The sequence below is a fragment of the Actinoplanes sp. NPDC049802 genome (assembly GCF_040656595.1).
GTDB lineage: Bacteria > Actinomycetota > Actinomycetes > Mycobacteriales > Micromonosporaceae > Actinoplanes.
Genome location: NZ_JBFAMR010000035.1, coordinates 1 through 57,671 on the forward strand (window position 1 = coordinate 1; position 57,671 = coordinate 57,671).

At 71.3% G+C, this 57,671-nt stretch carries 46 protein-coding genes (1 of these 46 running past the window's edge); 26 read left to right on the forward strand and 20 right to left on the reverse strand.

Annotated features, from left to right (window positions below):
- Positions 1 to 404: sigma-70 family RNA polymerase sigma factor (locus AB0I88_RS23735; protein WP_361028358.1), on the reverse strand; the 404-nt coding region annotated here is incomplete at its 3' end.
- A gap of 244 nt (positions 405 to 648) precedes the next feature.
- On the opposite strand from AB0I88_RS23735, the gene ppgK reads away from it, so the two are divergent.
- Positions 649 to 1,443, forward strand: a complete 795-nt coding sequence (gene ppgK, locus AB0I88_RS23740) for a polyphosphate--glucose phosphotransferase (protein ID WP_361028361.1) — start codon at positions 649 to 651, stop codon at positions 1,441 to 1,443.
- Between the two features lie 23 nt (positions 1,444 to 1,466).
- Positions 1,467 to 1,928 (forward strand): PPOX class F420-dependent oxidoreductase, encoded by a 462-nt coding sequence (locus tag AB0I88_RS23745; protein WP_361028364.1) that lies wholly within the window; start codon positions 1,467 to 1,469, stop codon positions 1,926 to 1,928.
- Between the two features lie 263 nt (positions 1,929 to 2,191).
- Here the strand turns inward: AB0I88_RS23745 and AB0I88_RS23750 are convergent, their stop codons facing one another.
- Entirely contained in the window at positions 2,192 to 2,794 is a 603-nt protein-coding gene (locus AB0I88_RS23750) for a hypothetical protein (RefSeq protein WP_361028367.1), read from the reverse strand.
- Between the two features lie 445 nt (positions 2,795 to 3,239).
- On the opposite strand from AB0I88_RS23750, the gene AB0I88_RS23755 reads away from it, so the two are divergent.
- From AB0I88_RS23755 to glgB, 4 genes are all read left to right on the forward strand, one after another.
- Complete coding sequence (locus AB0I88_RS23755; protein ID WP_361028370.1) at positions 3,240 to 5,204, forward strand: alpha-1,4-glucan--maltose-1-phosphate maltosyltransferase; 1,965 nt, start codon at positions 3,240 to 3,242, stop codon at positions 5,202 to 5,204.
- Between the two features lie 12 nt (positions 5,205 to 5,216).
- A complete protein-coding gene (gene treS, locus AB0I88_RS23760; RefSeq protein WP_361028373.1) occupies positions 5,217 to 6,974 on the forward strand; it encodes a maltose alpha-D-glucosyltransferase in 1,758 nt (585 codons plus the stop codon).
- Positions 6,971 to 8,272: a maltokinase gene (locus AB0I88_RS23765; protein ID WP_361028376.1), complete on the forward strand. Its 1,302-nt coding sequence runs from the start codon at positions 6,971 to 6,973 to the stop codon at positions 8,270 to 8,272. The genes treS and AB0I88_RS23765 overlap by 4 nt, the downstream gene beginning before the upstream one ends.
- A 68-nt stretch (positions 8,273 to 8,340) precedes the next feature.
- Positions 8,341 to 10,446 carry a 1,4-alpha-glucan branching protein GlgB gene (gene glgB / locus AB0I88_RS23770; RefSeq protein ID WP_361028562.1) on the forward strand — a complete coding sequence of 702 codons (2,106 nt, stop codon included), beginning with the start codon at positions 8,341 to 8,343 and terminating at the stop codon, positions 10,444 to 10,446.
- Here the strand turns inward: glgB and AB0I88_RS23775 are convergent.
- Complete coding sequence (locus AB0I88_RS23775; RefSeq protein WP_361028379.1) at positions 10,430 to 11,005, reverse strand: GNAT family protein; 576 nt, start codon at positions 11,003 to 11,005, stop codon at positions 10,430 to 10,432. The two genes, glgB and AB0I88_RS23775, sit on opposite strands and share 17 nt — an antisense overlap.
- A 41-nt stretch (positions 11,006 to 11,046) precedes the next feature.
- On the opposite strand from AB0I88_RS23775, the gene AB0I88_RS23780 reads away from it, so the two are divergent.
- The gene (locus tag AB0I88_RS23780; RefSeq protein ID WP_361028382.1) at positions 11,047 to 11,409 is read left to right on the forward strand and encodes an MmcQ/YjbR family DNA-binding protein; all 363 of its coding nucleotides are present in this window, start codon (positions 11,047 to 11,049) and stop codon (positions 11,407 to 11,409) included.
- A 56-nt stretch (positions 11,410 to 11,465) separates the two neighbouring features.
- Positions 11,466 to 11,630 carry a hypothetical protein gene (locus AB0I88_RS23785; protein WP_361028385.1) on the forward strand — a complete coding sequence of 55 codons (165 nt, stop codon included), beginning with the start codon at positions 11,466 to 11,468 and terminating at the stop codon, positions 11,628 to 11,630.
- A 55-nt stretch (positions 11,631 to 11,685) separates the two neighbouring features.
- On the opposite strand, the gene AB0I88_RS23790 is transcribed toward AB0I88_RS23785, so the two are convergent.
- Positions 11,686 to 12,405, reverse strand: coding sequence for a protein phosphatase 2C domain-containing protein (locus tag AB0I88_RS23790; RefSeq protein WP_361028388.1), 720 nt, complete (start codon positions 12,403 to 12,405; stop codon positions 11,686 to 11,688).
- Positions 12,406 to 12,792: 387 nt separating this feature from the next.
- On the opposite strand from AB0I88_RS23790, the gene AB0I88_RS23795 reads away from it, so the two are divergent.
- A complete protein-coding gene (locus AB0I88_RS23795) occupies positions 12,793 to 15,201 on the forward strand; it encodes a Tex family protein (RefSeq protein WP_361028392.1) in 2,409 nt (802 codons plus the stop codon).
- A 75-nt stretch (positions 15,202 to 15,276) separates the two neighbouring features.
- Here AB0I88_RS23795 and AB0I88_RS23800 read toward each other — a convergent pair whose 3' ends face one another.
- Positions 15,277 to 17,073, reverse strand: a complete 1,797-nt coding sequence (locus tag AB0I88_RS23800) for a serine/threonine-protein kinase (RefSeq protein ID WP_361028395.1) — start codon at positions 17,071 to 17,073, stop codon at positions 15,277 to 15,279.
- A gap of 189 nt (positions 17,074 to 17,262) precedes the next feature.
- On the opposite strand from AB0I88_RS23800, the gene AB0I88_RS23805 reads away from it, so the two are divergent.
- On the forward strand, positions 17,263 to 17,505 hold the full coding sequence (locus AB0I88_RS23805) for a PspC domain-containing protein (RefSeq protein ID WP_361028398.1): 243 nt from the start codon (positions 17,263 to 17,265) through the stop codon (positions 17,503 to 17,505).
- Positions 17,506 to 17,545: 40 nt separating this feature from the next.
- Positions 17,546 to 18,277, forward strand: coding sequence for a hypothetical protein (locus AB0I88_RS23810; protein ID WP_361028401.1), 732 nt, complete (start codon positions 17,546 to 17,548; stop codon positions 18,275 to 18,277).
- A gap of 3 nt (positions 18,278 to 18,280) precedes the next feature.
- Here the strand turns inward: AB0I88_RS23810 and AB0I88_RS23815 are convergent, their stop codons facing one another.
- The 3 genes from AB0I88_RS23815 to AB0I88_RS23825 are packed head-to-tail and all read right to left on the reverse strand — an operon-like array spanning position 18,281 to position 22,118.
- Positions 18,281 to 18,796 carry a redoxin family protein gene (locus tag AB0I88_RS23815; RefSeq protein WP_361028404.1) on the reverse strand — a complete coding sequence of 172 codons (516 nt, stop codon included), beginning with the start codon at positions 18,794 to 18,796 and terminating at the stop codon, positions 18,281 to 18,283.
- Between the two features lie 53 nt (positions 18,797 to 18,849).
- On the reverse strand, positions 18,850 to 20,325 hold the full coding sequence (locus AB0I88_RS23820) for an NADH-ubiquinone oxidoreductase-F iron-sulfur binding region domain-containing protein (protein ID WP_361028407.1): 1,476 nt from the start codon (positions 20,323 to 20,325) through the stop codon (positions 18,850 to 18,852).
- Complete coding sequence (locus AB0I88_RS23825) at positions 20,322 to 22,118, reverse strand: translation initiation factor III (RefSeq protein ID WP_361028410.1); 1,797 nt, start codon at positions 22,116 to 22,118, stop codon at positions 20,322 to 20,324. The genes AB0I88_RS23820 and AB0I88_RS23825 overlap by 4 nt, the downstream gene beginning before the upstream one ends.
- A 379-nt stretch (positions 22,119 to 22,497) precedes the next feature.
- On the opposite strand from AB0I88_RS23825, the gene AB0I88_RS23830 reads away from it, so the two are divergent.
- Together AB0I88_RS23830 and AB0I88_RS23835 are read left to right on the forward strand one after the other, a co-directional pair.
- A complete protein-coding gene (locus AB0I88_RS23830) occupies positions 22,498 to 23,283 on the forward strand; it encodes a hypothetical protein (RefSeq protein ID WP_361028413.1) in 786 nt (261 codons plus the stop codon).
- A 102-nt stretch (positions 23,284 to 23,385) separates the two neighbouring features.
- Positions 23,386 to 24,198 carry a DUF3455 domain-containing protein gene (locus AB0I88_RS23835; protein WP_361028416.1) on the forward strand — a complete coding sequence of 271 codons (813 nt, stop codon included), beginning with the start codon at positions 23,386 to 23,388 and terminating at the stop codon, positions 24,196 to 24,198.
- Positions 24,199 to 25,865: 1,667 nt separating this feature from the next.
- Here AB0I88_RS23835 and AB0I88_RS23840 read toward each other — a convergent pair.
- On the reverse strand, positions 25,866 to 27,656 hold the full coding sequence (locus AB0I88_RS23840; RefSeq protein ID WP_361028419.1) for a glycoside hydrolase family 6 protein: 1,791 nt from the start codon (positions 27,654 to 27,656) through the stop codon (positions 25,866 to 25,868).
- Between the two features lie 324 nt (positions 27,657 to 27,980).
- Between AB0I88_RS23840 and AB0I88_RS23845 the strand changes: the two genes are divergently transcribed.
- The 4 genes from AB0I88_RS23845 to AB0I88_RS23860 all read left to right on the forward strand — a co-directional run bounded on the left by AB0I88_RS23845 (position 27,981) and on the right by AB0I88_RS23860 (position 35,166).
- Entirely contained in the window at positions 27,981 to 29,507 is a 1,527-nt protein-coding gene (locus AB0I88_RS23845) for a sensor domain-containing diguanylate cyclase (protein WP_361028422.1), read from the forward strand.
- 92 nt (positions 29,508 to 29,599) lie between these two features.
- Complete coding sequence (locus AB0I88_RS23850; RefSeq protein WP_361028425.1) at positions 29,600 to 30,394, forward strand: hypothetical protein; 795 nt, start codon at positions 29,600 to 29,602, stop codon at positions 30,392 to 30,394.
- 117 nt (positions 30,395 to 30,511) lie between these two features.
- A complete protein-coding gene (locus tag AB0I88_RS23855) occupies positions 30,512 to 33,487 on the forward strand; it encodes a glycine--tRNA ligase (protein WP_361028428.1) in 2,976 nt (991 codons plus the stop codon).
- A gap of 581 nt (positions 33,488 to 34,068) precedes the next feature.
- On the forward strand, positions 34,069 to 35,166 hold the full coding sequence (locus AB0I88_RS23860) for a glycerophosphodiester phosphodiesterase (protein ID WP_361028431.1): 1,098 nt from the start codon (positions 34,069 to 34,071) through the stop codon (positions 35,164 to 35,166).
- 349 nt (positions 35,167 to 35,515) lie between these two features.
- On the opposite strand, the gene AB0I88_RS23865 is transcribed toward AB0I88_RS23860, so the two are convergent.
- The 4 genes from AB0I88_RS23865 to AB0I88_RS23880 all read right to left on the reverse strand — a co-directional run bounded on the left by AB0I88_RS23865 (position 35,516) and on the right by AB0I88_RS23880 (position 40,041).
- Positions 35,516 to 35,824, reverse strand: coding sequence for a hypothetical protein (locus AB0I88_RS23865; protein WP_361028434.1), 309 nt, complete (start codon positions 35,822 to 35,824; stop codon positions 35,516 to 35,518).
- 11 nt (positions 35,825 to 35,835) lie between these two features.
- Complete coding sequence (locus tag AB0I88_RS23870; protein WP_361028437.1) at positions 35,836 to 37,062, reverse strand: inorganic phosphate transporter; 1,227 nt, start codon at positions 37,060 to 37,062, stop codon at positions 35,836 to 35,838.
- A gap of 276 nt (positions 37,063 to 37,338) precedes the next feature.
- Positions 37,339 to 38,640, reverse strand: a complete 1,302-nt coding sequence (locus AB0I88_RS23875) for an aspartate aminotransferase family protein (RefSeq protein ID WP_361028440.1) — start codon at positions 38,638 to 38,640, stop codon at positions 37,339 to 37,341.
- 24 nt (positions 38,641 to 38,664) lie between these two features.
- A complete protein-coding gene (locus tag AB0I88_RS23880) occupies positions 38,665 to 40,041 on the reverse strand; it encodes an aminotransferase class I/II-fold pyridoxal phosphate-dependent enzyme (RefSeq protein ID WP_361028443.1) in 1,377 nt (458 codons plus the stop codon).
- 203 nt (positions 40,042 to 40,244) lie between these two features.
- On the opposite strand from AB0I88_RS23880, the gene AB0I88_RS23885 reads away from it, so the two are divergent.
- The 7 genes from AB0I88_RS23885 (at position 40,245) to AB0I88_RS23915 (ending at position 47,085) form a co-directional block, all read left to right on the forward strand.
- Positions 40,245 to 41,087 carry a nitrilase-related carbon-nitrogen hydrolase gene (locus AB0I88_RS23885; protein WP_361028446.1) on the forward strand — a complete coding sequence of 281 codons (843 nt, stop codon included), beginning with the start codon at positions 40,245 to 40,247 and terminating at the stop codon, positions 41,085 to 41,087.
- Positions 41,084 to 42,484: a dihydropyrimidinase gene (gene hydA / locus AB0I88_RS23890; RefSeq protein ID WP_361028449.1), complete on the forward strand. Its 1,401-nt coding sequence runs from the start codon at positions 41,084 to 41,086 to the stop codon at positions 42,482 to 42,484. Before AB0I88_RS23885 ends, hydA begins: the two co-directional genes overlap by 4 nt.
- Positions 42,485 to 42,496: 12 nt before the next feature.
- A complete protein-coding gene (locus AB0I88_RS23895; protein WP_361028452.1) occupies positions 42,497 to 43,495 on the forward strand; it encodes a TIGR03842 family LLM class F420-dependent oxidoreductase in 999 nt (332 codons plus the stop codon).
- The gene (locus AB0I88_RS23900; RefSeq protein ID WP_361028455.1) at positions 43,492 to 44,334 is read left to right on the forward strand and encodes an ABC transporter permease subunit; all 843 of its coding nucleotides are present in this window, start codon (positions 43,492 to 43,494) and stop codon (positions 44,332 to 44,334) included. The genes AB0I88_RS23895 and AB0I88_RS23900 overlap by 4 nt, the downstream gene beginning before the upstream one ends.
- A complete protein-coding gene (locus AB0I88_RS23905; RefSeq protein ID WP_361028458.1) occupies positions 44,331 to 45,008 on the forward strand; it encodes an ABC transporter ATP-binding protein in 678 nt (225 codons plus the stop codon). The genes AB0I88_RS23900 and AB0I88_RS23905 overlap by 4 nt, the downstream gene beginning before the upstream one ends.
- 97 nt (positions 45,009 to 45,105) lie before the next feature.
- Positions 45,106 to 45,864 carry an ABC transporter permease subunit gene (locus tag AB0I88_RS23910; RefSeq protein WP_361028461.1) on the forward strand — a complete coding sequence of 253 codons (759 nt, stop codon included), beginning with the start codon at positions 45,106 to 45,108 and terminating at the stop codon, positions 45,862 to 45,864.
- Between the two features lie 90 nt (positions 45,865 to 45,954).
- Positions 45,955 to 47,085, forward strand: coding sequence for an ABC transporter substrate-binding protein (locus AB0I88_RS23915; RefSeq protein ID WP_361028464.1), 1,131 nt, complete (start codon positions 45,955 to 45,957; stop codon positions 47,083 to 47,085).
- A 4-nt stretch (positions 47,086 to 47,089) separates the two neighbouring features.
- On the opposite strand, the gene AB0I88_RS23920 is transcribed toward AB0I88_RS23915, so the two are convergent.
- The 7 genes from AB0I88_RS23920 to AB0I88_RS23950 form a co-directional block, all read right to left on the reverse strand.
- Complete coding sequence (locus tag AB0I88_RS23920; protein WP_361028467.1) at positions 47,090 to 47,866, reverse strand: hypothetical protein; 777 nt, start codon at positions 47,864 to 47,866, stop codon at positions 47,090 to 47,092.
- A gap of 67 nt (positions 47,867 to 47,933) precedes the next feature.
- The gene (locus tag AB0I88_RS23925; RefSeq protein ID WP_361028470.1) at positions 47,934 to 48,803 is read right to left on the reverse strand and encodes a hypothetical protein; all 870 of its coding nucleotides are present in this window, start codon (positions 48,801 to 48,803) and stop codon (positions 47,934 to 47,936) included.
- A complete protein-coding gene (locus AB0I88_RS23930; RefSeq protein ID WP_361028472.1) occupies positions 48,791 to 49,300 on the reverse strand; it encodes a hypothetical protein in 510 nt (169 codons plus the stop codon). The genes AB0I88_RS23925 and AB0I88_RS23930 overlap by 13 nt, the downstream gene beginning before the upstream one ends.
- A gap of 20 nt (positions 49,301 to 49,320) precedes the next feature.
- On the reverse strand, positions 49,321 to 51,276 hold the full coding sequence (locus AB0I88_RS23935) for a bifunctional diguanylate cyclase/phosphodiesterase (RefSeq protein ID WP_361028475.1): 1,956 nt from the start codon (positions 51,274 to 51,276) through the stop codon (positions 49,321 to 49,323).
- Positions 51,277 to 51,287: 11 nt separating this feature from the next.
- The gene (locus AB0I88_RS23940) at positions 51,288 to 51,584 is read right to left on the reverse strand and encodes a hypothetical protein (protein WP_361028478.1); all 297 of its coding nucleotides are present in this window, start codon (positions 51,582 to 51,584) and stop codon (positions 51,288 to 51,290) included.
- A gap of 8 nt (positions 51,585 to 51,592) precedes the next feature.
- A complete protein-coding gene (locus AB0I88_RS23945; protein ID WP_361028481.1) occupies positions 51,593 to 53,413 on the reverse strand; it encodes a sensor domain-containing diguanylate cyclase in 1,821 nt (606 codons plus the stop codon).
- Between the two features lie 133 nt (positions 53,414 to 53,546).
- A complete protein-coding gene (locus tag AB0I88_RS23950; protein WP_361028484.1) occupies positions 53,547 to 54,209 on the reverse strand; it encodes a hypothetical protein in 663 nt (220 codons plus the stop codon).
- A 153-nt stretch (positions 54,210 to 54,362) separates the two neighbouring features.
- On the opposite strand from AB0I88_RS23950, the gene AB0I88_RS23955 reads away from it, so the two are divergent.
- On the forward strand, positions 54,363 to 55,763 hold the full coding sequence (locus AB0I88_RS23955) for a serine/threonine-protein kinase (RefSeq protein ID WP_361028487.1): 1,401 nt from the start codon (positions 54,363 to 54,365) through the stop codon (positions 55,761 to 55,763).
- Positions 55,764 to 55,934: 171 nt separating this feature from the next.
- A protein-coding gene (locus tag AB0I88_RS23960) for a hypothetical protein (RefSeq protein ID WP_361028490.1) crosses the window boundary here: on the forward strand, positions 55,935 to 57,671 show its 5' portion. It continues 315 nt past the right edge of the window; the window shows 1,737 of its 2,052 coding nt (coding positions 1-1,737); the start codon lies at positions 55,935 to 55,937; the stop codon falls past the right edge of the window.

The window sequence follows — 57,671 nt, forward strand, 5'->3', positions numbered from 1 at the left end:
TGGGTGAGTGTGGCGTTGGCCTCGGTGATGGCCAGCCGCAGCTCCTGCAGCCGGCGCGGGACCCGGACCGACCAGGTGCGGTCGCGGAAGTGGCGTTTGATCTCGCCGATGATGGTCGGGATGGCGTAGCCGGCGAAGTCGACGCCGCGGTCGGGGTCGAACTTGTCGACGGCCTTGATCAGGCCGACCGTGGCGGTCTGGATGAGGTCGTCGGTGGGCTCGCCGCGGCCGGAGTAACGGTGGGCGAGGTGACGCGCGAGTGGCAGCCAGGCCTCGATCGCCTGGGCGCGGAGCCGGTCTCTCCGGCGTCCCGGTGCGGTGGCGCTCATCACGGCCAAAAGGTCTGACGCGCTGTTACCGGAGACGGCGTGTACGGGCTGATGCGATGTTTCGGTCAGGGTCATGAGTGGTCCTCCATCAGACGGGCAGAGAGCCGTGCCCGCACGCGGCGACCGTTCTGAAATGCAACGCTAACCGAGAAGCCTACTCTTGGATAGCCGAAAGTATGAGTGACGTTGCGTGAACGCGGAGACACGCGGTGGATTCACCCTCGAGTGTCGGACATGCCGAGGACCGCCGCGGAGGATTCGGCGCCGGTCCCGCGTGGTAGACACCCACCAGCGAGTTTCGTACGGCAGAAGGAAGACGATGACCATCCTCGGTATCGACATCGGCGGGTCCGGAGTGAAGGGCGCACCGGTCGACGCGGCCACCGGCGAGTTGCTCGGCGAGCGGTTCCGCGTGCCCACGCCGCAGCCGGCCGACGTCGACAGCGTCGCGACGGCGGTGGCCGGGGTGGCCGCCGCGTTCGACGGCTTCGACCGGATCGGCGTGACCTTCCCCGGCGTCGTGGTCGACGGCGTGACCCGCAGCGCCGCCAACGTGGACAAGTCCTGGATCGACGCGCCGGCCGCCCAGATCTTCAGCGACCGGCTCGGCATGCCGGTGACGGTGCTCAACGACGCCGACGCGGCCGGGGTGGCCGAGGTGGCGTTCGGGGCGGGCCGCGACCAGTCCGGCCTGATCATGATGCTGACCTTCGGCACCGGCATCGGCAGCGCCCTGTTCTCGGACGGCGTCCTGATCCCGAACACCGAGTTCGGCCACGTCGAGATCGACGGCGCCGACGCCGAACTGCTCGCCTCCGACCGGATCCGGGAGGCCGAGGACCTGAGCTGGGAGCGGTGGGCGGCCCGGGTCGAGCGTTACCTGCGCCACGTGGAGATGCTGCTCTCCCCCCGCCTGTTCATCGTCGGCGGCGGTGTGAGCAAGAAGTCGGAGAAGTTTCTTCCGCTCATCGACATCCGCACCCCGATCGTCCCGGCCACCCTGCTCAACAACGCCGGCCTGATCGGTGCGGCCATGGCGGCGCACCAGGCGGCGGCCGGTCCGGGCGGCCGGCACCCGGGCGCCGTCGCCGTGGACGCGACCGCAACCCGCTGAAACCATTTCGAGGGGTACGACCGATGGCGCGCTCGATCGCGACGAACGACCGGGTCGACCGGGCCGGGCTGCTGGAGTTCCTCCGGCCCCGGCACCGGGCGATCCTGATGACCACTCGTAAGGACGGCCGTCCGCAGTCGTCGCCGAACGCGTACGGCGTCGACGCCGAGGGCCGGATCGTCATCTCCAGCTATCCGGAGCGGGCCAAGGCGATGAACGTCCGCCGCGACCCGCGGGTCTCGGTCTGCGTCCTGTCGGACGAGTGGAACGGCCCGTGGGTGCAGGTGGACGGCGTCGCCGAGGTGCTCGGCCTGCCGGAGGCGCTGGAGCCGCTGGTGGAGTACTTCCGTGTCATCTCCGGCGAGCACCCGGACTGGGACGAGTACCGCCAGGCCATGCGGGATCAGGGCAAATGTCTCATCCGGGTGACGATCGAGTCGTGGGGCCCGATCGCCACCGGCGGCTTCCCGGCCCGCCTGGCCTGACCTGCCCGCGCCGCCTCCGGCGTCCTCCGCGGCGTACCGGGCGCAAGAGCAGGAGGCCGCAAGGCCGGCACCCAGGAGGACAGTTCCGGTGCCGGCCTTGCGGCCTGAGACCCCTCCCGTTCCGGCGGGCCCGCGCGCCCGCGTGCACGCGAACCCTCAGGAGGGGGAAGTACACGGGTTGAGCACCCGCAGCCGGGATCCGGCTCGGGAAGCGACCCGCCGGCGGAACGCCTCGAGGAAGCGACCCCGCCGATCGGGGCGGATCAGAGGGCGCGATCCCCGCCGAGCGGAGCGAGGCCGTTGGACCCGGCTTCGGCATCGAGCAGGTAGAGCAGGGTGTCGCGGTGCATCGACGCGATCGGTTCGAGCAGGTCGGGGTGGCGCAGCAGGATGGCGGCCTCCCGGTCGCGGCCGTCGGGCTGGAGCAGCCGGCGGAACTCGGTGGGCATGCCCGCGTTCCGGCGGCCTTGCGGGCGGGGCCGCGAGTCGGGCAGCGGCATCGCGGCGATCACGGCGTCGACGCCGCGGCGGGCCAGCAGCGGGTCGGCGAGCAGGCAGGCGGCCCAGCTGACGACGACCTCGTCGACCCAGGTGCGCCAGCCCTCGCCGTCGGCGAACTCGTCGTCCGGCTCGCTGCCGGCCTTCCAGTCGAGGACGGCGGAGCCGCCGGGCCCGGCGATCGCCACGAGCGCGGCGTCGATCTCGGTCGGGTAGCGCAGCCAGGCGGCGACCGTGACGGCCTGCCGGGCCTGGAGTTCGGCGAGGGTGTGCGAGACGGTGTTGGAGTCGCCTCCGGGGTAGGCGCGGGCCAGCCAATGTGTGCTGGCAGCGATCACCGGGGACAGTGCGGTGGACGGTCCGGCCACGTCGGTCTCCTCCCTCAGGCGCTTGCCGGGAGCCGGCTCGCGTCAGGGATACAACTCGGAGATGACTGACCATTCTTGAGGGCGGGTCCTCGATGGCAACGCACGGCAACCGACGCACTCCCCTGACCGCTCCGGCCGCTCCCGCGGCGTCCGGAGTTCCGGTGACCGCGACCCCGCGGGCGTACGACGTGATCTTGCTCGCCGGCACGGTTCCGCCGATACCGACCGGTAAAGGTGAACGGCTGTTGCGGGCAGGTGAAATCGTCGTGTTTTCCAGCGGCGCACGGCCGCGTCCGGATGCGCCGTGGTCAACCCGCTCCGGTAGGTTGGGACGCATCGGCGATCGGCCGTTTCAAAGCCTCCACTGCGGAGAAGTCAAAGGACGCCGGCGGTGGTTTTCCCGGTCGCCGAGTCCTCCCGCGCCCCTCTGACTACGGTGGAGATCATGACCGGTCGCTTCCCCATCGAAGACGTGACGCCGGCTGTTTCCGGCGGCCGCTATCCCGCGAAGGCGGTGGTCGGCGAACTGGTGCCGGTCTCGGCAGTGTCCTATCGCGAAGGGCACCACGCGCTCGGTGTGAACGTGGTATGGCGCGGCCCGGACGGCGAGACGAAGCCGTTCACCCGGATGACCCCGGGCGAGCCGGGCCTCGACCAGTGGCACGCCACGATCCGCCCGGACCAGGTGGGCCGGTGGACGTTCACGGTGGAGGCGTTCGACGATCCGTACCGGACGTGGCGCGACGCCGTGGTGAAGAAGATCGGTGCCGGCCAGGGCGCGGAGGATCTGGCGAACGATCTGGCCGAGGGCGCCGACGTGCTGGACCTGGCCACCAAGATCGTGCCGGCCGAGCACGAGGACGCGGTCCGCGACGCGGCGGCCGCGCTGCGCGACGAGCAGAGGTCGCTGTTCGCCCGGGTCACCCCGGCGCTGGACCTGGAGGAGCTGCTCTGGCACAACCCGGTGCGGCACCTGGTCACCACGACCCGCTCGTTCGCCGTCTGGGTGGACCGCACCCGGGCCCTCTATTCGGCGTGGTACGAGTTCTTCCCGCGCTCCGAGGGCGCCGAGGTCGGCCCGGACGCCACCCCGATCAGGCACGGCACGTTCCGGACCGCGGCGGAGCGACTGCCGGCCGTCGCGGCGATGGGCTTCAACGTGGTCTATCTGCCGCCGATCCACCCGATCGGCAAGATCAACCGCAAGGGCCGCAACAACACGCTGGTGGCCCGGCCGGAGGACGTCGGCTCGCCGTGGGCGATCGGCTCCGACGAGGGCGGCCACGACGCCGTCCACCCGCAGCTGGGCACTCTCGACGACTTCCGGTACTTCCGGGAGCGGACCGAGGAGCTGGGCATGGAGGTGGCGCTGGACCTCGCGCTGCAGGCCGCGCCGGACCACCCGTGGGTCAAGCAGTTCCCGCAGTTCTTCACCACGAAGGCGGACGGCACCATCGCGTACGCCGAGAACCCGCCCAAGAAGTACCAGGACATCTACCCGATCAACTGGGACAACGACTACCGCACGCTGCGCGACGAGGTCTACCGCGTGGTGATGCACTGGGTGCGCAACGGGGTAAAGATCTTCCGGGTCGACAACCCGCACACCAAGGCCGTCAACTTCTGGCAGTGGCTGATCCCGAAGGTCAAGGAGACCGACCCGGACGTGCTGTTCCTGGCCGAGGCGTTCACCCGCCCGGCGATGATGAACGGGCTCGGCAAGATCGGCTTCACCCAGTCGTACACCTACTTCACCTGGCGGACCAGCGCGCAGGAGATGCGCGAGTACATGGGTCAGCTGCTCGCCTCGGCCGACTGGATGCGGCCCAACTTCTGGCCGAACACGCCGGACATCCTGCACGAGACGCTCCAGCACGGCGGCCCGCCGATGTTCAAGATCCGCGCGGTGCTGGCCTCGATGCTCACCCCGTCCTGGGGCCTGTACTCGGGGTACGAGCTGTTCGAGCACGTGGCCCGGCCGGGCGCCGAGGAGTACATCGACAACGAGAAGTTCGAGCTGAAGCCTCGTGACTGGGCCGCGGCGGAGCGGTCCGGCCGGTCGCTGGCGCCGTACCTGACCAAGCTGAACCGGATCCGCCAGGAGAACCCGGCACTGCACTGGCTGCGGAACCTCCGCTTCCACGAGATCGACAACGGCGCGCTGCTCTGCTTCTCCAAGCGGGATCCCGACACCGGCAACACCGTCCTGGTCATCTGCTCGTTCGACTCCAGCAACGTGCAGTGGGGCAACACCAGTCTGGACATGTCGGCGCTGGGCCTGGACTGGCACGACCGGTTCACGGTCGTCGACCAGATCAGCGGGGCGACGTACGAGTGGGGTCAGTACAACGCGGTCCGGATCGATCCGTTCGTCGAGCCGGCGCACATCTTCGTCGTCACGACGGGGTAGGGGGATAACTCGATGGAGCTGACGAGCGAGCACGATCCGGCCGAGGGCAGTCACACCGAGGACGGTGTGGTCGAACACCCGAGTTCCGACGAGTTCGGTCACGCCCGGGCGCTTCCGGCGGACCGCACCTGGTTTCAGCGCGCCGTCTTCTACGAGGTGCTGGTCCGGGCGTTCTACGACTCGGGCACCGACGGCGGCGGCGACCTGCGTGGGCTCATCGAGCGGCTCGACTATCTGCAGTGGCTCGGCGTCGACTGCCTCTGGCTGCCGCCGTTCTACGACTCCCCGCTGCGTGACGGCGGCTACGACATCCGCGACTTCTACAAGGTGCTGCCGGAGTTCGGCACGGTCGACGACTTCGTGGCCCTGCTGGACGCGGCGCACAAGCGCGGCATCCGGGTGATCACCGACCTGGTCATGAACCACACGTCCGACTCGCACCCGTGGTTCCAGGCGTCCCGGCACGATCCGGACGGGCCGTACGGCGACTTCTACGTCTGGAACGACACGAGCGAGAAGTACTCCGACGCGCGGATCATCTTCGTCGACACCGAGGAGTCGAACTGGACGTTCGACCCGGTGCGCCGGCAGTTCTACTGGCACCGGTTCTTCTCGCACCAGCCGGACCTCAACTACGAGAACCCGGCGGTGCAGGAGGCGATGCTCGACGTGCTGCGGTTCTGGCTGGACCTCGGCATCGACGGGTTCCGGCTGGACGCGGTGCCGTACCTGTTCGAGCAGGAGGGCACCAACTGCGAGAACCTGCCGGCCACCCACGCGTTCCTGAAGCACTGCCGCAAGGTGATCGACGACGAGTTCCCGGGCCGGGTGCTGCTGGCCGAGGCGAACCAGTGGCCGGCCGACGTGGTGGAGTACTTCGGCGACGCCAAGTCCGGTGGCGACGAGTGCCACATGGCGTTCCACTTCCCGCTCATGCCGCGGATCTTCATGGCCGTCCGCCGCGAGTCGCGTTTCCCGATCTCGGAGATCCTGGCGCAGACGCCCTCCATTCCGGACAACTGCCAGTGGGGCATCTTCCTGCGTAACCACGACGAGCTGACGCTCGAGATGGTCACCGACGAAGAGCGCGACTACATGTATTCGGAGTACGCCAAGGACCCGCGGATGAAGGCGAACGTCGGCATCCGGCGCCGCCTCGCCCCGCTGCTGGAGAACGACCGCAATCAGATCGAGCTGTTCACCGCCCTGCTGCTGTCGCTGCCCGGCTCGCCGGTGCTGTACTACGGCGACGAGATCGGGATGGGCGACAACATCTGGCTCGGTGACCGCGACGGCGTGCGGACCCCGATGCAGTGGACGCCGGACCGCAACGCCGGCTTCTCCACCGCCACCCCGGGCCGTCTCTACCTGCCGGTCAATCAGGACCCGGTGTACGGCTACCAGGCGGTCAACGTGGAGGCCCAGCGGGACAGTGCGACCTCCCTGCTGAACTGGACGCGGACCATGCTGGCGGTTCGCCGGCGGCACGAGGCGTTCGCCGTCGGCACGTTCCGTGAGCTGGGCGGCTCCAACCCGTCGGTTCTCGCCTATCTGCGCGAACACGGCGACGATGTGGTCCTCTGCGTCAACAACCTGTCACGCTTCCCGCAACCGATCGAGCTGAATCTGCAGCACTGGAACGGCTACACCCCCGTGGAGTTGACCGGGCACGTCAACTTCCCCCGGATCGGCCAGTTGCCGTACCTTTTGACCCTTCCAGGCCACGGGTTCTACTGGTTCCAGTTGTGCGGGTCGGAGGAGAAGCAATGACGCTGCCTTTCGCCGAGTGGTTACCGAAACAGCGCTGGTACGCCGGGCGCAGCCGGGTTCTCGCCTCGGTCAAACAGGCGTCCGCCACGTCGCTGGGCGAGGATCTGGAGCTGGTCCTCGTCGACGTGGAGTACACCGACGGCAGTTCCGAGCGCTACCAGGTCCTGGTCGGCTGGGGCGCCGGCCCCATACCGGAGTACAGCGCGGTCGCCACCATCGGCACCGCCGACGACGGGCGGGTCGGCTACGACGCCCTCTACGATCCGGTGGCCGCGCGGTACCTTCTGGGGCTGCTCGACCGGGCCGAGCCGGTCGGCGACATCACCTTCGACCGGGAGCCCGGCGTCATGCTGCCGCTGGAGGCCTGGCCGCGGGTCTTCGACGCGGAGCAGAGCAACACCAGCGTCATCTTCGACCAGGACGCGATCCTCAAACTGTTCCGCCGGGTCACCTGCGGCGTCAACCCGGACATCGAGCTGAACCGGGTGCTCGGCCGGGCCGGGAACGGGCACGTGGCCCGTCTCCTCGGCTCCTTCCAGGCCGACGACTGCTCGCTCGGCATGATCACGCAGTACGCGGTCAACTCGGCCGAGGGCTGGGCGATGGCGACCGCCTCGGCGCGGGATCTGTTCGCCGACGCGGCCTACCACGCCGACGAGGTGGGCGGCGACTTCCAGGGCGAGTCGTTCCGGCTCGGCGAGGCGGTCGCCTCGGTGCACCTCACGCTGGCCGCCGAGCTCGGCGCCGGCCCGTCGCCGTTCCCGGTCGACGCCGTGCTGGCCCGGCTGCGCACCGCCGCCAACGCGGTCCCCGAGCTCCAGCAGTACGTTCCGGCGATCACCGACCGGTTCACCGCGCAGACCGGCGAGCAGGTCGAGGTCCAGCGCATCCACGGCGATCTGCACCTCGGGCAGGTGCTGCGCACCCCGGAGGGGTGGCTGCTGATCGACTTCGAGGGCGAGCCGGGCCAGCCGCTGGACGAGCGGCGGCTGCCCGACTCGCCGCTGCGTGACGTGGCCGGGGTGCTGCGCTCCTACGAGTACGCGGCCTATCAGCTGCTGGTCGACCAGGACGAGGACGAGCACCTCGCGGCACGCGCCCGGGAGTGGGTCGACCGCAACCGGACGGCGTTCTGCGACGGATACACGAACGCGGCGGGCACCGACCCGCGCTCACGCGGTGCGCTGCTGTCGGCGTACGAGCTCGACAAGGCGGTCTACGAGGCCGCGTACGAAGCCCGGCACCGGCCCGGCTGGCTGCGGATCCCCCTGCGGTCGATCGCCAGGCTCGCCGGATGAACCCCGGAGGGCAACCCAAGATCATGATCGGTCAGTCCACCTCTCCGCTCGCTGCCGACCAGCGGGCCATGAACAGCGTGATCGCCGGGGACACCCACGATCCGCACGCCGTCCTGGGCGCGCATCCGCACGCCGGGCGCACCGTCATCCGGGCCCTGCGCAAGAGCGCCGAGCACGTCGCGGTCCTGCACGACGGGGAACGCCACGAGATGACGAAGGTCCACGAGGACGGGATCTTCGCCGCCGAACTGCCCGGCACCGTCCTCGACTACCGCCTCGACGTGGACGGGACGCAGTGCGACGACCCGTACCGGCATCTGCCCACCCTCGGTGAGCTGGACCTGCACCTGATCGGCGAGGGCCGGCACGAGAAGCTGTGGAAGGTCCTGGGTGCGCAGCCGCGCGGCACCGGGGTGGCCTTCTCAGTATGGGCGCCGAGCGCCCGCGGCGTGCAGGTGATCGGCGACTTCGCCGGCTGGGGGCCGTTCGACGGGTGGCCGATGCGGTCGCTCGGCTCCAGCGGCGTCTGGGAGCTGTACGTCCCGGCGGCGCATCTCGGCAGCAAGTACAAATTCAAGATCCTCGGCCGGGACGGGGTCTGGCGCGAGCACGCCGACCCGCTGGCCCAGCACACCGAGGTGCCCCCGGCGACCGCGTCGGTGGTGTTCCAGTCCACCTACCAGTGGCACGACGAACAGTGGATGCGGGAACGGTCCCGCAAGTCCTGGCACCAGGAGCCGATCAGCGTCTACGAGGTGCACCTCGGCTCGTGGCGGCCCGGCCTCAGCTACGTGGAGCTGGCCGAGCATCTGGTCGACTACGTCGTCGAGACGGGCTTCACGCACGTCGAGCTGATGCCGGTCATGGAACACCCGTTCGGCGGCTCGTGGGGTTACCAGGTCACCGGCTACTACGCGCCGACCTCACGGTTCGGCAGCCCGGACGAGTTCCGTCACCTGGTCGACAAGCTGCATCAGGCCGGCATCGGCGTGATCCTGGACTGGGTGCCCGCGCACTTCCCGAAGGACGAGTGGGCGCTGGCCCGGTTCGACGGCACCCCGCTCTACGAGCACGGCGACTGGCGGCGCGGCGAGCACCCCGACTGGGGCACCTACGTCTTCGACTACGGCCGCAAGGAGGTCCGCAACTTCCTGGTGGCCAACGCCCTCTACTGGTGCGAGGAGTTCCACGCCGACGGCCTGCGCGTCGACGCGGTGGCCTCGATGCTCTACCTGGACTACTCGCGCAAGGACGGCGAGTGGACCCCCAACCAGTACGGCGGCCGGGAGAACCTGGACGCGATCAGCTTCCTGCAGGAGATGAACGCGACCGTCTACAAGCATCACCCCGGCGTCATGACGATCGCCGAGGAGTCGACCGCGTGGCCCGGCGTCACCCGGCCCACCCACCTGGGCGGCCTCGGTTTCGGCTTCAAATGGAACATGGGCTGGATGAACGACACCCTCTCCTACATGGAGAAGGAGCCGATCTACCGGCAGTGGCACCACCACCAGATGACCTTCGCCACCGTCTACGCCTGGAGCGAGAACTACGTCCTGCCGATCAGCCACGACGAGGTGGTGCACGGCAAGGGCTCACTGACCGGCAAGATGCCCGGCGACCTGTGGCAGAAACTGGCCAACACCCGCGCCCTGCTCGGCTTCATGTGGGCCTTCACCGGCAAACAGCTGCTCTTCATGGGCTCCGAGATGGGCGACGAGTTCGAGTGGAACGAGGGCGGCGGCCTGCACTGGCACCTGCTCGACGACGAGCAGCACGCCGGAGTGAAACGCCTGGTCACCGACCTGAACCGGCTCTACCGGGAGACCCCGGCGATCTGGACGCAGGACACCGGCCCGTCCGGCTTCCGGTGGATCACCAGCGAGGACTCGCAGCACAACACCTTCTCCTTCCTCCGCTTCGCGCCGAACGGCGACACGCTGGCCTGCGTCGTCAACTTCGCCGCCATCCCGCACGAGGACTACCGGATCGGGCTGCCCCGGGCCGGCCGCTGGGCCGAGGTGGTCAACACCGACAGCGAGCTCTACGGCGGCTCCGGCGTGGGCAACCTGGGCGAGGCCACCGCGGAGAACCTGCCGTGGCACGGTTTCGACGCTTCGGTGTCACTGCGGGTGCCCCCGCTCGGCGCCGTCTGGCTCAAGCACGAGGGCTGACCGGTCGGCGGGGGCGGTCTTCGGGCCGTCCCCGCCACTCGGTCGCGAGCAGGCCGTAGAGCAGGTCGTCGGTCCACTCGCCCTTGAGGAAGGTCTGCTGCCGCAGCAGGCCCTCGCGCCGGAAGCCGAGCCGCTCCATCAGGGCCGCCGAGCGGACGTTGCGCGCGTCGCACTCCCCCGTCACCTTGTGCAGCCCCTGCCGGCCGAACAGCCGGTCCAGGACGGCGCTCACGGCCTCGGTCGCGAAACCCCGCTTCTGGTACGGCCCGGCGAAGGTGAACCCGATCTCGGCCTGCCTGAGGTTGTCGTGCAGGCGCACGTACACGTCCCCGATGAGGGTCTCCTCGGCGGCGAGCTCCACCGCGTACTGGAAATGGCCTGCCTTGTCCGGGGAGCCGGCGGCGAAGTTGCGGACCGCGATCTGGGCCCGCTCCAGCGGGAAGGGCGCCTCCCACGACTGGTAGCGCGCCACCTCCGGATCCGACCGGTAGGCCGACAGCACCGGCGCGTCGGACGCCCGGAAACGCCGCAGGATGAGCCGCTCGGTCGTCAGAAGCACGCGCCGAGGATATGTCACACCCGCGGGGCAGAATGCGGGACATGGACTCGACCGACCGCGTCCGCGGCATCTGCCTGGCCCTGCCCGAGACGACCGAGCGCCTCAGCCACGGTACGCCCGCCTTCTTCGTCCGTGACCGCAAGATGTTCGTGATGCTCTGGGCCGGCGGGCACCACGACGACGACTTTCCGCTCCTCTGGTGCGCCGCCCCGGCCGGCGCGCAGGAGGAGCTGATCAAAGCCGACCCGGAGCGGTTCTTCCGGCCACCCTATGTGGGCCACCGCGGCTGGCTCGGCGTCCGGCTCGACCGGGATCCGGACTGGTCCGAGATCGCCGAGCTGTGCGAGGACGCGTTCCGCGCGGTGGCCCCGAAGACCCTGGCCGCCCGCCTGGACGCGGACTAGCTGTCCCGCCCCGTCGCATCCTCCGCTCGGTAGGACCCCACCCCGACCATCTGGCCGTGCCATGGGGCGACGGGGATCCACTGAGTGGCGCCCGGGTCCGGATCCACGGTGTCGTCCAGATCCTGGATCGATCCGCGCTGCCCGAGTTCCATGGCTTCGTTTCCCATTCGGCGATGAATGCCGTGGAAGACGCGATCCGGGATTTTCTGGAGCTGTCCTGACGGCAGGACACGATTCACGGGCAGGCGCGGCCCTCCCGCCCGTGAATCGCGACGGTCAGACGTCGATGACGTCGGCGACGATGACGGTCACGTTGTCGGGGGCGCCGTTCTCCAGGGTGCGGTTGACCAGCTCGGCCGCGCAGGTCTTGCGGTCGGCGACCTCGCGCAGCGTGTGGGCGATGACCACGTCCTCGACATAATCGGACAGGCCGTCGCTGCACAGCAGGTAACGGTCACCGACGCGGGCCGGGATCATCCGGCCGGCCGGGCGGAAGGGGCCGCCCTGCACGGCCTGGGTGACCAGGGCGCGCTGCGGATGGCGGCGGGCGTCGTCGGGGGTGAGCACGCCCTGGTCGACAAGCGCCTGGACGTAGGTGTCGTCCCGGGTGAGCTGGGTGAACTCGCCGTCACGGAGCAGGTAGCAGCGGGAGTCGCCGACGTTGAGGGCGGCCAGCCGGTCGCCGGAGAGCAGGAGCGCGGTGACCGTGGTGCCCATGCCGTCACGGGCGTCGTCGTCGGCCACGGCGGCCTCGATCCGCTCGTTGGCGGTCTGCAGGGCGCTGATCAGATCCTGCAACGGCTCACCGGTGTCCGGCGTCGAGTCGACGGCGCTGAGCGTCTGCACCAGGATGTCGCTCGCCAGCTCTCCGGCAGGCAGTCCGCCCATGCCGTCCGCCACCACGAAGAGTCGATTACCGACGAAGACGGCGTCTTCGTTATTGGACCGGACCAGGCCCTGATCAGTGGCGGCGACCGCCCGGACAGCAAGCGTCATGTGACAAGAGTGCCAAAGGCCAAATCGGTTGTCTCTAGTACCTCCTACCAAGTGTCATCGGATCCCGTCCGGAACCCTCCCGGCAACCCCGCCGCAACGGCACCTCAGGAGGGCTGTTTTCGCAGTTCAAAGCCCTTTTCGGGGGGCCGGGAGGCCGGTCCGGGCCGATCCCGGCCGATCTTGGCGGCCGACTGCCGCCGCCACGGCCCGGCGTGACATTCGCGACATCGGGGTACGCGAGGGGGCTCCGGTACGAATCCCGGCGTACCACAACAGGCCCCGTCCCGTCCGCGGAACGGGCCCGAGGCGTCCGCCGGGTGAAGACTGCGCGGCCGACCCTGCGGGGCGGCGCGACAACCCGCGGCGGCCTCGGTAACAATCGTCGGCGTGACGACAGCTATCCATCAGCGCATCGCCTCGGAGCTCGGGGTACGGGAAGGTCAGGTCACCGCCGCGGTCGAGCTGCTCGACGGCGGGGCCACGGTGCCGTTCATCGCCCGCTACCGCAAGGAGGTGACCGGCACGCTCGACGACGCCCAGTTGCGTACGCTCGAGGAGCGCCTGGGCTACCTGCGGGAGCTGGAGGACCGGCGGGCCGCGGTGCTGGAGTCGATCCGCTCCCAGGGCAAGCTCGACGAGACCCTGGAGCAGCAGATCCTCGAAGCCGACACGAAGGCCCGGCTGGAGGACATCTACCTGCCGTTCAAGCCGAAACGGCGGACCAAGGCGATGATCGCCCGCGAGGCCGGTCTGGAGCCGCTCGCCGAGGGCCTGCTGAACGACCCCACGGTCGACCCGAAGGCGGCCGCCGCGGCGTTCGTGGACGCCGAGAAGGGCGTGGCCGACCCGCAGGCCGCCCTGGACGGGGCGCGGGCCATCCTGATCGAGCGGTTCGCCGAGGACGCCGACCTGATCGGTGACCTGCGGGAGCAGATGTGGAAGCGGGGCCGCCTGGTCGCCAAGGTGCGCGACGGCAAACAGACCGACGGGGCGAAGTTCTCCGACTACTTCGACTTCGCCGAGCCGTACACGAAGCTGCCCTCGCACCGCATCCTGGCGATGCTGCGCGGTGAGAAGGAGGACGTCCTCGACCTCACCATGGAGCCGCATCCGGAGGAGGACGAGGGCTACTTCGAGGCCCGCATCGCCGGGCGCAACGGGATCAGCGACCACGGCCGTCCCGGCGACCGGTGGCTGATCGACACGGTCCGGTGGGCGTGGCGCACCCGGATCCTCATCCACCTCGGCGCCGACCTGCGGGTCCGGCTGCGCGAGGCGGCCGAGGACGAGGCGGTGCGCGTCTTCGCGGCCAACCTGCGTGACCTGCTGCTGGCGGCGCCGGCCGGCACCCGCGCCACGATGGGGCTGGACCCCGGATTCCGTACCGGGGTGAAGGTCGCGGTCGTGGACGCCACCGGCAAGGTGGTCGCCACCGACACGATCTACCCGCACGTGCCGCAGAACAGATGGGACGAGTCGATCCACCGGCTGGCCGCGCTCGCGTCGAGACACGACGTCGAGCTGATCGCGATCGGCAACGGCACCGCCTCCCGGGAGACCGACAAGCTCGCCACCGAGCTGATCAAGCGGCACCCGGAGGCCAAGCTCACCAAGGTGGTCGTCTCCGAGGCGGGCGCGTCGGTCTACTCGGCGTCGGCGTACGCCTCGCAGGAGCTTCCCGGCCTGGACGTGTCGCTGCGCGGCGCGGTCTCCATCGCCCGCCGTCTGCAGGATCCGCTCGCCGAGCTCGTGAAGATCGACCCGAAGTCGATCGGTGTCGGGCAGTACCAGCACGACATCTCCGAGGTGAAACTGGCCCGCTCGCTGGACGCCGTGGTCGAGGACTGTGTGAACGGCGTCGGCGTGGACGTCAACACCGCCTCCGCGCCGCTGCTCACCCGGGTCTCCGGCATCACCGCCGGCCTGGCCGAGAACATCGTGCTGCACCGCGACGCCAACGGCCCGTTCAAGAACCGCCAGGAGATCAAGAAGGTGGCCCGGCTCGGCCCGAAGGCGTTCGAGCAGTGCGCCGGCTTCCTGCGGATCCGCGACGGTGAGGACCCGCTCGACTTCTCCAGCGTGCACCCGGAGTCGTACCCGCTGGTCCGGACGATCGCGGCGGACGCCGGGTCGGACGTGAAGACGATGATCGGCAACAGCCCGCTGCTGAAGGCGATCCGCCCGGACAAGTTCGTGACCGACACGGTCGGCCTGCCGACCATCACGGACATCCTCAAGGAGCTGGAGAAGCCGGGCCGCGACCCGCGCCCGGCGTTCACCACGGCCACCTTCGCCGAGGGCGTCGAGAAGATCGCCGACCTGCAGCCGGGCATGATCCTGGAGGGTCAGGTCACCAACGTGGCGGCGTTCGGGGCGTTCGTCGACATCGGCGTGCACCAGGACGGTCTCGTGCACGTGTCGGCGCTCTCCGACAAGTTCGTCCAGGACCCGCGCGAGGTGGTCAAGTCCGGTGACGTGGTGAAGGTCCGCGTCCTGGAGGTCGACCCGGTCCGCAAGCGGATCTCGCTGACCATGCGGCTGACCGACGAGCCGCGGCAGGGCGGCGGCCGCAACCGCGACGACCGCGGGCCGGGCCCCCGTCAGGCCGGCCAGGGTGGCCAGGGCGGCGGTCAGGGCCGCCAGGGTGGCCAGGGCGGCGGTCAGGGCCGCCAGGGTGGCGGACAGCGCCAGCCCCGCCAGGGCGGCGGTCAGCGGGGCGGCCAGGGCGGCGCGAACAGCTTCGGCAACAGCGCCATGGCCGACGCGCTGCGCCGGGCCGGGCTGGCCAAGGACTGAGCACGCCGGTTCGGGCCTCCGGTCACGCACCGGAGGCCCGGCACCGGGCCGGCCGGTGTCAGCGGGCCTTCGCCGTCACAGCTTCCAGATCTCGACGTCGGTGAAGGCCGCGGCGTACGGGGCCTCGCGCGGGGCATCACGCTCGTTGTAGATGCCGAGCACCACTTTGCCGCCGCCCTGGAGGTCCTTCTCCGTCAGTGGCATGGAGCCGATCCGGGCCCCGCCCAGGAAGATCTGCAACTCCGTGCCCCGGGCCAGGATCCCGATCCGGGTCGGAGTGTCCAGCGCGATGGGCCCGGTCTGCGGGAACGTCTTCGACACGCTGACCGCGCTGTCCCGGTGCACACCGCCGTAGACCCGGTTCTCACAGAACCGCACCTGGTAACCGAGGTTCCCGCCGTTGCGGAACCAGATGGTCGCGCAACTGCCCGGCGTGAGCAGACGGGCCGTGACCTCGACACGCACATCGGCCGAGAGCTCATCGGCGGGTCCCCGGCACTTGTAGGTGCCGCCGGTGCCGCGGCGCGCCACCAGTCCCTGCACGGCGTCGAGAACGCATTCGCCCTCGCCGTCCTGCCGGCTCGGCTGCCAGTACGACTGCCGGCGCAGGTCGTCGGAGATCCACAGGTCGCCGGCCGACGGCACCGGCACGGGAACGGCCGAGGACGCCGAGGGCACCGCCGCCGTGCCGCCAGTGTCGGGGCGCAGCGAGAGGGCCAGCATGACCGAACCGGCGACCACCGCGAGGATCAGGAAGGCCACCGCGGCCGGCAGGGCCCAGCGGCGGGCCGGCTCGGGCGGCGGCGGGCCGGTGGGCGGGGTGTGCGCCGGCGGCGCGGAGATCGGCACGGTGACGATCGAGTTCTCGTCGTAGCCGACCATGCCGGGTGGGATGGCCAGAGTCGGCACGGCCGCCTCGTCGCCGGTGTCGCCCGGGGCCGGCGTGTACCCGGTCACGGCCTGTGCCTCGGCCGCCGCCGCGCGCAGAGCGGGCTGGTCGGCGAGAGCGGCCGCGGAGGCCGCCGGGCGTTCCCCGGAGATCAGCAGGTCGAGAAGCTCGCGGGCGCTGGGCCGGTTGGCCGGGTCCTTCTCCAGGGCGTGCGCCACCAGGTCGCGCAGCGGGCCGCTGAGGCCGTCCAGTCGGGGCGGCTGGGTGAGGATGCGGGCCGCGGTGGCCGGTGGCGAGTCGGCCCAGAACGGGGTACGGCCGGTGCCCGCGTACGCCACCACACTCCCCCAGGCGAACACGTCCGCGGCCGGTGTCACGGGGGTGCCCGGGTCGGAGCTGAACCGCTCCGGCGCCATGTACGCCACCGTGCCCACCATCTGGTCGGTACGCGTGTTCGCGCTGGTCGCCTCCATGGCCCGGGCGATGCCGAAGTCGATCACCTTGGGACTGCCCGGTGCGAGCAGCACGTTGCGCGGCTTGAGGTCACGGTGGATCACCCCGGCGCCGTGGATGGCGGTCAGCGCGGTGGCCACCCCGATCGCCACGCCGTGCAGGTTGGCGATGGTCAGCGGCCCGCGCTGCTCGACCACGTCGGCCAGGGTGGGCCCGTCCACGTACTCGACCACCAGGTACGGGTGCTCGTGGTCGGGGTCGGCGTCGATCACCTCGGCGGTGCAGAACGGCGGCACCTGGCGGGCCCGGTTCACCTCGCTGCGGAACCGGCGCCGGAACTCGTCGTCGTAGGCGAGGTCGGCCCGCACCATCTTGACCGCGACCAGTTGTCCGGTCGCGCCGCGGGCCAGGTAGACGGTGCCCATGCCACCCTCGCCGAGACGGCCGACCAGCTCGTAGTCGCCCAGGGCTCGTGGGTCACGCGGCCGCAACGGCTGGGTCCGCTCGCCCGGCGATGCGCCATCGACCATTCTCGTTCCCCCCGGAGCGCCTCCTTCGTGTGCCGATCGCACTGTATAGGGCCGGGTCCCGGGCGGAAATATCGGCGGCCTCATGGAGATCCCCGATACAAGGATCGGGGCCCTACCCGATGCCGTGGACCCCTCCACGGGCACACCATGAAGTCACGGTTTCACCAACAGTGAAAGTAGGGGACCTCGATGAACGCCGTGCACGACACCTTCGCCCGACAGGGTCTCGTCCGCCCCCAGGACGGCCGGATGATCGCCGGCGTGTGCGCGGGCCTGGCCCGCCGGTTCGGCCTCGACCCGTGGATCGCCCGCCTGCTGTTCGTGCTGATCCTCTTCCTCGTCCCGGGCAGCCAGATCCTGATCTACCCGGTGCTGTGGATCGTGATGCCGGCCGAGAAGCCCGCCTTCCCGACCACCCCCACCACCTTCTGAACGCCGGAACCCGGAGTGTGACGGCCGCGTCAAAGCGGCCATGACCCCCAGACTCCCCAGGGCGGCGGCCATCCTCGCGATGGCCGCCGCCCTGCTCGTCTCCTGCTCCGAGCAGCCGATCATCGACTACGAGCCGACACCCGGCCCGCCGGCGTCCCCCGTTCCCGGCCCGCCGGCGGCCGACGCTCCCGTCCACCCGCCGGCCGGTGAGGGCTTCTTCTCGGTGCTGCGCCCGGGCAGCCAGGCCGATCTGGTGAGTCCGCCAGATTCGCTGCGTGCGGCGTACGCCGAGGCGACCGCGGTGATCGAGGCCGACGTCGCCGCGGTGCACGCCGAGCCCTCACGCGGCGAGCCGGCCCTGGTCACCGTGATCATCGAGCTGCGGCCGGTCCGGGTACTGCGCGGCGCCCTCCAGTCCGGGGTCTCCGGCACGCGGATCCGGCTCCTCGTGGGCCGGGACGGGGACCGGGCGGACGAGCTCGAAGAGCAGATGCGCGGCGATCTCCCGGCCCGAGGCATCTGGCTGCTGCGCTGGCAGGGCAAGCCGCCGGACCGGCGCAAGCCGGGCGCGCCGTCGTTCTCCCCCGCCGAGAACCCGGCCCACTACCGGACGATCCACCCGGAGTGCGGCATCTTCGTCCAGGGCGCGGAACACGTGGTGGCGCCGGCGGCCCGGGACCTCGAAGGCCTGCCACCGCGGGGCGCACAGGCCGAGGCGGAGCGGTTCGCGACCCTCGACGAGCTGGCCGCGCACGCCCGCGCGCCCGGTTGACGTTCACGCGGTGAGTTCGCGCACCTTGCCGGTCAGTTGGAGGTCGTCCAGGTAACCCCGGTGGACGATCTTCCCGGTCCGGTCGACCATCACGTACCAGCTCTGCTGCGCGATACCGAACCGCTTCCACAGCTTGCCGCCCGGATCGTCGAGGTGGGTGATCCCCTCCAGCTCGAAGTCCGCGACGAAATCCTTCATCTCGTCGGCCCCGCCCAGACTCGCGATTCCCAGGATCGCCAGCCTGTCGCCGTACTCGGCATGGATGTCGCCCAGAGATTGCGCCTCGCCGGCGCACGTGGCGCACCAGGGCGCCCAGAACCAGAGGACGGCCGGCTTGCCGGCCAGACTCGCGGCGTCGAACCTCTCGCCGGACAGCGTGGTCCCGGTGAAGGCGAGCGACTCCGGGACGGCCACCGGTCGCGCCGCCGTGCTCGCGGACGCGGTGGCCGTCCCGTTCGGCGTCGTGGCGGGCTCGGGAGACGCGGCCGGCGGGGTGCCACAGCCGGTTGCCGCGAGCACGGCCACCAGCATGATCAGAACCAGCCGGGGTACGCGTGACGCGCGCCGTGTCGTCACTTGACGGCGACGGGCTCGGTCAACCGCAGCGCGAGCGCCGGGCAGACGTTGACCGCCTTGCGGGCACCGTCCTCCAGCCACGGCGGAAGCGGTGTCTGCGGGAACGCCGGGAACCCGTTGTGGTCCAGCCGGATGATCTCCGGGGCCACCGCCGAACACAGCCCGTGCCCGTCGCACCGCGACCAGTCCAGGGCCAGCTTGCGCGCCCCCTTCTCGGCCGTGTAGGGCAGCGGCAGGATGCCACGCACCGGCTTGCCGCAGCCCTCACCGTTGGCGTGCGCCTGCACGTCGGCGCGGAAGACCTCCAGGGCGGACAGCGCGAACCGGGCGCTGCCGTCCGGGTGACTGCACGCGCCCCGGCCCTTGACCAGGCCGGCCGCCTGCCGCACCTGCTCCACCGCGTTGCCGCCGAGCGACACCAGCGTCACCGCGCGGGCCAGGTCCGGCAGACCGATCCGGCACGGGCCGCACTGACCGGCCGACTCACCGGCCAGGTACTGCACGACCTGGGCGACCTCACCGAGCGGGCAGGTCTTCGAGCCGATCGGGATCAGCATGCCGGCGCCCAGGGTGCCGCCGACCTTCGCGAACCCCTTACGCGAGATCTGGATGGTCTTCGCCTGCTCGGCGCTCACCCACTTGCCGTGGTAACCGCCGACCAGCAGACCCGGGCCGATGTCCGCGCCGCACATCTCCAGCACCTCCATGAGCGGGGTGCCGGTGGGCGCCTCCACCACGGCCGGCGCTGTCGCGGAGCCACCCACCGTGAGCATCACGGTGCCCGGCTCCTCCGGGATGCCGACCGCGTTGTACTCCCACGGGCCGAGCCGGGCCGCGATCGCCAGCTGCGAGTACGTCTCCGCGTTCGACAGCAGCGTGGGCAGGCCCATCACGCCGTTGTCGCTGGACCGGACCTTGCGGCCGGGCGGGATGTGCGCCTCGCCGTTGATGCCGCGGACCAGGGCGCCGCCCTCACCGGAGATGAACCGGTGCGGAACCAGGACGATCCGGGTCGGGCAGGGCATCTTCCGTTCGGCCAGCGCCGCGGCGAGCGACTCCTGGCCGACACCGTCGTCGGCGACGCCGATCACGATCTCCTCGGCGTCCAGGGCGGCGGCGGCCAGCGCCGCGCCGTCCAGGATCAGGTGCGGGCCCCGAGTCAGGATCGCCTTGTCCTTCCAGGACGGCGGCTCACCCTCGGTGGCGTTCACCACGATCACCGGGGGCAGCTCCTGGCGGCGGCACGAGTCGACCACCGCGCGGACCTTACGGGCGAACGGGAAACCCGCCCCGCCCCGGCCGCGCAACTCGATCCGGTCGGCCAGACCGATCAGCTCACCCGAGGAGAGCGCCGCGAAACCGCCGTGCACCTCCTGGTGGGCCAGCAGGTCCAGGCGACCGTACTCGTCGAACCCCGCGGTGACCCGCGGCGTGCCGATCGCCGTGACCGGTGGAACCTGTGCCGTGCTCAATTCGCTTCCCTCATGTCGCCACGAAGCTGGGAGAAGTAGGCGTCGTCGGTGTCGTCACGCCCGCCGCGGCGCCCACCGCCCCGTCCGGGCTCGCCGCGCCGGGCCCGCCGGGAACCCATGTCGACCAGGGTCGCCGTGTCGTCGGCCGGGTAGCCTGCGCCGTCCGCCAGGTCGACGAACTCGCTGCGGCTCTGCCGGCGGGGCGGCTCCTCGTAGCGGGGCTCGTCGTAACGCGGCTCCTGGTAGCGGGGTTCCTGGTAGCGGGGCTCCTCGTACCGGGGCTCCTCGTACCGGGCCGAACGAGACGCGCGGGGGGTCGCGTCGTAGTCGTCCTCGGCGCGACGGCGGCCACGCGGGCGGTCGTCGTACTCCGGCTCGCGGCGCATCCGGGCGCCGGTCGACTCGAGGTCGTCACGGCGCATCCGGGTACCCGTCGACTCGACGTCGTCACGGCGCATCCGGGTACCCGTCGATTCGAGGTCGTCACGGCGCATCCGGGTACCCGTCGACTCGACGTCGTGGCGGGAGCGGGGCTCGTCGTACTCCGGCTCGCGGCGCAGCCGGGCGCCGGTCGACTCGACGTCGTGGCGGGACATCCGGGTCTGCGTGTCGTAGCGGTCGTCGTCCTCGTAGCGGCGGCCGCGGCCACGCGGGCCCTCGTCGTACAGCTCCTGCGAGCGGCTGCCCCGGGAGCGCGGGGCCGGTTCGTCGTCGTACCGGTTCCGCTCGTCCTCGAGGTCGCGGCGCGACATCCGGGTCTGCGTGTCGTAGCGGTCGTCGTCCTCGGCCGGGCGGCGCTGGCGGGGCGTGGGCGGCGCCTCCAGTTCGGCCTGACGGCGGCCGCGCGGCGGGTAGTCGTCCTCCACCGGAGCCGGCGCGGGAGCGGGCGCCGGGCTGACCGGGCGGGCCGGCGGAGGCTGGTTCCAGGACGGGACCGGCACCATGGTCTCCGGGCCACCGGCCGGGGCCAGCAGGTCGACGGCCGGCTCGGTGCGGCGCATCGGACGGCGGATCGGGGCCGTGGCGGTCGGCACCAGCGTGCCCGTCTCGGACGGTTTGACCGCGCCGACACCGGCGGGCGAGGCGAAGTCCTTGCGGCGGTTGAGGCTCACCGACAGGCGCACCGCGAGGCCGACGACCACGCCGAGCACGCAGACGACGTAGCTGACGATGACCCAGGTGGCCGCCGGACGGCCCGCGGCCAGGCCGTGGGTGAGGGCGATCGGCCACATCAGGTAGGAGATCGCGTGGACACCCCGCCACATCCAGGGCTTGCCGCGGCCGATGAACTTGGCCCGGGCCAGGCCGGACCAGAGCACCAGCACCATGATCCAGCCGGAGACCGGGCCGAGACCGACGTACCACTTGTTGAGGCCGTCGGTCAGGAACGGGATGAAGATGTCGATCACGCCGATGTTCTTCATGGCGAACTTCGTCCAGACATGCACGAAGAGCGCCCCGACCGCGATCACACCGGTGGTGCGGTGCGCGGACTGCAACAGCACCCGCTGGCGAACGCCGAGGACGAGGCGGTCGGTGGCGACGAGACCCAGCATGATCGTTATGGAGAGCGACACCAGGCTGATGACGCCCATGAAGTAATCGGCGTAGAGGAAGAAGTAGTAGTACCCGACGCGACCCGGAGCGGTCATCATCGCGACGGCCCAGACGGCGGCCACGATGCTCAGGATGAGCAGGACCACCTCGGTCTTCGACGCCGGACGCGTGCCGGTGGATCCGACGTCGACCGCCACCCGGGTGGCGGTCGCCTTGTTGTTCTTCGAGCGGGCCATGGACTCCTCGTTTTCCTTGGTGCGGTCACGTCCCGTGGGCGGTGGGACGCCGGCGTTCGTGGGGAACGCCCCGCGCTCAAGCTCTGCTGAACCCGGTCCCGGCCGTTGCTTTCCCCTGCGTGGCCCAGGTCCGTGTCCTCCCCGGATTACGTGCCGGACCGGGGATCGGATGAACACCGGCCGAACTTTTTGCGTAGTCGCCTGACTACGTTCCGCGCAGGCCCGCTGAGCTGCGCGAACTTCGAAAAGGTTGCCGGGTTAAGGAAGAAATAAGGATCAGAGGGTGAGTGACGCGGGCCACCGGCTGAACCATTCGCGCCCGGCGGGCGAACTAAGTAGTGCAGGCGAATCGACGGTAGGCCAGCGAAGGGGGATCGTCATGCGTCACCGGATCATCGCGCTCACCGGCGCGGTACTCGCCGGCGCCGTACTGAATACCGTGGTGTGGGCGGCGCCGGCCGCCGCCGACGTGGACGGGTTCAGCGTGCGGGTGACCGCGCCGGACAGTTTCACCGCCGGGCGGGCCGGGCAGACGGTGACCGCCGTGGTCACCTCCGAGAACCGGCAGTGCCGCAAGGTGCGGTGGGCGCTGCTCATGCACTCCCGGATCGACCCCGGCCAGTACCAGGTCACCCGATTCGAGGACGACGGGCCGTTCCGGACCACCGACCGTACCGAGGGCATCACCACGACGATCGTCGACAACGACCTCGACCCGGGCACCTCCTGCCGGGGGCGTACGGTGACCGGCCGCTGGCGGGTCGCGTTCACCGGACCCGAAGGCGGGGACGTGCAGTTCGAGGTGCGGGCCTTCGACGCCGGGGACACCCTGCTGACCGCCGGCGGCGCGGCGGCGCAGGTGCGTGGCGAGGTGAAGGCCGCCCCGTCCCCGTCGGAGACGAGCGCGGAGCCCTCGGACCCGCCGGCCGCGAACCAGCCGGCCGGGGAGAGACCGACCCGGGCGGCCATCGAACCGGAGGAGACCGAGACGGCGCTGGTCGCCGAGGACACCACGCTGCTCGGGCCCGGCCTGATCGTCGGTGGTGTCTTCGTCTTCCTGGGCGTGATGCTGCTGGTCCGGCTGCGGACCCGGGCACGGCGGGCCCGTCTCGAGGCACAGACCGCGCCGACCGGTTTCTACTCGATGCCCGGATCATCCAGATAGGAACACTTCCTCCGGGTGATTTCCCGACGCAACGAGCCTCCCCCGCCCCACGGGCCACTACCGTGAGGGCGCGCAGCGTCACCGTCCATAGGGGAGGACTCCGTGGCCCAGCTTCCGCCCGCCCACCCGCGCCCACCGGCCGGCCAACAGCCGCCCGCCGACCAGCACCCGCCGGTCGCGCCACGGCGGCCCGACCACGCCGGTCCGTCATCCGGCATGCCCTCGCCCACCGGCATCGACCGGCTTCCGCTCGCCGGGCGCCGGCCGCCGCCTGATCGGGAGGCCGGCGGGCGGCCCGCTCGCGTGCTGTCCGCCGGCCGCCGGGTGAAGGTGGCCGGCGCCTTCGGCGCCCTCGCGCTCGTCGCCGTCGCCGTGCCGGCCGGCGTCTCGTTCGCCGGCACCGACCGGGCGCCGGCCGAGTCCAAGCCGCCCACCACGCAGGCCGACAACTTCCATGGGGTCGACCCGCGGGTGCCCTCGGTGCTGAACCCGCCCGCCGGGAACGTCCTGCACTCGGTGCTCAAGGCCCGCGGCGTGCAGATCTACGAGTGCCGGAGCGGCACGTGGACCCTGCTGGAGCCGGCCGCCTCACTCACCGGCGTCACCATGCACCCGGTGAAGAAGGTGACCGCCCTGCATTTCCGTGGCCCGAGCTGGCTGTCCGACCAGGACGGCTCGCTCGTGGAGGGCGACGGCCCGAACGCCGAGCGCGCCCCCTCCGAGCACCCGAACAGCATCCCGCAGTTGTTGATCGAGTCGAAACTCAACCGCGGCGACGGCGTCTTCGGCAAGGTCACCTACATCCAGCGTCTCGACACGGTCGGTGGCCTCGCCCCGGCCGGCTCGTGCACCGGCTCCGGCACGACCGCGGCGCCGTACCGCGCCGTCTACCGCTTCTTCGTCGCCAAACGCTGACCCGCACCCGCACCGTCCGGGATGCGGGCCGGCCCGCATCCCGGACGGTGCGGGTGTTTGCTCGGCCGACGTTCAGGGCTGACCCTGCCGGCTTATCAATGAAGACTCGCTACCAGCGCATATCCGGTCCGGCCCCGCTTCGCCAGGCCTCACGACGCGGGTGCCGGCCAGCAGAAACCGGACCTGGATCCAGGGATTCGATGACCGGCGATCGGCGATCGGCGGTCCAAGACCGGTGAAGACCCATCCGCCGCGACGGCCACCCAAGTACACGGCAATACGCGAACCGCACGCTCCTCCCTGAGCAAGACCGGCAAAACAACCCGACCACCCGCGATGACCCCTCGGCGATCCAAGACCGGCGAAGACCCATCCGCCGCGACGGTTGCGCATGTAGACGGCAATACGTGAACGGTGTGCTCGTCGCTGAGCAGGACCGGCGAAGCGACCCGGCCGACCGGTGATGGCTCCTCGGCGATCGCCGCTGACGCTGCCCCGTGAACTCCAGCGTGCGGCACCGGCCGGCCGTCGCACGGAATCACCGCCACGGTCACCGGCTGGCAGCGAACGCGGAGACGAGTCCCCGTCCGGGGAGACGGGACACCGATCACGGCTATCTGTGTTCCGCAGACGTGACACCCGCAACGGGTGTCGTCACACCCACCACGGGTGTCACGTTCTCCGAGCACACAACGCCCTGCACGCCGGCCCTCCGCCCACCGGACGACAGGACGACAGGGCGACAGGGCGCCGGGACGCCGGGACGCCGGGACGCCGGGACGCCGGGGCGTACCGTCGGTGCGCTGTGTGCGCCCGCCCGGCGGAAGACGGGGCCGAGCGATTCGGCACGCACGCGCGGCCCTGCGCGGTCGCTCACGAGTGTCACAGCGGTGCTCGGGGGCACACCGTCGGTGCGCTGTGCGCGCCCGCCGCCCGGCGGGCATGCAGGCGGGCGGGGCGGGCCGGGCGATTCGGCCCGCAGGGTCAGCTCTAGCCCTGCTGGTTGTTTAAGGAAGCCGGCTACCTGTGGAAACGCCACGGCGGATGGGTCTCCACCTCCCTGGAGTCGCCGTCGCAGGCATGGAATCCTTGATCCAGGTCCGACTTCCGCTACCCGCCACCCCCGAGGTGAGGCCTGGCGGCCAGGGATCGGACCAGATATGCGCTGATAGGGAGCCTTTCTTAAGAGCCAGCAGGGACAGCCCTGGGAGCCAACCGAAGACGATCTCTCACCCGACGGCGCGCTACGGCCACGACCCGGCAGCCGCGCCGCGAGAAGCCGGACCCGGTGGCCCGTGCGGCGCCAGCCGCCCGGGCCGGATCGTGCGGCGCCAGCCGCCCGATCAGGCTCAGCCCGGCGGGCGCGGCAGGGGATCGAGTGGCAGCGGCTCGCGGGTGCCGTGGGGACTGTCCGGGTGCTTTTGAGGGCGGCCGCACGCGTACCGGAGAAGGGTTTCGGGGTGGGGCGCTCGGCGGGAGAGGAGCAGTGAGCCGGACCGGCTCCGCGGCTTCTGGACCACCATGGACCGCGCGAGTCGCCGCACCTCATCACGGGCGACCGGAGTTCCCGATGCCCTCGTACGGCGGTGTGGGAACGGCCGGCTCACGAGAGGAAGGACCGGCCGGCGCCACGAGGGCGCCGGCCGGCCGCCGGTTGGATCAGTCGCTCAGAGCGCCGGGTAGGCGTTCGCCATGAGCTCGGTCAGCTGCGCCGGGAACCAGGCTCCGGAGATCGGAGCGTTGGGCAGCGAGCCCGTCATGCTGTTGCCGTTACGGGCGTTACCGGTGTAGGTCGGGTCGCACATCCGGTCGAAGCCCTTGCCCTCGTCGTTCTCGATGAGGCTGCTGGAGCCGTCCGACTCGCCCGGCGGCTTCACCCAGACGTAGGCGTCGATACCGGTGGCCGGAGCCGCGGTGGGACGCTCGCCGAGGCCGGCGCCGGCCTGGTTGCACCAGTTGCCGGCGTGGATCCGGCGGTCGATGCGGGACTCGTTGACGTAGGTGTCGACGACGGTGGACGTGCTCGCCGCGGTCGGCCGGGCCGAGCCGCCCCAGCCGTTGCGGGAGGTGTCGATCAGCATGCCGATGCCCGAGTCGAAGCCGATCGAGACCAGCTTGTTCCGGAAGGCCTGGGCGAAGGTCAGCTCGTCGGTGTACATGTTCCAGTCCACCCACTTGGACTGGCGGACGCTCTGGCCGCCGACCGTGGTGGTCGGCTGCACGAACGGCTCACGCAGGGCCGAGTAGTTGGCCGTGTTGGTGATGAAGCCGTGCACGTTCTTCACGTCACCGGAAGCCTTGGCGGCGTCCAGCATGATGTTGGCGGTGGGGCCGAAGTTCGAGTCCCAGCCGATCCAGCCGTGGTGGGCGGCGTCCACGTAGTTGTAGACGTTGCCGATGCCGCCGAGCTTCTGCAGGGCGTAACCGATGCCCTGCACGTACCCGCCGTTGGCCTTCATCGTGTCGCACATCGCCGTGCCGCCGGGCTGGCCGGAGGTGTTGGTGACGAGGTTCGGCAGCGAGTCGATCTCGACGACGTTGATGATCCGCAGGTTCTTGTACTTCGCGTCGCTCTGGATCGCGGCGATCGGGTCGATGTACTCGGCCTTGTACCGCGGCAGGTCGTTCGGGCCCAGCTCACCGTTGGAGGCGAGAGCCGCGCAGTCCCGGCCGGGCAGGTTGTAGATGACGAACTGGATGTAGCCGGCGCCCTGTGCCAGAGCCGCGTCCAGGTGGTCACGCACGCCCATGGAGCCGTTGGAGCTGCTGCCCGTGGTGCCGTTGATGGCAGCGATCCGGTCGATCCAGACCGCGGTCGGGTTGCTGGAGATCCGGCTGCCGCCGGACACCGACTCGGCCTTCGCCTTCCACTCCGGGTTCACGTAGCCCTTGGCCCCGGCGTACGGGTTGTCGACCTTGGTGCCCGGCGACGTCGAGGTCGACGGCGACACCGAGGCCGACGGCGAGGTCGAGGTGGACGGCGAGGTGGACGTCGACGGGGACGTGGAGGTCGACGGCGAGCTGGACGGGGAGCCGGTCGAACCGTTGCAGACCGTGCCGTTCAGCGAGAAGGCGGCGGGCGCGGTGTTGGTGCCCGACCAGCTGCCGTTGAAGCCGAAGTTCGCGGTGCCGTTGGTGGCCAGCGACGCCGCCCACGACGGGTTGGTGGCCGTGACGTTCTGCCCGGACTGGGTGACCGTGGCGCTCCAGGCCTGGGTGACCGTCTGGCTGCCGGGCCAGGTCCAGGTGAGCCGCCAGCCTCCGCTGATCGGGTCGCCGAGGTTGGTGACCGTGACGTTGCCGGTGAATCCTGTGTTCCACTGGTTCACCGAGTAATCGACGCGACAGCCGGCCGCGGCGCTGGCGCTGGTCGCCACGGCGACGACGCCGGACGCGGCGACGACGCCGACGGCGGCGGCCGCCGTGAAGGCCCTGGCACGGGTGGGGATGGGTCTCATGAGGACTCCTCGAGACGAAGACGGCGCGGGAGCGCGCCGGGGAACGGTCGGCCAACACATCGGTGGGGATCGCTGGCCGATGTCGACAGCATTCCATGGGAGCGCTCCCAGCGCAATCACTCCGAAACAGTCGGGCAATCCTGATTTCACGACGCGGCAGCTTTCCCGGCCACGGGCGCGATTGAGCGTGACGATCCGGCGCGCGACCCTCCCCTGCCCCGGGACCCCGGGTGACGTCCCGGGCACCGGGCCGCACCCGATTTGCGACCCGGCACACGTGGCCGGCGGCTCAACCATGCGACGGCGGTGCCGACCCTTATGACCATGAGCGTGGGCAGCGAGATGCACACAGCCGGTCCCGAGGTGGAGGGGCCCGGCGGGGCGGTCATGACGCCGGATCGGCAGACGCTTCTGCTGGCCGAACTGGTGGGGTTCATGACCAAGGACACCCCGTCGGTGCAGCATGTGCTGGATCTGACGGCTCCGCATCTGCGGGAGATCGCCGGCCTGACCGCGGCCACCGTCTTCGAGCTGGACTCGGAGACCGGAATGATGACGGCGAGCGCCCGGGTGGGCGAGCCGGGACGGCGTGACCAGCTGGTGGCCGGCAAGGTGTTCCGCGCCCCGGCCGGCGGCAAACCGGTGGTCAACGGCGAGCAGATGGCGATCCGGCTGCGCATCGGCGGGCAGACCGTCGGTGTGCTGCTGTTGACCGGCTCCGCCCTGGACCAGCTCCAGCCGGACACCATCGCGACGATGTCGCTGCACTTCGCGACCACCCTGCAGGGTCTGGCCGCGGAGAAGCAGCGGCAGTTCGTGGCCCACAGCAGCGCCACCATCCGGGAGCTGTTCGAGCAGGGCATGACGGCCGGCAACGTGGAGACCGCGGCCGAGCTGCTGGCCCGCTCGTGTGCGACCGCGTTCCGCGCCGAACACGCCGCGATGCACCTGATCGACGGAGAGGGGCGGATCCGGTACGTGCACGGGGTCGGCTTCTCCGACGAGATCCACCGGGCGCTCATCGAGAACATGGTCGGCAAGGCCGCGGCGGACTCGCCGGTCTGGCGTACGACGGCCGAGTCGGGCGAGCCGATGCTGGTCGGCGACGCCAAGACGGCGAAGGTCCGCGGTGGCGGTTTCGTGCAGACGATCGGGGTCCGGTCGTTCATCGCGATGCCGCTGATGTCCGGGCAGGGCCCGGTCGGCATGGTGATGTGCGGCGACTCCAGCAGCACCCGTGACTGGACGGCCCAGGACCGGATCCTGGCCCAGCAGCTCGCCGTCGAAGGCACGCTGATCATGGACAGTGCCCGGATGCGGCAGGCCGCCGAGGTGCACATGAACGAGCTGACCCGGCAGGCCTTCCACGACTCGCTCACCGGGCTGCCGAACCGCAAGCAGCTGCTGGACCGGGCCGAGACGGCGGTCGACATCGCCGCGGCCACCGGCACGCGGGTCGGTCTGCTGCTGCTCGACCTGAACGGGTTCAAGCAGGTCAACGACACCGTCGGGCACCACGCCGGCGATGTGCTGCTGCAGCTGGTGGCCAAGCGCCTGCAGGGTGTGGTGCGGCGGCCGGATCTGGTGGCCCGGCTCGGCGGCGACGAGTTCTCGGTGCTGCTCACCGGCGACCCGGACGAGCAGGCCGCGATCGCGGTGGGCGAGCGGATCGTCGAACGGCTCCGGGAACCGTTCGACATCGAGGGCGAACCGGTACGCATCGGGGCGAGCATCGGCGTGGCGCTCTTCCCGGACCACGCGACCGAGTTCGAGGCCATGATGCGTGAGGCGGACGCCTACATGTACCAGGCCAAGCGCGGCGGTGGAGGCGTGCGCCTGGCCGGGTCCTGACGCGCCCGTGTCGGCATAAGCGGCGCGTCATACGACCCGTACTGGTAGTTTTCGGGCTGAAACATCCCGAACTACCCCACGGGGAGGACAACGTGGGCAGTACCCGTTTGCTCGCGGCCGGCGGCGCGCTGGCCGCCACGCTGGCCGTCGCGGCACCCGTCGTGACGCCGGACCGGGCGGTCGCCGTCCCTGCCCCGGCGCGGGGGCCGGTGAGCGGCATGGAGTTCGCCGCCTCGCACGACGAGGTGGCGGCGGGCACCCCGATCGTCCTCCGCGGCCGGGCCGGCTACCTGGACCGGGCCACCGGCAACGGTGGCCGGGTGGACATCTACTTCCGCAAGGGCCGGACCGCGCCGAAGGTGTACCTGGGTTCTGCCGTGGCCGGCAGCTCCGGCAGGTTCCGGTTCCCGACCCGGGCGAACGCGTCCGGAGACTACGTCGCCCACTACCGGCACCGGAAGCTGGCGATCACCGCGGACGCCACCGACTTCCTGGCCGTCTACACCAGCCGCCAGGTCGACCGGATGCTCTTCTCCTGGACCGCCACCCGGCTGTCCTGCCTGCCCGCCTGCAAGGCCGCCGGCCCGGAGCAGTTGATCAGCGCGGCGCCGGTGAAGGTGAAGCTGGAGCGGGCGTGCCTGCAGCCCGGGTCGGGCGGCCGGATCGGTTTCACCGCCGACCCGAAGAACGCCTTCCGGGCCGGCGACCCGGGCTGGCGTGACTTCCCGAAGGGCGACGGGCCGACCGACTTCGAGCTCGAGCCGACCGCCACGAAGGGCCACTTCCACCTGGAATGGACCAGCGCCACCCCGCCGGAGGGCCAGCTCGCCTCCTGCGACATCTCCTTCACCGCCTCCCAGAGGAGCGTGGACAAGAACTACGTCTGAGGCCGCCCCGGCCGGGGCGGCCTCGTCCTCCGAAAGGAGGTCCTTCGCAGCGTGCGGACCGGCGGCGGGCACATTCGCGTACCTACCGTGCTACCGGCGCACCTAGACTTCGGTCCCATGCTCACCATGCAGGACGCGCTGGCCCGGCTCACCACGTACTGGACCGATCAGGGCTGCCTGGTCGTCCAGCCGATGAACACCGAGGTCGGCGCCGGCACGCTCAACCCGGCCACCTTCCTGCGGGTGCTCGGGCCGGAGCCGTGGCGGGTCGTCTACACCGAGCCGTCGGTGCGGCCGGACGACTCCCGTTACGGTGAGAACCCGAACCGGCTGCAGACCCACACCCAGCTCCAGGTGGTCCTCAAACCCGACCCGGGCAACCCGCAGGAGCTCTACCTCGGCAGCCTGGCCGCCCTCGGCGTCGACGTGACCGCCCACGACATCCGCTTCGTCGAGGACAACTGGGCCTCCCCCGCGCTCGGCGCCTGGGGACTCGGCTGGGAGGTCTGGCTGGACGGCCTGGAGATCACCCAGTTCACCTACTTCCAGCAGGCCGGTGGCCTGAACCTCGATCCGGTGAGCGTGGAGATCACCTACGGCATCGAGCGGATCATCATGGCGCTCCAGGACAAGACCCACTTCAAGGAGATCGAGTACTCCCCCGGGGTCAGCTACGGCGAGGTCTTCGGCCAGTCCGAATACGAGATGTCGCGCTATTACCTGGACGACGCCGACGTCGAGGCGAACCGCCGGCTCCTGGAGATCTACGCCGCCGAGGCGCAGCGCATGATCGACGCCGGGCTGCCCGTGCCGGCCCACTCCTACGTCCTGAAGTGCTCGCAGGCATTCAACGTCCTCGACGCGCGGGGCGCCGTCTCCACGGCCGAGCGGGCCGCCGAATTCGGCCGGATGCGCCGGCTCGCCGGCGCGGTCGCCAAACTGTGGGTGGACCGTCGCACGGAGCTGAACCTGCCGCTCGGCACGGTCACCCCGCTGCCCGCGGCCCAGCCGCCGACGGCCGTGCAGACCGGTGCCGCCGAACGGACGCTGATCTTCGAGATCGGCACCGAGGAACTGCCGCCCGCCGAACTGCGCACCGCCCGCGAGCAGGTCGAACGGCTGCTCACCGAGGGCCTGGCGACCACCCGGCTGAGCCACGGCGAGGTGCGGGTCTTCGGCACGCCGCGCCGGCTCATCGCCGTCGCCACGGCGGTCGCGGCCCGCGAGGACGACCACGTCCGCATCGTCAAGGGACCCAAGGCACAGGCCGCCTACGGCACGGACGGCGTCGCCACCAGGGCGCTGGAGGGCTTCGTACGCGGTCAGGGCGTCGCGCTCGACGACGTCGAGATCGAGGAGGTCAACGGCACACCCCATGTGGTCGTCCGCAAGCACGAGGCCGGCCGCGCGGCGCCCGAGGTGCTCGCCGCCGTGCTCGCCCAGGTCGTGACCGGCCTGCGGGCCGCCAAGAACATGCGGTGGAACGACCCCCGCCTCGCCTTCAGCCGGCCGCTGCGCTGGCTGGTGGCGCTCTGGGGCGACGACGTCGTGCCGGTGGCCGTCTCCACGCTGGCCGCCGGCCGCCGCACCCGGCTGCTGCGCACCGCCATGCCGGCGGAGATCGACGTCGTCTCGGCCGAGGAGTTTCTGGAGACGCTCGGGGTCAACGGCATCGTCGCCGACCATGAGGACCGCCGGGAGCTGATCGTCATCGGCGCCCAGGACCTCGTCTACCCGGACGGGCGCATCGACGTCAAGGGCGAGGCCGCGCTGATCGACCAGATCACCGACCTGGTGGAGCAGCCGCTGCCCCTGCTCGGCGCCTTCGACGAGGACTATCTGTCGCTTCCGGACGCGGTGCTGACCACGGTGATGCGCAAACACCAGCGTTACCTCCCGGTGCGCGACGCCGACGGGAGACTCCTGCCGATGTTCGTCACCGTGGCGAATGGGCCGGTCGACGTCGAACTCGTCCGGGCCGGCAACGAGGCGGTGCTGCGTGCCCGTTACGAGGACGCGGCGTTCTTCTACCGCGCCGACCAGGCGACACCGATCGCCGAGATGAGAGCCCACCTGAACCGCCTCACCTTCACCGACAAGCTCGGCTCGATGGCCGACCGGGCCGACCGCATCGCCGCCCTCGCCCTCGCCGTCGCCGACCGCCTCGGATACGGTTCACCCGTATTGGAACGGGCCGCCGAACTGGTCAAGTTCGACCTCGGCTCGCAACTCGTCACCGAGATGACCAGCCTGGCCGGGGTGATGGCCCGTGACTACGCGCTGCACGCCGGCGAGGACCGGGCCGTGGCGCAGGCCGTGCACGAGGCCGAACTGCCCCGCAACACCGGTGACGAACTGCCGCGCACGCTGCCGGGCGCGCTGCTGTCGCTCGCCGACCGGCTCGACCTGGTCACCGGCCTGGCCGCCACGGTCGGGCTGCCGACCGGGTCGAGCGACCCGTTCGCGGTCCGCCGGGCGTTTCTCGGGCTGATCGCGGTGCACCGCGCGACGCCGCAGCTGGCCGGCTTCGATCTGGCCGAAGGGCTGGCGCTGGCGGCGGCCGCGCAGCCGGTGCCCGTCCCGGCCCCCGTGCTACAGGCGTGCGGCGACTTCCTGGCCCGGCGGCTGGAGCAGGTGTTCACCGAGGAGGGGCAGCCGGTCGACCGGGTGCGGGCCGTCCTGCCGCACGCCGGCCGCCCCGCCGTCGCCGGCGCGCTGCTGGCCCAGCTGCGGGACGCGGTCGGTGATCCCGGCTTCCGGGCGGTCGCCGAGGCGGTGCAGCGGGCGCGCCGTATCGTGCCCGCCGGGACTCCGGCCGGATACGACGCGTCAGTCCTCAAGGAGCCCGCCGAGCTGGCACTGCACGAGGCGGTGACGGCGGTGGCCGTACCGGGCTCGCCGGACGTCACCGCGTTCGTGGCGGCCACTCGTCCGCTCGTCGAGCCGGTCGGCCGGTTCTTCGACGAGGTGTTCGTGATGGCCGACGAGCCGGCGCTGCGGTCCGCCCGGCTGGGCCTGCTGGCCCGGGTCCGTGACCTCGGCGACGGGCTGCTCGACTGGTCCCACCTGCTGTTGTCAACTACCCGGCCCTGAAGGACTCCGTTGGTAAACGACCAAACCGGCTGGACGGAATGCGTGATCGTCGATGTCGCGCCCCCGTCAGCGGCTTGGTCAGCGCAGCCCTGCTGTCCGATTTGCGAGTTACCCAACGGAGTCCTGAAGGGCCGGGGTTCCCGCCTTATGAGTGGCTGAAAAAGTCGTAGCCCGGTTCCAGGGTGTGCCGCATGCCGCTCACCTGGGATGGGCTCGCCCGTCCGTTCAGCACGGCCGACAGCGCCGCGCTGGCCGCTCCTGCTCGGCGCCACCGAGCAGGAGCGGCTGGCTTTCGGCGCCGAGGTCGAGCGCCGGATCCGGACGGACCGCGAGGGCCCCTGGCTGCGGGTCGCGAGCCGGACATGATCGAGGCTGCGGGCGGGCGCGAGCCCGGTGCCCGGGCCGGGGACGATCATTGCCCCGGCGTTCGTGGACGCGCCATGAGATCGTCGCCTGGGTGACGGATCGGTCACGTCGACTCTCCACGGGCATCCGGCGTCATCTGCCGGGTAGGTCATCCGGCGGACATCGCCGGGTTTGAGCTCCGGCATCGCAGCCGGACCGAATTCGTGGAGGAGAACGTGGCAGATCGCCGTCAGGTGCTGCGCTTCGGCGCTGTCGCCGCCGCCGCTCCGGCACTGGCCGGTGCCGCTTCCGCGCCCGCCTGGGCCGGCGGCGACGGCGCTACCCGGAGCCGGGCGCTGGTGGTCGGGCACCGTGGCGCCTCCGGTTACCGGCCGGAGCACACGCTGGCGTCGTACGAGCTGGCCGCTCGGATGGGCGCCGACTACATGGAGCCCGACCTGGTGATCACCAAGGACGGTGTCCTGGTGTGCCGGCACGAGCCGGAGATCGGTGGCACCACCGACGTCGGGTCGCGGCCCGAGTTCGCCGGCCGGAAGCGGACGGTCGTCCTGGACGGGGTGAGCGTCACCGGCTGGTGGACCCAGGATTTCACTCTCGCCGAGCTGAAGACGCTGCGCGCGGTCGAGCGGATCCCGGCGATCCGGCAGCAGAACACGCTGTACGATGGCCGGTTCGAGGTGCCGACCTTCCAGGAGGTGCTGGACCTGCGTAAGCGACTGTCCCGGGAGCTGGGGCGGGACCTGGGCGTGTTCCCGGAGACCAAGCATCCGACGTTCTTCCGGCAGATCGGCCTGGAGCTGGAGAAGCCGCTGGTACGGACGCTGCGGCGCAACGGCCTGGACAAGCGGGGTGCGAAGGTGTTCATCCAGTCGTTCGAGGCGGCGAATCTGCGCACGCTGGCCGACGAGCACCGGGTCGATGTGCCGCTGGTGTTCCTGAGCAGCGCGTCGGGGACCCCGTTCAACGATCCGCGCAGCTACGCCGACTATCTGACGCCGGTCGGACTCAAGGAGCTGTCCGAGTTCGTGGACGGTCTCGGCCCGGAGAAGGGGCAGATCATCCCGCGGAAGGCGGACGGCACGCTGGGCACGCCGACCAGCCTGGTCGGGGATGCGCACGCGGCCGGGCTCAGGGTCGTTCCCTACACGTTCCGGGCGGAGAACTCGTTCCTCCCGGCCGAGCTGCGGGTCGGCGCCGACACCACCGCCTACGGCAGGGCGATCGACGAGCAGGTGACGTTCCTGCGGACCGGGATCGACGGTCTGTTCACCGACAACCCGGACATCGGCGTCCTCGCGCGCAGCCTGGCCTGATCGGGCCCTGCCGCGAAACCGGCCGGCGGGCGGCAACCCGTACCAGGGAACCCCGCCGGCCTGCGGGCGGCGACCCGTACCAGGGAACCCGCCGGCCTGCGGGCGGCGTCCCGTACCAGGGGACCGCCGGCTGGATTCCCCCGGCAGGGTTCCGGCCCATGGACGCCGAGGGCCGCGCCCGCAACGGGCCGCTCAAGCCCGGCGGGCGCGGCACGGCCGGGAGGGTGCACTTCGCTCGCGGGTGCGCCAGGGTTCGTTGTCGTTGCTGTGGGGGCGGTCGTTTCCCGTACATCCGAGGGAACGACGAAGGCCCCGGCGCCGAAACGCCGGGGCCTCCACGACGAACCCGCTACTTCGCGACCAGCGTCGGGTAGATGTGCGAGAAGTCGAGCTTGTAGCCGAATCCGCTGCCCACGATGAACGTGAGACCGAGCAGCACACCGAGCACGACGACCGTGAAGAGGGCGTAGCCGAGCACGGTGCCGAGCGGCCGCCGGGTGCCGGCGGTCACGCCGCTGCTGTTGACGGACGCCTCACCGGCGCCCCAGGCGAGGGAGCGGATACCGAGGGCGAAGATGATCGGCAGGCCGGCGCCGAGGGCCAGGCCGGCGAGCAGGACCTGCCACGCGCCGGTGAGCGCGAAACCGAGGTTGTGCATGTCCCGGCCTTTCAGTTCGCCGCGGCGGCGGGGATCGGGGTGGCGGACTGGTCGGGCGCGCCGTCCCAGTCGTCGTTGACGTTCTCGTGGTCGACCCGGCCGGCACGGGAGCGCATGTACATCGCGCCGGAGGCCAGGACCAGCAGGGTGAAGACCGCGAGAGCGCCGGCCATGCCGCCGACCGCGTCGCCGACGTACCACATCGCGGCGCCGACGAGGCCGGCCGAGGGCAGCGTGATCAGCCAGGCCAGGACCATCCGGCCGGCGACTCCCCAGCGGACCGTGGCGCCGGGCCGGCCGAGACCGGAACCGATCACCGAGCCGGTGGCCACGTGGGTGGTGGAGAGCGCGAAGCCGAGGTGGCTGGAGGCCAGGATGACGGCGGCGGCGCCGGATTGGGCGGCGGTGCCCTGCGGCGGGGTGATGTCGGTGATGCCCTTGCCGAGGGTGCGGATGATCCGCCAGCCGCCCAGGTAGGTGCCGAGCGCGATGGCCAGCGCCGCGGAGACCTTGACCCACAGGGGGATGTTCTCCAGGTCGCTCCAGTGACCGCTGGCGATCAGGGCGAGGGTGATCACGCCCATGGTCTTCTGCGCGTCGTTGGTGCCGTGCGCGAGGGAGACCAGCGAGGCGCTGCCGATCTGGCCCCAGCGGAAGCCCTTCTCGGTGAACCGCGCGGCCACCCCGGTGGTCACCTTGAAGATGATCCAGGTGCCGACCGCGGCGACGACGCCCGCGATGACCGGGGAGATGACGGCGGGGAGGAGGACCTTGCCCACGACGCCGTCGAGCTTGGAGCCGTCGCCGTTCCAGTTGACGCCGGCCACACCGAGTCCGGCGAGGGCGGCGCCGACCAGGCCGCCGAAGAGGGCGTGCGAGGAGCTGGAGGGCAGGCCGAACAGCCAGGTGAGCAGATTCCAGACGATGCCACCGACAAGGCCGGCCAGGATGATCAGCAACAATCCGCTGCCGCCGTCGGCGAGGAGTTCCGCCTTCGGCGCACCGGTCTTGTCCTGGATCTTGACCACGGCGTTGGTGACGGTGAGCGCGACCTCCACCGAGAGGAAGGCGCCGACCAGGTTCAGAACACCTGACAGGGCGACGGCGGTTTTGGGCCGTAACGCCTTGGTCGCGATGGAGGTCGCCATCGCGTTGGCGGTGTCATGGAACCCGTTGGTGAAATCGAAGGCCAGGGCCGTGATGACCACCAGCGCCAAGATCACGGATGTTTCTGTCACGCCGTGATCGTGACCGAGTTACGAGCCCGCTGCCATAGGCCGAACGGGACATGTACAAGATTCGGCCCTCGTTAACCTGCCGTTTCCCAAAAGTGACTGCTGAGTGACTGCACAACTACACATTGTGTTCGTCAACGGACGCTTGGTGAACATTTCTTTAGGCGCACAAGGTAATAAATACCTCGAAGAACACATATTTCGCATGGGGGTGGGGGGTGCTGACCGTCGCTCCCGCCGAGGGCCCGGCGAGGCTCGCCGGGCGACGTGCGTGAGTGGTCACGCCCGGAAGACCCCGGACTCGGCGTCCGCCGTGGCGATGGCGGCCGACAGGATGCCGAGCCCCTCCCGTGCCTCCTGTTCGGTCAGGGTCAGGGGCGGGCCGATCCGCAGCACGTTGCCGTACAGGCCGCCCTTGCCGACCAGCAGGCCACCCTCCCGGCACAGGTCGAAGACCCGCAGCGTGGCCGCCGGATCCGGGTCGGTGGTGCCGGGCCGGGTGAACTCCAGTCCGATCATCAGCCCGCACCCGCGTACCTCGGCCAGGATGCCGTGGGACAGCGCCCGCAGCCCGCCGAGCAGGATCGCGCCGACCCGCCGCGCGTTGCCCTGCAGGTCGTGGTCGAGCACGTAGTCGAGGACCGCGTTGCCGGCCGCCGCGCTGACCGGATTGCCGCCGAAGGTGGAGAAGCTGACCGCCGGGACCGCGTTCATCACCTCGGCACTGCCGACCACGCCGCCGAGCGCGAACCCGTTGCCGATGCCCTTGGCGAAGGTGATCAGATCCGGGGTGACGCCGTGCGCCTGGTAGCCCCAGAAGTGGTCGCCGGTGCGCCCCCAGCCGGTCTGCACCTCGTCGGCGATGAGCAGGATCCCGTGCTCGTCCAGCACCTTGCGGTACGCCCCGAGCAGCCCGTCCGGCCCGTGCACGAACCCGCCGACGCCCTGGACCGGTTCGGCGATCAGGGCGGCCACGTCCCCGGCGGTGACCGTGGCGAGGACCTCCCGCAGGTCGTCGACGGCGGCGGCGAGCAGGTCGCCGTCGCTGAGCCCGGCCATCCGGCCGCGCAGCCGGTCGGCGGAGGCCAGCCAGTTCACCGACAGTGGGCTGAGCGAACTGGACGACCAGCTCCGGTGACCGGTCACGGCCATGGTGGCGAAGGTACGGCCGTGATAGCTGTTCTTGATCGCCAGGATCTGGTTGGAGCGCCGTACGTTCGTGGCCATGAGCAGCGCCGACTCGTTGGCCTCGGTGCCCGAGTTGGTGAAGAAGACCCGCGCGTCCGGGATCCCGGAGAGCCGGGCGATCTTCTCGGCCAGCTCGACCTGCCGCCGGATCAGGTAGAGCGTGGAGGTGTGTGCCACGCCGGTGCCGATCTGGGCGCGGACCGCGTCGCTGATCTCGGCCACGTCGTAGCCGATCATCGTGGTCAGCACCCCGCCGAAGAAGTCCAGGTAGGTGCGGCCGGAAGCGTCGGTGACCCGGCGCCCGCTCCCGGAGACGATCTCCAGCGCGCCGTCGCCGTAGTAGACGGGCATCCAAGCGGGCATCACCGCTCGGTGCCGATCGAGCAGACTCATCGATGACCTCCGTTGTCGTGTCTCCTAACGCCACCCGGGTGGGTGCGCGAGGTCGCGCCGGCCGCCGCCGCGGGTGGCCGGGGAGGCCGCCGCCGCGAGCACGTCGGCCAGCTCGTCGTAGCCCTCGGCGACCAGCCCCACGGTGATCCGCAGGTGGTCGCCGGAGAGCGGGGTGACGCAGAACGGGGCGCCGGGGGCGGCCGCGACACCGCGTGCGGCCAGCGCGACCATGGCGTTCTGCTGGTCGGCTACGGGCAGCCAGAGGTTGATCCCGTCGGCGGCGCCGGCGGTCACCCCGCGTTCGGCCAGCGCGGCCGACAGCGCCGTACGGCGTTCGGCGTACGCCTCCCGCGCGGCCGCCACCTGAGCCGTCGCGACCGGGTCGGTGAGCAGGTCGAGCAGCACGCCCTGGAGCAGCCGGCTGGACCAGCCCGGCCCGAGCAGCCGCCGGTCGGCGACGGTGTCGAGCACGTGGGCGGGCCCGCCGACCGCCGCGAGCCGCAGGTCGGGCCCGTGGCTCTTGGAGAAGCCGGCCACGTGCACGGTCCGGTCGGGCAGGTAGCGCCCGACGCTGACCGGCGGGGCGGTGGCGATGTCGCCGGCGTGGTCGTCCTCGACGACGAGCAGGTGCGGCGCCTCGAGCAGGACGTTGGCGAGCAGCGCGGCCCGGGCCTCGTCCATGCTGGCGCCGGTCGGGTTGTGTGCCCGCGGCTGGAGGAAGAGGGCGACCGCCCGGTAGTCGCGGATGGCCTGGCGCAGCGCGTCCGGGACGATGCCGGAGGCGTCCACGGGCACGCCGACGACGGTGGCGCCGACCGCCTGGAGCAGGTCGAGCAGCGGGGGGAAGGCCGGGTTCTCGACCAGGACGTGGTCGCCGTAGCGCAGCGCCGCCGCGGCCACCCGGTCGAGCGCGTCCATGGCCCCGTCCACCACGGTCAGCCGCTCCGGCGGGTACGGCCACCGCTGCCGCAGGACGTCGGCGAGGCCGGGCAGCACCGGCGGGTCGAGGTAGCTGCCGGCCCAGCGCCCGTCGCCGATCCGGCGCAGCGCCCCGCTCAGGCCGGGCAGCAGCAGCGGGTCGGGCACGCCGGTGGACAGGTCCCGCGGCAGGCCGACCCGGGCCCCGCTGAGCTGGGCGTACCGCAGTCGCTCGCGGGGTGGCAGCGGCCCGGACACGAAGGTCCCGGAGCGGCCGCGGGTCTGGATCGCCCCGGCGAGGATGAGGTTGCGCCAGGCCTCGCTGACCGTCGTGGGGCTGACGCCGAGCCCACCCGCCACCGTGCGGACGGTGGGCAGGCGGGTCCCGGCGGGCAGCCGGCCGGAGGTGATCAGGCGGCTCACCGCCGCCGCGATGCCCCGGGCGCTTCTGTCCTGAACCGCACCGGTGATCAGCGTCAGCAAATTATCGTCTCCGAAACATTCTGTAACGTACTAGCAATTGTCCGGCTCAATGTGTGTCGTTAGTGTCCTACGGCATCCGGCGCCGACAAGCAACCCCTGGCGCGGGGCCCATAACAAGGAGTAAACAGACGATCACAGGCGTAGCGCACCATGCCTGAACAAAAGATCAAGCGTGCGAGAGATCAATCTTGAGAGGGGCCGCAATGACGACCGGAGTCGTCCGTGCCGCCCTCGTCCAGACCACCTGGACGGGCGACAAGGAATCGATGATCAAGGCACACGAGGATTACGCTCGTGAGGCCGCCGCCCAGGGCGCGAAGGTGATCTGCTTCCAGGAGCTCTTCTACGGCCCGTATTTCTGCCAGGTCCAGGACTCCGCCTTCTACGAGTACGCCGAATCCGTTCCCGGGCCGACCACCGAACGATTCCAGGCGCTGGCCGCGGAACTCGGCATGGTCATGATTCTGCCGATGTACGAGCAGGAGCAGCCCGGCGTCCTCTACAACACCGCGGCCGTGGTCGACGCCGACGGCAAATACCTCGGTAAATACCGGAAGAATCACATCCCGCAGGTGAAGGGCTTCTGGGAGAAGTTCTACTTCCGTCCCGGGAACCTGGGTTATCCGGTTTTCGACACCGCGGTGGGCCGGGTCGGCGTGTACATCTGCTACGACCGGCATTTCCCCGAGGGCTGGCGTGCCCTGGGCCTGAACGGGGCGCAGATCGTGTTCAACCCGTCGGCCACCAGCCGGGGCCTGTCGTCCTACCTGTGGCAGCTGGAGCAGCCGGCCAGCGCGGTCGCGAACGAGTACTTCATCGGCGCCATCAACCGGGTCGGCGTCGAGGAGCTCGGCGACAACGACTTCTACGGGCAGACCTACTTCGTCGACCCGGAGGGCAAGTTCGTCGGCGAGGTGGCGGACACCCACAACCCCGAGCTGATCGTCCGCGACCTGGACCTGAGCCTGCTCGGCACGGTCCGCGACCGGTGGCAGTTCTACCGCGACCGCCGGCCGGACTCCTATGACGGGCTGGTGGCCCCGTGACGACCCTCATCAAGGGCGGGACCGTCGTCGGGCCCACCGGAGCGACGAGAGCGGACGTGCTCATCGACGGCGAGACCGTCACCGCGCTCTTCGCACCGGGGCAGGCCCCCGACGGGCCGGAGATCATCGACGCCACCGGTAAGTACGTGATCCCCGGCGCCGTCGACGCGCACACCCACATGGAGCTTCCGTTCGGCGGCACCCACGCCAGCGACACCTTCGACACCGGGACCAGGGCGGCCGCGATCGGCGGGACGACCACGATCATCGACTTCGCGGTGCAACGGTACGGCGAGGTCGTTCAGGACGGGCTGGCCGCCTGGCACGGCAAGGCCGAGGGCAACTGTCACATCGACTACGCCTTCCACATGATCCTCGGCGGGGTCGGCGACGAATCACTCAAGGCCATGGACCAGCTGGTGGCGAGCGAGGGCATCAGCAGTTTCAAGCTCTTCATGGCGTACCCCGGGGTGTTCTACTCCGACGACGGCCAGATCCTGCGCGCCATGCAGAAGGCGCGGGACAACGGCGCCATGATCATGATGCACGCGGAGAACGGCCCGGCCATCGACGTGCTGGTCAAGCAGGCTCTGGAGCGCGGCGAGACGGACCCCATCCACCACGGCCTGACCCGGCCGCAGGAGCTGGAGGCGGAGGCCACCAGCCGGGCGATCTGGCTGGCGAGCGTGGCCGCCGACTGCCCGCTCTACATCGTTCACCTGTCCGCGTCCAAAGCGCTGGAGCAGGTCGCCCACGCCCGTGACCGGGGCCGCAACGTCTTCGCCGAGACCTGCCCGCAGTATCTGTACCTCACCCTGGAGGACCAGCTCGGCGCGCCCGGCTTCGAGGGCGCCAAGTGGGTCTGCTCGACGCCGCTGCGCAGCAGGCACGAGACGCACCGGGCCGACCTGTGGCAGGGCCTGCGCACCAACGACCTGTCGGTGGTGTCCACCGACCACTGCCCGTTCTGTTTCAAGGACCAGAAGGAGCTGGGCCGCGGCGACTTCTCCCGGATCCCGAACGGGATCGGCGGCGTCGAGCACCGGGTGGACCTGCTCTACCAGGGCGTCGTCGACGGCAAGCTGTCGCTGGCCCGCTGGGTGGAGACGATCGCGACCACCCCGGCCCGGATGTTCGGCCTCTACCCGCGCAAGGGCGTGATCCAGCCGGGCTCGGACGCCGACATCGTCCTCTACGACCCGAACGGTCGGACCCGGATCAGCGTCGAGACGCACCACATGAACATGGACCACTCCGCCTGGGAGGGCTGGGAGATCGACGGGAGGGTCGACACCGTCATCGCCCGCGGCGAGGTCATCGCGTCCGGTGGCGAGTACACCGGGCGGGCCGGCCGCGGCCGGTACCTCAAACGCGGCCTCAGCGACTACCTGATCTAGGAGGCGGGCTCATTGGACATCGGGGTGGTACTGCAGAACGACCCGCCCGCACTGGAGATCGTCGAGTGGGCGAAGAAGGCCGAGGCGGCCGGCTTCAGCCACTTCTGGACCTTCGACTCGCACGTGCTGTGGCAGGAGCCGAACGTGATCTACTCGGCGATCCTCGGCGCCACCGAGCGGATCGTGGTCGGGCCGATGGTCACCAACCCGGGCACCCGGGACTGGACGATCACGGCTTCGACCTTCGCGACCCTCAACGAGATGTACGGCAACCGCACGATCTGCGGCATCGGCCGGGGCGACTCCGCCCTGCGGGTGCTCGGCCTGACCCCACAGAGCCTCGGGCAACTGCGCGAGAGCGTGCTCGCCATCAAGGGCCTGGCCAACGGGGAGAAGGTCACGGTCCGCGGTCAGGAACTCCAACTGACCTGGGCCGCGGACAGCCGGCTGGACGTGTGGGTGGCGGCCTACGGCCCGAAGGCGCTCGCCATCACCGGCGAGGTCGGTGACGGGTACATCCTGCAACTCGCCGACCCGGACATCGCCGAATGGATGATCACCGCGGTGCGGGCGGCGGCGGCCCGGGCGGGCCGGGACCCGGACGCCATCAAGTTCTGCGTGGCGGCCCCCGCCTATGTCGGCGACGACCTCGCCCACCAGCGCGAACAGACGCGGTGGTTCGGCGGCATGGTCGGCAACCACATCGCCGACATCGTCGGCCGCTACGGCGGTGACGGCAAGGCGGTGCCGCAAGCGCTCACCGACTACATCAAAGCCCGGCAGGGGTACGACTACCGCGAACACGGACGGGCCGGCAACAGCCACACCACCTTCGTCCCCGACGAGATCGTGGACCGGTTCTGCGTCCTCGGCCCGGTGGAGAACCACGTCGAACGGCTCCGGGAACTCAAGCGGCTCGGGGTGGACCAGTTCGCGGTCTACCTGCAGCACGACGCCAAGGCCGAGACCCTCGCCGCGTACGGCGAGCACGTCATCCCGGCGTTCGGATGAGGAGAGCCCTCTCGGTCCTGGCCGGTCTGCTGGCGGCGGCGCTGCTGTGGGAGGGCTACAAGGCGGCCGGCGACCCCGAGGGGACGGTGCTGTTCGGCGTACGGGTCCTCCCGCGCGCCGACGACCTCTCCATGCCGCACCTGTGGACGATCCTGCGGCGGCTGGCCGATCCGGAGCTGGCCGGCGGCCGACCGGTGTGGCTGGTGGTGCTCGACGCGTGCCTGTTCACGCTCGGCGTCACCGCGGTCGGGTTCGCGGCCGGGGCGCTGATCGGGCTGGTCCTGGCGGCCGCGATGCAGCGGTTCCGGATCGTGGAGCGCGGGCTGCTGCCGTACGTGATCCTCTCCCAGACCGTGCCGCTCGTGGCGCTCGCGCCGCTGATCGCCGGCTGGGGCGGCACCCTCATGCCGCCCTGGGCCACCGTCGCGGTGATCGCCGCCTATCTGGCGTTCTTCCCGGTCGCGGTGGGGATGCTGCGCGGGCTCCAGTCGCCGTCCGCCGGCGGCGTGGAGCTGATGCGCAGCTACGCCGCGGGGTGGTGGCGCACGCTGGTGAAACTTCGTTTCCCGGCCGCCCTGCCCTATCTCTTCCCGGCGCTGCGGCTGGCCGGGGCGGCCGCGGTGGTCGGCGCGGTGGTCGGCGAGATCTCCACCGGCACGCGCGGCGGCATCGGCCGCCTGATCATCGAGTACTCGCGGGAGGCCACCTCGGATCCCGCCAAGGTCTACACGGCCATGCTCGGGGCGGCCCTGCTGGGCCTGCTCGTGGCGGGCGCCGTCTCGCTGCTGGAAGTGCCGCTCATGCGGCACCGGCGCCACGTGGAGGTGGTGACACTGTGAGCGACCTCGCGGTGGTCGTCGACAAGGTGACGAAGGTCTTCCACCAGGGCCGGCCCGACGAGGTGCTCGCCCTGTCGGACGTGGATCTCACCGTCGCCGACGGCGAGTTCGTGTCCCTGATCGGGCCGTCCGGCTGCGGCAAGAGCACCCTGCTGCGGCTGATCGCCGACCTGATCGAGCCGACCACCGGCACGGTCGCCGTCGCCGATCGCCCGGCCGCCCAGGCCCGCCGCGACCAGGAGTACGGCATCGCCTTCCAGCAGGCCGGGCTGTTCGAGTGGCGGACGGTCCGCCGCAACGTCGAGTTGCCGCTCGAGTTGCGCGGGATGCCGAGGGACGAGCGCAAGGCCAAGGCCGGGCAGATGCTGGAGCTGGTCGGCCTGGCCGACTTCGCCGGCCACTACCCGGGCCAGCTCTCCGGCGGCATGCAGCAGCGGGTGGCGATCGCCCGGGCGCTGGCGGTGCAGCCGCCGCTGCTGCTGATGGACGAGCCGTTCGGCGCCCTCGACGAGATGACCCGCGAACGGCTGCAGGGTGAGCTGCTCGGCATCTGCGCCAAGACCCGGACCAGCACGGTCTTCGTCACCCATTCGATCTCCGAGGCGGTGTTCCTGTCCGACCGGGTGGTGGTGATCCGGCCCGGCCGGGCCGGATCACCGCGTCGATCGAGGTGAAGCTCCCGTCCCGGGACGAGGCGGGACGGCAGGCCCCGGTCTACTTCGAGAAGATCACCGAGGTACGACAGGCGCTGCGCTCATGAGAGGTGGCGTCATGCGGCGCGTCCTTCCACCGGTCGCCGTCGGGGTCCTCGCCCTGCTCCTGTGGGAGGTCTTCGTGACGGCCGGCCGGGTCGCGCCGTTCATCCTGCCGGCGCCGTCGGCGATCGGGTCGCAGATCGTCGCCCAGCGGCAGAACATCTGGGAGGCGGCCCTGGCCAGCGGCGCCAACGCGCTGGTCGGCCTGATCGCCGGCACCGTGATGGCGGTGCTGGCCGCCCTCGCGGCGAGCCGTTTCCTGGTGCTGGGCGAGGTGTCGATCCCGTTCGCGGCGGTGCTCAACGCGCTGCCGATCATCGCGCTCGCCCCGATCCTCAACAACATGTTCGAGTCGACGAGCAGCGTTCCGCGCCGCCTGGTCACCGCGATCGTGGTGTTCTTCCCGGTCTTCCTCAACCTGCTGCGCGGGCTGCGCGAGGTCGATCCGATCCATCAGGAGCTGATGCGCACGTACGCGGCCTCCGGCTGGACCTTCGCCCGCAAGGTGCGGCTGCCCGGCGCGCTCCCCCATCTCTTCACCGGCCTGCGGCAGGCGTCGTCGCTGGCCGTGATCGCCGCGGTCGTCGCCGAGTACTTCGGCGGGCTGCAGGACGGGCTCGGCGCGCGGATCACCTCCGCAGCGGCGTTCACCGCCTATCCCCGTGCCTGGGCCTTCGTGGCCGGCGCCTGCCTCCTCGGACTCACCTTCTACCTGGTCACCCTCCTGCTGGAGCGCCTGGCCATGCCCTGGAGGTTCGTTCACGACCTCCCTTGACCGCCGCGTGCCGCAGCAGAGGCACCTGGTCTCCACCGTCGTGAACAAACCTCCCGAAACGACGTTCGATCAGCTAGTCAGGAGTACGCGTTGAAGCTCTCCCGGATTTTTCTCGCCTCCGTTCTCGCACTGACCGCCTGCGGCACCGCCGACACCGCCACCACTCCGGCCACCGGTGCGAGCGGCGCCCTCACCCCGATCAAGTTGCAGTTGCAGTGGTTCTACCAGGCCCAGTTCGCCGGTTACATCGCCGCCGTCGACCAGGGTTTCTACGCCGAGCAGGGACTCGACGTGACGCTGCTGGAGGGCGGTGTCGACATCGTCCCGCAGACCGTCCTCGCGCAGGGCAAGGCCGACTACGCGGTGGCCTGGGTGCCGAAGGCGCTGGCGTCGCGTGAGCAGGGCGCCGGCATCACCGACGTGGGGCAGATCTTCGCCCGCTCCGGGACGTACCAGGTGGCCTGGAAGGACAGCGGCATCGCCAAGGCCGCCGACCTGAAGGGCAAGAAGGTCGGCAACTGGGGCTTCGGCAACGAGTTCGAGCTGTTCGCCGGGATGACCAAGGCCGGGCTCGACCCCGGCAAGGACGTCACCCTGGTGCAGCAGCAGTTCGACATGCAGGCGCTGCTGAAGAAGGAGATCGACGCGGCGCAGGCGATGAGCTACAACGAGTACGCCCAGCTGCTGGAGGCGATGAACCCGGCGACCGGCAAGCTCTACACCGCCGACGACTTCGCGATCATCGACTGGAAGACCGAGGGCTCGTCGATGCTGCAGGACGCGGTGTGGGCGAACACCGAGAAGCTGAACGATCCGGCGTACCAGCAGCAGACCGTGAAGTTCCTGACCGCCACGATCAAGGGCTGGGCGTTCTGCCGGGACAACGCGGAGAAGTGCCGTGACCTGGTCGTCGCCAAGGGTTCCAAGCTGGGCCGGAGTCACCAGCTGTGGCAGATGAACGAGGTGAACAAGCTGGTCTGGCCGGCCGCCGCCGGTGGGGTCGGCACCGTCGACGAGGCGGCCTGGAAGCAGACCGTGGACATCTCGATGACCACGAGGAACCAGACCGGCGACACCGTGCTGACCAAGTCCCCGGAGGGCCTGGCCTACACGAACGACTACATCAAGCAGGCGATCGAGCAGGCCGAGGCCGCGGGCGTCGACGTCGAGGGGTCCGGTTTCCAGCCGGCCACGGTCACCCTGACCGAGGGCGGCGCATGATCTTCTAGAGCGGGATGAGACGAGCCGCGAGGGCGACCATCGTCAGGTCGCCCTTGCGGAGTTTCTCGGCCGCGTCCGCCTTGCCGAGCGCTTCCAGCCGCAGGGCGGACGTGTCGATCAAGGAGTCCTCCCCGGCCAGCAGCCGGCGGGCGATCCGCGCCTGGGCCGGCGACAGCTCCGCGTAGGCGCACTTGTCCAGCGCCTCGACCGTCTCGTCGTCGAGGTTGCCGTCCAGCGCCCGCTCGGTGACCACCTTGATCAGCCAGCTCGGCCACCAGCTGTACTTCCCGACGACCAGCCCGGAGTGCAGCGCCGCCGCCGGGGTGAACCCGCCGGCCAGCATCTTGACCGCGAGCTCGCCGTCGAACCGCTCCATCCGCAGGGCGCCCACGAAGACGCGCAGGATCTGCTGCGTCTTGAGGAACTCCTCGGCGGCGTGCGCCGCCTCGCCGAAGCGGCTTTGCAGCAGCGCACACGTCGCGTGCGCCTCGATGAGCGAGAACGCCTCGCCGGATCTCTCCTCCAGCCGATCGACCGTGGCGACCAGCCGCTCGACACTCTTGGCGGCACGCTCCGCCAGCTCCTCGCTCTGCGGCTTGTTGAGATGCCGGACCATCACGTCGGTGGCGATCTCCGCCTCCCGCCTCAGCAGCTGCGAGCCGATCTTCGCATTGATCAGGTCCCCCAGGCCCTCGGTGAGATATGCGGTGTCGAACCGCTCGGAGGCCTCGGGGAACTGCGCCCACCATGACGCCGGGTGTCTCCGCTGGTGTTGTGTCACGCACCAAGAGTGACCTACCGATTACGCTCCGGCAAAGGATTCGGTGAGGTGGAATGCGTGGCCAACTTCACCGGGGCTTCTGCTCGAACAGCGCGGCCGGATTCAGCAGCCCCGCCTTCACCACGGTCCGGCTCAACGGGCGGGTCAGCTCGGCCAGCCGCAGGCACCCCTGCTCGCCGATCGCCCGATACGCCACCTCGGCCACCTGGTCGGTGCGATCCTCGATGTGGGCCCGCAACCGCGCCCCCTCCTCGGTGAGCCCCTCGTCGCCGAGCAGCCCGCTGCGCCGCAGGTCGTCCTCGGCACCGGCCCACTGCTCGCGGCTCCAGCCGCGGGTCCCCCGCAGGAACCGGCCGTCGATCTCACCACTGGCCGCGTGCATGACGATCGCGTCGAGGCCGCTGACCCCGTTGGCCAGCAGCGCCGCCACGTGCCCGTCGCCACGGAACTCACGCAACAGCATCTGCGCGTGGAACAGCACCAGATGCGGCGACCGCGGCCACGGCAGCGTGGTGTGCGCGGCGAACAACGGCCGGCCGTGCGGCAGCCGGGCCGCCGCCTCCGCCGCCGTACGGGCCAACTCGGCCGCCTCGGCCACCTCCGGGCCGGCCAGCACGTCCGCGCCCAGGCCCCGGGTCAGGGCGGCGTCCGCGGCCTCCAGGCGGGCCTGCACCAGCTGCTCGGGGCGGGCCTTGGCCCAGGCGGCGGGCAGGGCGCGGGCGACCCGGTCCGGGTTGAAGTTGTAGAAGGTGGCGGCCACGATCTCCGGTCCCACCGGGCCGAACGCGGCCCCGCGGGAGGCGAAGTAGCCGTCCATCGGGCTGAGGCCCAGCTTCGCGTACCGCTCGGGGGACTCGGGCACGAAGTAGACCATCGCGTGCAACGGCTCGGTGACCCGCCAGGCGAGGCGGTACGGGCTCTCGGTCACGGTTCCCACGGCAGCTCCTCGGCGTGGACGGTGTCTCCGGAGCCGACGGTCCCGGAGTGGCGCGGCGCCGGCCGCGACGCCACCGTATGCCATCGACCGGATCTGCGGGACGCCTCACGTACCACCAGATGCACCGGCAGTGGCGGGGGCGGGAACGGGCCGGCGCCCCAGCGCACCCAGATCGCCAGCCGGCCGGCCGCCGCCTCGGCGAGCAGTTTGTCGATCGTGCGCTGCCGCTCCAGCCGGTCCACCTCGATCGCCACCGGCGGGCCGCCGGGGCGCGCGCAGGCCACGTCCAGCACCGAGTTTCCGCGCAGCGGCGGGGGCAGCGGGAAGACGCTCGGCGCCCGCCGGTAGACACGCCAGCCCTGCTCCCCGGCCCAGGCGGCGACCGCGTCCACGATCCGCGCGGTCGCCTCGCTCTCCGGCAGATCGGCGAAGGTCACCCGCTCCAGCCAGCCGGCGAGCGACCGGGCGGTCGAGGTGCCCTCGTCGGAAACGTTCACCGCCGTACGATATCGGGGTCTTATGCGGCGGCCGTCACGTGCTGGGCCGCGAGAAGCGCGGTGAGCTGATCGGCCGGCATCGGCCGGGCCAGATGGTAACCCTGGCCGACGTGGTATCCGAGGCGCAGCAGCCGGTCGGCCTGCTCCCGGCTCTCGATGCCCTCGGCCACCGTGTCCAGGCCGAGCGCGCCGGCGAGCTGGACCACGGCGCGGGCCACCGCCTGCCGGGCGTCCGCCGCCGGAGTGCCCGGCTCGTCCAGCTCGATGCCGTCGACGAACGACTTGTCCAGTTTGACGATCGCCGCCGGGAAAGTTCGCAGCAGGCTCAGCGACGACTCGCCGGTGCCGAAGTCGTCGAGAGCCAGCCGCACGCCGAAGTCGTACAGCTCGTGCAGCACCCGCAGCACGTGCTGGCCGCGCAGCACCGCCGACTCGGTCAGCTCCAGCACGAGCCGGCCGGCGGGCAGCCCGTGGTCGGCGAGCGCGGCCAGCACGTCCGCCACGAAATCCGGGTCGTGCAACTGGCGCACGGACACGTTCGGCGCCACCTTCTCCAGCGCGTCCGGACCGAACTCGGCCAGCCACACGGCGGCCTGCCGGCAGGTCTCGCGCAGCACCCAGCGGCCCAGCGGCACGATCAGCCCGGTACGTTCCGCGGCCGGGATGAACTCGGCCGGCGGCACCAGGCCACGATCCGGATGCTCCCAGCGGACCAGCGCCTCCACCCCGACGATCCGGCCGTCGTCGAGACGCACGATCGGCTGGTAGTGCAGCCGGAACTCGCCGGCGTCCAGAGCCCGCCGCAGGTCGCCGCCGAGCTGGGCGTACGCCTGAGCCGGACGTTCCATGCCGTCGGCGTAACGCACCCAGTTGGCGCGTCCGCGCTGTTTGGCGGCGTACAGGGCGGCGTCGGCCCGGCGCAGCAGGCCGCCGGCCGCCGCGCCCGCCGGACCGGTCGCCAGGCCCGCGCTGAACTGGACCAGCAGCCGCTGCTCGCTGATCGGCACGGCGGTCGCCGCGGCCACCCGTGCGGCCACCTCCTCGCCGTCGGCCGGCCCCGGCAACAGCACCGCGAACTCGTCGCCGGCCAGCCGGGACACCACCGACGCCGGCCCGGCCGCGTCGCACAGCACCGCGGCGAACGCGACGAGCAGACCGTCCCCGGCGTCCTGGCCGAGCGAGTCGTTGACCGTCTTGAACTCGTCCAGGTCGGCCACCAGCACGGTGGCCGGGCCGGTGGCCAGCGCCTCCTCCAGCCGCTGCCGGAACAGCGCCCGGTTCGCCAGCCCGGTCAGCGGATCGTGGGTGGCCTGATGCCGCAGCCGCGCCTCGGACTCCTGCCGCTCCCGCAGCAGCCGGGTGTTCTCCCGGAAGGCCACGTACTGACGGACCGCGACCAGGGCGGTGACCAGCACCGCCGCGGACACCACGAAGGCGCCCTCCCAGATGCCCGGCGCCCAGTGCCAGCGGCGGACCAGCACGTCGACGACCGGGATGTCCACCGCCACGATCGCCAGGTACGGCAGCCACACGTTCGCGGGACGGCCCGGCGCGGACGGCGCGGTCAGCTGACGGCGGGCGCCGAGGGCGACCAGCATTCCGCAGACCGGCATAACCACCGCCTGGCCGGGCAGGATGCCGTGGTAGCCGCCGAGCACCGCGAGCAGCGCGACCGCGGCCGCGGCCATGCCGGTCGAGGCGACCAGCCGCATGGCGACCCGGTCCACCGGCCCGCCCCCGATGTACGACACCTTGGTGATCGACCCGGCCGCGAACGTGCACGCCAGCAACAGCACCACCAGCGCCGCCGGGGTCCACGGCTGGGGCGCCCAGTACATCGGGGCGATCCCGAAGTGCCACAGCACGGTGGCGCAGCCGAGGAACGCGATGGTCCGGTCCAGCCACTGCTTGCCGCGCTCGTACCCGCCGGTCACGCCGAGCGGCACCTGGGCCACGCCCCACATCGCCACGAGCACGCCGGAGCCGATCAGCGCCGCGCCGGCCGGGGCATCGCGGGCAGCTCCGGACCGGTGCGGACGGCCGCCACGGCCAGCAGGGTGAACCCGGCCGCGAACAGGTGGCAGCAGATCTCCAGCAGCAGCCAGAACCGGCGGCCGGCCGGGGGCATCGTCGTCGCGCGGCGCAAGGATCGTACGGACAGGCCGCCCAGCGCCATCGACACCGGCATGAACAGGTAACCGAGCGCCACCGGGCCCGGGGCCGCCACCGTCCAGGCCACGTACCAGAGGACACCGAGCAGACCGGTCAGGGCGGTCGCGACCACGTGACGGATCATGACGCGTACGCCCGGGAACGCTGCTTGTCCTCGTACATCAGCAGGTCCGCGGCGTGCAGCAGGTGATCCGGGTCGGCGGCCGGCCCGACCGCGGCCCCGATGCTGGCGCCCACCCGCAGCGGCCGCCCGGCGATGTCGGCCGGCCGGTCCAGGGCCTCCCGCAGCCGGCCGGCGATCCGTTCGGCCGCCTCCGCGCCGGTGGCCAGGACCGCGAACTCGTCGCCGCCCAGCCGGGCCGGCAGGTCGCCCGGGCCGGAGCACTCACGCAACCGGTCCGCCACGTGCCGCAGCACCTCGTCGCCGACGGCATGCCCGTACGTGTCGTTGATGTGTTTGAAGCCGTTGAGATCGATCAGCAGCACCGCCGCGTCGCCGTGCAGCCCGGTCACCGCCGCGGTGAACTGGCGCCGGTTCGCGAGCCCGGTCAGCTCGTCGTGGCCGGCCTGGTAGCGCAGTTGCTCGTGCAGTTCCCGGGACTCGGTCACGTCCCGCGAGTTGCTCACCACACCCTCGATGCCGGGCTCGTGGGTGAGGTTGACCGCGACCACCTCCAGCCAGCGCCACGATCCGTCGGCGTGCAGGAAGCGCCCGTGGAAGGTCAGCTCGGCGCCCGGGGTCGAATACAGCAGGTCCAGATCGTCGCTGAGCGGCGCCCGGTCCTCGTGGTGCAGCGTGTCCAGCGAGTCGCGGCCCAGCACGGCCGACGCCGGGAGGCCGAGCACCCGTTCCACCGCCGGGCTCACATAGGTGAACCCGGCGTCCGGCGACGCGATCGAGATGACCTCGGAGGAGTGCCGGAGCAGGCCGTTCAGCCGCTGCTCACGGTTGCGGATCTCGACGAGCAGGCTGTCGTTCTCGGCCAGCGCGAGGACCTGCCGGGCGATCACCAGGGCGACGTTGACCAGCAGCCCGGTCAGCGCGCCCCACGCGCTCAGCCCGAGACCGTCGGTGGCCAGCACGATCACCAGCGCGGCGGCACAGATGACCGTCCCGGTGTACGGCAGGACGCTGTACCGGCCGCGCAGGGCCCGCTCCAGCCACAGCCGCCCGTCCAGGCCCGCGGCGCCGCGCAGCAACTGGATCCGCGGGCCGGCCAGCACCAGCACCAGCGGGGCGGTGGCCAGCGCCATCTGGCTGCCGCTGTCCCCGGCGCTGCCGCTGGGCAGCAGAATGTTGCCGACCGCCTGCAGGACGGTGGCCGACACGATCGGCACGGCGGCCATCCCGCTCAGCGGTGTCTCCCCGGTCAGGCCGGACCTCACCGCCACGAAGACGGCACAGAGCACCAGGCCGCAGCCGAACAGCGCGACGAAGTGGGCGCCCGCGCCCACCTCGGCCAGGTCCGGCCGGGTCATCAGGCACCAGGCCACCGACGCCGACGCGGTGTTGATCAGGGCGGTGTCCAGCAGCAGGCGGATCCGTTTGCGGCGCGGCCGGTCACGGTTCCGGTGCACCATCGCCACGGCGCAGACCAGGACGACGCCGGAGAGGGCGGCGGTCGACTGCACCGGGTGGAAGGTGAGCCGGTCGATGCCGGGGTCGGCCAGGACGGCGTACAGCTGGACCAGGTCACCGGCGGCGAAGAGCAGGCCGGCGGCGGAGAGGGCCCGCCAGAACCGGTCCGCGTGGGGCGGCAGGTCCAGGACGCGGTGCACCCGGCGGGCCGACCAGAACAGCAGCAGGTCCAGCATCGGGGCGAGCAGCCAGGCGGCCACCAGCTGGGCCCGGGGTGTGCCCGGATCCAGGGCGAACCCGCCCACCAGCAGGACACCGGCCACGGCCAGGGTGATCAGCACGGGGTCACGCCGCAGCGGCACTCCGCCACCACCCTTCCGCTCCGGTCGGCGTCCCCGGCGGCGATCGGCCGCCGGGGTGGAGGTCTGGACAGAAGCCGGTGACCGGCACGCCCCGGCTTGTCATGGCGGGTGGGGCGTGCCGGTCACCGGAGGCTCACTCGCCTTCCGGCGCCTCGGTGGTCTCTCCGCCCTCCGGCGCGTCGGTCGGGGTGGGCGACGGCTCCTCGGACGGCGTCGCGCTGGGCGACTCGGTGGGAGCCGACGTGGGTGCCGAGGTGGGTGCCGACGTCGGCGCTGAGGTCGGCTCGGACGTCGGCTCGGACGTCGGCTCGGACGTCGGCGTGGCGGACGGTGACGACGGCGCCGGCGTCGGCTTGACCGCCTTGCCGGTCGCCTGGATCCGGTCGGCCGTGTAGACCGTGTCCACCCGGGTGCCGGTGACCGACACCTTGTGGCCGGCGGCCAGGCTCGCGACCTTGACCTTCTTGCCGTTCAGGACGATCCGGGCGCCGGACGCGACGGACATCGTCACCGACTTGCCGCGGACGTCCTTGGTGCCGCTCTTCGCGGCCACCGTGATCGTGTCGCCGGCCACCGCGGTGATCGTGCCGGACGCCTGGAAGTTGACCTTCTTGACCGGCGTCTTGGTGGGCTTGGCCGGGGCCGGTTTGGTGGGTTTGGCGGTCTCCTTCGGCCCCTTGGCGGCCGAAGCGGTGGCCGGCGAGTCCTGGGCGTACGCGACTACTCCGGTGCCGACGGCCGGAACGGTGACGGCGGCGGCCATGGCGAGGGCGGCGGCGGTACGGCGCATGCGCATCTGACTGAACTCCTCAGCTCGGGGGAGTTCCCACTCTGAGCGGCGCCGGGTTCAGGCGGGTTGACCGGTCGGTTGCCGCATGGTTGCATCCGTTGGGCACCCGTGATGCCGGCATGGGTTGACATGCCCCGCCCACTGGGCGAATGTCCTGGGATGCACGAAGTTTGGCCGGCCCCGGACACGCTCCTGGCCTCGCGGTACCGCCTGGTCACCCTCCTCGAGACGGGTGGCATGGCCCAGGTGTGGCGAGCCGCTGACGAGCTGCTGGACCGGCCGGTCGCGGTCAAGCTTCCGGCCGGTGACACCCGTGCCGGTCACCTGGCCTGGCGGGAGGCGCGGCTCGCGGCCCGGCTCTCGCACCCGGGCATCGCGGCCGTCCACGACTACCGGGAAGCGGTCCGGCCGGACGGCTCGGTGGCGCCGTTCGTGGTGATGGAGCTGCTCGACGGCGAGACCGTCGCGGCCCGGCTCTGCGACGCGGGCGGCCCCATGCCGTGGGGCGAGGCCGTGTCGATCGGCACCGCCGTCGCCGAGGCGCTGGCCGCCGCGCACGCCGCCGGGGTGGTGCACCGCGACATCAAACCGGGCAACGTGATGCTGTGCCCCGGCGGGGTCAAACTGCTCGACTTCGGCATCAGCGCCGCCGCCGGCGAGTCGGACGACGACGAGACCGGCGCCAGCTTCGGCACACCCGCCTACGCCGCCCCGGAACGGCTCGACGGCAAACCGGCCGAGCCCGCCACCGACCTCTACGGGCTGGGCGTCCTCCTCTTCGAGATGGTCGCGGGGGTTCCGCCCTACGACGTCGACACCTGGGAGGAACTGGCCGCCGCCCAGGCGAACGGCCCCACTCCCCTGCCGGAGACCCTGCCCGCCCGGCTGCGCGAGCTGATCCTGCGCTGCCTCGACGAGGACCCGCTGCGCCGTCCCACGGCCGCTCAGGCCCGCCGCGTCCTGGCCCGCCTGATCCCGGCCGCCCCGGAGCGCCTCACCATCCCGCTGCCCGGACGTCCGCCCACCGGCCTGGCCCGGGTCCTGCCGGCGCCCGCCGCCGGCCCGCAGCGGTCCCCGATGGTTCGCCGCGCCACCGTCGGCGCCGCCCTCGCGGTGACGGCCGTCGCGTTCCTCGCCGTGATCAACATGGTCGGCGATTCGCAGCACGAGGCCGAGTTCGCCCAGCCGCCCAGCGGCGCTCCCACCACCACGGCGCCCACCGGGCCCGAGTCGACACCGCCACCCTCGCCACCGCAGCCGAGCCCGTCGGCGACCGCCTCCGCCCCGGCGGCGACGCTGACCGTCGACGTCGCCCTCAGCCGGGTCCGCGCCGCCGTCGAACGCGGCGAGGACCTCGGCGAGATCCGCCCCGACGTGGCCCTCGACTTCATGAACCTGCTGCGCCTCATCGACCCGGACGCCGAAGCCGACCTCACCGAACAGGTCGACCAGCTCACCCGCAAGGTCCGCCAGCGCCTCAACGAGGGCGGCATCACCGAGACCCAGGCCACCGTGCTCCAGCGGCGGCTGTCCGACCTTCGGGGCCTGACAACCCCATGACCCCTTTCCGGTACGCGGCACGCCGCCCCCGGCAACCCGACCGTCCCGTGAAGCCCCCGCGATCAACTGCCGGGTCACGCCCGTGCCGCGCCCACCGGGCTGAGATCGACGGTCCTTCGACGCGGTCCGGCGGCGTGGAGAACGCCAGGCCGCGGGCCTAGGATCTCCGTCATGCCCGCAACCAGTGATTACGCGGTTCTGTCGGCTGCTCTCGCGGGCTCCGCGGAGGTTCTGTTCCTGGAACCCGATGCGGAACGGGTCATGCAGGAGGAGGTCCATCACGACGCCCGCGAGGAGATTCGCCGGCGTGGCATGCCGACCGACACCCCGTACCTCGGCTGGCACACCCAGGCGATGGCATTCGACCGGAAGGGATCACTGCGGCGTCCCCAGGCGGTCTACTTCGGCGGGGACCGTGCGACCGTCGAGCGGGCGTTGCGGCGGCTCGAACCGGCGGGCTACGCGGTGTTCGGTGGGCGAACCGACTCCGAAGCGTTCCTGATCGTCCGGGACGCCCACCCCACCGCGGCGGACCCGGCTCAACTCGGCGAGTGGCTGGTACGCCTGGCGCTCCTCAGCGATCCGAACCTCACCGTCGGGTCGTGGCCGGACAGACAGCCGGCGCCGCTGCGTGACGGCGAAGCGGACCTGCTGCACACGGTCCTGTCCTTGAGCGGCATGGCGCCCGTACACCGGCAGGCCTTTCTCGTCCTGTGCCGGCGCGGCCTTCTGACCACCGAGGACATCGACCGTCTACTGCCGACGTGGCGGACGGTCTTCGCCGAGGATCCGTCCGCCTTCGCCCGGGCGGCGCTCGACAGTGGGCACGCCGATGCCGGCCGGCTGATCGGCGAACTCCTCACCGACGGTGCGGCTACCGCGGACCTGCTGTGGGCCTGGGGCGATCCGGCCGCACTGCCCGGTTGCCGGCGGCTCGCCCTGCGTGGCGACAACGTCGACGTCTACCTGCGTCTGGCCGCGCTCGACGGCACACCGCCCAGCGCATCGGCGATCGCGCTGGCCGTCGAGATGCGCGCGGCGCCCGACCCCGATCCCGCCGCACAGAAGCGCCGGGTGGAAGCCCTCTGCCGTGCGTTACCGCATGCGGTCGCCGATCCTGATCTACCGATCCAGCGCAAGATCGTCGACACTCTGCGAGACGGTGCCGTGCCGGCATGGTTACGGGCCGAACTCGTCCGGATGCACGCCTACCTGCCCTTCGGTCTTCGGTCCGAACTGAACCGGCTCACCCACGGATCCGGCGGCAGACGCCACTCCCCCGAGCCGGCGATCGGTCCTGAGGACATGCGTACGGTCCTGGCGGAATGGGACGAGGCCGCCGACGGTGCCCGGCGTGCCGCGGGGCTACCGCCCTGGCCCGGCTTCGACCCGGAGAACGCCCGTTGCCGTACGGCCGCCGTCGAACTGTTCGAGGCGACCGCCCCCGGTCACGTCGCCGGCCTGCGTGCCTGTGCGGCGGACCGCTCCACCTCCGAACCCGGTACGGCGGCATGCCTGCACCTGCTCGCGGCCACGTCGAGTCTGCGGGCACAAGACCTGGCCGCGGTGGGCGAACGCTGGCCGGAACTGTTCGTTCCGCCGACGCCGTACACCGGGTCACCGCCCGCTCTGCTGACCCTCGTCCGGGCGCTGCGCTCCGCCGGCGACCCGCTCGCCACCACCATCACCCGCACCGTGCTGGCTGACCGCAACGGCTGGAGCAAGCCGTTGCGTCATCTGCTCGCCGGCGAGATGTTCACCGACGAGGAAACCGCGGCCGGTCTCTGGTCGGTCGCCGCCTCCACCTCGTCGACGGCCGAGGGTAGGGACCAAGCCGCTCAGGGCTTCGTGCTGCTCGACAGCCGCCGCTCCGGTGGGAGTCCACAGCAGTCCGCGGCCCGCGCGTAC

Bases quoted from the DNA above. Each gene is read 5' to 3' on its own strand.
- AB0I88_RS23855 (WP_361028428.1), top strand. From the start codon at position 30,512: ATGCTCACCATGCAGGACGCGCTGGCCCGGCTCACCACGTACTGGACC.
- AB0I88_RS23885 (WP_361028446.1), top strand. From the start codon at position 40,245: ATGACGACCGGAGTCGTCCGTGCCGCCCTCGTCCAGACCACCTGGACG.
- AB0I88_RS23900 (WP_361028455.1), top strand. From the start codon at position 43,492: ATGAGGAGAGCCCTCTCGGTCCTGGCCGGTCTGCTGGCGGCGGCGCTG.
- AB0I88_RS23780 (WP_361028382.1), top strand. From the start codon at position 11,047: ATGGACTCGACCGACCGCGTCCGCGGCATCTGCCTGGCCCTGCCCGAG.
- AB0I88_RS23755 (WP_361028370.1), top strand. From the start codon at position 3,240: ATGACCGGTCGCTTCCCCATCGAAGACGTGACGCCGGCTGTTTCCGGC.
- AB0I88_RS23910 (WP_361028461.1), top strand. From the start codon at position 45,106: ATGCGGCGCGTCCTTCCACCGGTCGCCGTCGGGGTCCTCGCCCTGCTC.
- AB0I88_RS23950 (WP_361028484.1), bottom strand. From the start codon at position 54,209: ATGCGCATGCGCCGTACCGCCGCCGCCCTCGCCATGGCCGCCGCCGTC.
- AB0I88_RS23875 (WP_361028440.1), bottom strand. From the start codon at position 38,640: ATGAGTCTGCTCGATCGGCACCGAGCGGTGATGCCCGCTTGGATGCCC.
- AB0I88_RS23840 (WP_361028419.1), bottom strand. From the start codon at position 27,656: ATGAGACCCATCCCCACCCGTGCCAGGGCCTTCACGGCGGCCGCCGCC.
- AB0I88_RS23745 (WP_361028364.1), top strand. From the start codon at position 1,467: ATGGCGCGCTCGATCGCGACGAACGACCGGGTCGACCGGGCCGGGCTG.
- glgB (WP_361028562.1), top strand. From the start codon at position 8,341: ATGAACAGCGTGATCGCCGGGGACACCCACGATCCGCACGCCGTCCTG.
- AB0I88_RS23790 (WP_361028388.1), bottom strand. From the start codon at position 12,405: ATGACGCTTGCTGTCCGGGCGGTCGCCGCCACTGATCAGGGCCTGGTC.
- AB0I88_RS23845 (WP_361028422.1), top strand. From the start codon at position 27,981: ATGAGCGTGGGCAGCGAGATGCACACAGCCGGTCCCGAGGTGGAGGGG.
- ppgK (WP_361028361.1), top strand. From the start codon at position 649: ATGACCATCCTCGGTATCGACATCGGCGGGTCCGGAGTGAAGGGCGCA.
- AB0I88_RS23810 (WP_361028401.1), top strand. From the start codon at position 17,546: ATGACCCCCAGACTCCCCAGGGCGGCGGCCATCCTCGCGATGGCCGCC.
- AB0I88_RS23955 (WP_361028487.1), top strand. From the start codon at position 54,363: ATGCACGAAGTTTGGCCGGCCCCGGACACGCTCCTGGCCTCGCGGTAC.
- AB0I88_RS23800 (WP_361028395.1), bottom strand. From the start codon at position 17,073: ATGGTCGATGGCGCATCGCCGGGCGAGCGGACCCAGCCGTTGCGGCCG.
- AB0I88_RS23825 (WP_361028410.1), bottom strand. From the start codon at position 22,118: ATGGCCCGCTCGAAGAACAACAAGGCGACCGCCACCCGGGTGGCGGTC.
- AB0I88_RS23830 (WP_361028413.1), top strand. From the start codon at position 22,498: ATGCGTCACCGGATCATCGCGCTCACCGGCGCGGTACTCGCCGGCGCC.
- AB0I88_RS23805 (WP_361028398.1), top strand. From the start codon at position 17,263: ATGAACGCCGTGCACGACACCTTCGCCCGACAGGGTCTCGTCCGCCCC.
- AB0I88_RS23765 (WP_361028376.1), top strand. From the start codon at position 6,971: ATGACGCTGCCTTTCGCCGAGTGGTTACCGAAACAGCGCTGGTACGCC.
- AB0I88_RS23865 (WP_361028434.1), bottom strand. From the start codon at position 35,824: ATGCACAACCTCGGTTTCGCGCTCACCGGCGCGTGGCAGGTCCTGCTC.
- treS (WP_361028373.1), top strand. From the start codon at position 5,217: ATGGAGCTGACGAGCGAGCACGATCCGGCCGAGGGCAGTCACACCGAG.